Genomic DNA, 57671 nt, shown 5'->3' on the forward strand with positions numbered 1-57671 from the left:
TGCGCGGGGAGTTGTAGGAGAAGAAAGGATTGGTGCCAGGGCGACGCTCGTGCGTGAAGAATCTTCACGCTGACGTGTGAAACGAACGGATGCTGTTTTGTGAAACGAGAGGTTGACGAAACACACCCGATGGGGCCGCCCGGCTCCAGCCCCGCTGCCCGGAGGAATGGCCTCCCGGCATCCGTCCCGAGATGGAGGCGGTGCGGGCCGAGCCAGCCTCTCCGCCTGCGCTCCGTGGCGGCAGCCTCCCCCTAGGCCGGCTGGCCAGCGTGTCTGGGGGGCGACATCCACATTGCCCTGCCGTCGCGGCATGCCGTGCGGCACATCGCCGTCAGCCGTTCCCGGACAGGCCGCCATCCCCCGGCAGCGACACCCCCCGGGCCTTCGCGAGAGGCAGGGGCATACGGCTGTCCGGGGGAGGTCGGCCAGCAGCCCCTTCCAGGAGCCATATGCAAGGTCAGGGAATCCGCAGGCAATGCATTGTCGAAAACCCCAAAGCTTGTAGAGGCTCCTAGGGACCGTCTCTCACTGTAATGGACGGCTGCACCGTGGTGCGCGGCAAGTTCGCGGTATGCCTCGCTGGGGACGACCTCGCCCTCCTTCGGGTGCCTCCTCACGCCCGCGGGCAGGTTGTCGGGGACGATGGTGGGCGTGCATCCCCCGAAGGAGGCGAAGGCGTGCACGTGACAGCGCAGCCATGCATCCTGCCTCATGTCCAGCGTCGGCTCGACACAGGAGCATCTGCCGAATGGCAGGGCGGCCACGAAGAGGCACACCTCCGGCACCTCGCCGGACATGGGGCCCACGAGCCGCATCGTGGGCCCCGCCCACCCGGCCCGAGCGTCCTTCCCGCCTTGTGGCCGACCCTGCCCACGACATTGCGCCGCTCGGCATATTCCGCATAGCGCCTGCAGAGCCGCTCATAGGACATCCATGGCTTGCCCTCGGCCCTCGGCGCGTCCGCATGCTCGCCGTGGAGCAGCCTGGGCGTCACGCCGGCCTCTCTGGGCTCCCTGTGGACCGCATCCCAGTCGGGGTCGGGATATACGCATTCGATCCCGTCCGCCTTCTCCGGGAAGAGCCTCGAACAGAGCTCCCCCTCTTCCATGCCTTCTGCATCCTGCCAGGAGATCTTCTCCCCCTCTGCCGCCTCGGCGACGGCCTGGATGCTGTGCTTCGACACCCCGAGCGACCTTGCCATCGCGTTCCGGGATGTCCCTGCGGCCAGCTGCTGCAGTATCGGCCTGGCCCTGGCCTTCCCTGCCATGCTTTCCTCCTTCGTCTCGTTGGGACATGGCAGGAGGAGGCTATCAGCTGCACATAAAAACAGCCGCCTGCTTTCAGCAGGCGGTGCCGAAGCGCAATATGGGCGGTGCTGTAGCGCAATAACTGGCTATCGGCCGTCCGGTGCCGAATCGCGGCAATCGCAGTGCCGATACGGGCCAATACTCAATCACCGACCCAGTTCGCCTTCATGATGCGAGACCTCGGCATCCATATGATCTTCGCAGGATCGCCACAGGCCAAGGGAGGGGTGGAGAGATACGACTCCACGGCCCAGACGCGCCCGCCCACCGATGCGGTTGGGTTCGGGATAGATACCTACGACCGGCTCAACCCCTGGCCCAACGACTTCCATGCGCCATATCCCAATGCCAAGCTCTCGTACCCTCCGCGAGACCCCACGAGCGGCTTCACCCCGCTGTCCGAAGGGACCGACCTGGGCCGCATCTTCCGCACGGGGGAGACGAGGGTGTCCCATGGGTGCGCGACCTCGTACGGAGGCGCCCGGTACATGATGGCGGATGCCGACGGAGTGGTGCTCGAGGTGCCGGACGGCGCTGTGCCGGATGTCCATGTGGATGCGGCGACGGAAGAGATGCATGTCGAGCGCGCTGGCAGGAGGTGGGGATGCGGGCCCATCTCTCCGAGAGGGTCCGCAGGCATATCGTCGGCACCGGACCGCAGGGGGCTGCAGCACCTCCTGTCGCAGATGTCAGGAGAGAATGCAGCTAGGAGGGGGTGACATTTTCGTCCGACGACGACAGTCTGAAATCTAGCTCTCAAAGATTCGTAAGACAGCATTAGCCCACAAAGCAGTACCAATTACCCTTTAGTTGTATACTTCGCTTCAACGGGCAGAAAGCCTTCAACCAACAGGAAGCCGCTGGCCGAGCGCCGTCCCGGCTGGGACCGGAAGTGGCCGGGTCCCTCCAGACGCAGTGAACGAAAGCGAGTGATCTCTATGGCAGACGACCTCGGCAGCATCACGATGCTCACCTATGTCAAAGAGAGCCCCGCCCAGCTGCGCATCAACGTCGAGCGGCGCATCGAACTCACCCAGGGCACCGTCGAGGCGTACCTGGAGCGGGAGTATCGCAGCATCTGGATTATCGCGTGCGGCTCCAGCTTCAATGCCAGCCACTGCGCCGTGCCGTTTATGCGCAAGTACCTGGGGCGCGACGTCTTTGTGGTGAACCCCGGCTCCTTCTTGTACTCGGAGCACGCGCCCGCGGACGACACCCTCTGCCTTGTGGTCTCCCAGTCCGGCTGCTCCACCAACTCCATCGCGGCGCTCGACAGGCTGCGCGAGATGGGCATCAGGGCCATCGGTATCACCGGCAACCTTGACTCCGACTTCAGGGACCATGCGGACCTCGAGGTGGACTATGGCGTGGGCACCGAGTACGTGGGCTACGTCACCAAGGGTGTCGTCACGCTGGCGGAGTTCCTCATGCTCTTCGCCCTCGAGGCCGGTCACGCACAGGGGACGGTTGGAGATGACCGCTACCACCGGCTCGTAGACCAGCTCTCCATGGTCGCCGACGTCCACAGCGAGGTCCAGCTCCGCACCGACAGCTTCTACGACGAGCACCGCCGTGACCTGCTCTCCATCGGCACCAACTACGTTCTGGGGTTTGACCAGGCCTACGGAGTGGCCTGTGAGGGCGCCCTCAAGTTCGGCGAGACCATGAAGGTGCCCTCCTTCGCCTACGAGGCCGAGGAGTACAACCACGGCCCGCACCTGCAGCTGACACCCGCCTACACCGTCTTCTGCGTGGATGACATGAACCGCGGCCACGAGCGCATCCAGAAAATCTACCGAGAGGCGCGCTACGTCTCGCCACATGCATTCCTCCTCACGGGCACGCCCGACGCCTCGGACCCCAATGTCTTCGCTATCCCCGAGAAGCGTCCGGCAGAGCCGCTGCTCGAGCCCCTCTACCTGCTCCCCTTCTTCCAGATTGTGGCATATCGAGCCACCACGGAGCTTGACTGCTGGAGGCCCAACCCACTCCTTGCCGAGGCCGAAAGGTTTGCGCCCAACAAGACCGAGAACATCAAGCGAATCATGCCCATCGGCTCGTGATGGGCGGACGCCGGAGACTAGATGCCGTCCTCGTCGTCCAGGCCACTCTCCTCGTCAGGGTTCCTCCGGCAGCATTCGGAACTCCGCTACCGACGCCCTGAAGGCCGCCAGCGCAAGGTCCTTGAGGGCCTCCACGCCAGACACGGCATCGCGCTGGGAGCAGGTCTCCACTGTACTCGGTGCCCCTGAGCGAAATCGGCAAGAGCGGCGAAACGCCCCTTGACACACCATAGGAGCGTCATTCCCGACGCAATCCGACGGCAAGGTCCGTCTGCAGCTAATCCGTGTCCGCGAGGGAGGTGAAGTCCACGGTCTCCACGCAGGGTTGCTCGCCCAGAATGAACTCGGGTGCGCTTGCCATGCCCGTCGCAAAGCGGCCATAACCCGTGACGATGATTTCTACCATGTAATTCGCCCACAATCCACGGGCTCCCTCCCTCCGGATTGCGACGAGGTCCCCCGTCACGACCGCACGACAGACGTTTGATCGCCCCAACGCAACGCCACTGGCCCACACCGGCCCACGAGTTCGAACCGGCCTACGACCGGCATCCCCTCAATCCAGCCCGCACAGCTTCCTTACAGTGCGGAGCACCTCCTCATGGGAGGCGCAGACGGCCGTGATGCGGTCACTGTAGGGCTTGCGGCCGGAGCGGGTGAACTGAATGACTCTCATGCCGGCAGCAAGGGCCGCCTCCACGCCGTAGTGCGAGTCGTCCACGGCCACAAGCCTCCCGGGCAACACGCCCAGGAGCTCCGCGGCACGCAGGTAGACGGCGGGGTCGGGCTTGGCAGCACGCACCTGGTCACCCGACACCACAGCATCGAAGGCCTCCCCCATGTCCGTCTCGCCCAGCATGCGCGTCACGTCGGAACCAAAGCTGGAACTCGCGAGCGCCACTTTAAGCCCCAAGCGGTGCAGCCTCCGCACCAGCTCGCTGGCACCTTCGATGCGCACCAAGCCGTAGCGCACGGGATGCTCTGCCGCATAGGCGCATTTAATCCTTCTGGCCTGCGCAGGGCTCTTGCCCAGGTTGCGGCCCAGCACCTCGTTCTCGTGCGCGTCGGAGCAGCCGTAGAGCTCGTCGCAGTCCTCGTCGGACAGCTTCAGGCCGTACTTCCCCAACACGCCCCTGAAGATGCGCTCCCACTCCGGCTCAGTGTCCACGAGCACGCCGTCCATATCAAAGACAACACCCTCCACCCCTTGGTGCGGGACACCAAGGCAGGTCGCACACGGGCTCTCGCACGCGTCGGAGGCGTTGTCTCCCAAGCCTGGTACTTGCATCAGCGGATCACCCTTCGATAGGAACGACGGACGCCGGGCAGGGCGCTACATCCAGCCCAGGCCCAACATGATGATGCCAAAGACCATGACGCCCAGAATCACAAAGAGGACGTCGGCATGATGCCTCTTCTTGAAGAGCCAGTAGACCGAGAATGTGACGGCGAGCGGCAGAACGTTGGGCAGCAGGTTGTCAAAGGCGGACTGTACCGTGGCACCGCCGACGCCAAAGACCAGGTCCTCAGAGAACGCGATTGACACGTAGGACGGAATCAGCGCACCCACGACGGTGGTGCCTAGGATGCCCGCGGCCTTAGTAGCGTACTTGGTGGCGTCGCCCAGTCTGCCGAGGGCACTAGCGCCAATATTGTAGCCCAGGCGCGCAAGCAGGATGCACGAGAAGCCCACGAGCAGGTACGCCAGTATGAAGACGATGGGGCCAAAGACGAAGCCCCGCTTCGAGAGCGAACACGCGATGCCTGCAGTGATGGGTAGCACGACGAACCAGAAGATGGAGTCACCGATGCCGGCGAACGGCCCAAAGAGGCCGTTGCGGACACCCCCAATCAGCTTGCGGTTCTGGCCCTGCTCCTCCATGGCAATGACCATGCTCTGGAGCAGGGTCGCCATGTGGAGTTCTGTGTTCATGAACTCCATGTTGTAGGTTATGAACTCGCTGAGGTCCTCTTTGGAGTCGCCGTAAACCTTCTTGAAGGCCGGCGGCATGTTGGCCGTCCAGCCGGGAGCCTGCATGCGCTCGAACGAGAATGCGCACTGCTCGAAGATGGAGCATAGGCCGGGCTTGGTGATGTCGTTTTTGTCGAGCTTGCCCAGGGGCTCATCTTTCTTGTTGGTGGGGTTAGATGCCATCTTCGTCGCCATCCTCCACGGGGGCAGCCTCGATGGCAGCCCGTCTCGTCAGACCTCTTCTCGTACGGGTAGTTGATGCCCGCAAGCGCCGCGCCGGCAATGACCACGGGAAGCACGTTAAGCATGCCCAGGTACGCGAAATCGGTGACGATGCCGCAGGCAGCGCCCAGCGACACTTCGCCCAAGATGATGCCCGCGAAGAAGGCCACGACTATCGGCCTGAACCAGTAGAACGCCTCAGTCTGAGCGTCGATGGCACATATGAACATCATCAGCATCAGAGCCAGGCCCTGCACAAGGGTGACTTCCATGCGATGGCTTCCTTTCTCCCAACGGACAAGACGGATACTTGTGGCATATACTAAGGCAGACAGCGCGAGGCAGTGCCCCTGCCGGCAGAACTGATTATTCGCGCGAAAAAGCACCGGCGGTCTCAGCGTCAGCACCGCCGGTGCTCGCATTATGCGCACCGTCGTTCTCGCGATGCGCACCGTTCGGCTATGAACCGGCAGAGACGCGCCAATCGGGCCTCGACGCAGCCTCCCTCATGTTCCTCGAGCCCATGCCCACGGCGACGCTGTTGTGCGCGATGCGGTCCATGATCGCGTCGGCGTGGGCCCCGCCGCCCAGCCCCTGGTGCCACTCGGCGAAGGGATACTGGGTGCAGAAGACGTCGGGCGCCGTGTCGTACCTCCTCTCCACGAGCTCGAGGACGAGCCGCGCCTGCTCGGGCGCGAGCGGGTCGATCAGCCACTCGTCGAGCACGAGCATCCCGAGGTTCGAGTACCTGCGCAGGAGCTTGGGCTCGGAGCGGCCCGACGCGAGCCACTCCTCGCGGGCCAGGAAGAGGTCCGGCGCGCGGACGTACATCGCGTTGTAGCCGTGGCGGCAGGCCTGCCTCGCGAGCGCGCAGGCAAGCCAGGTCTTCCCCGTGCCCGTGAACCCCTCCAGCATCACGTCCCTGTGGTACTCCATGGAGCCGCGGGTCCCGAGCTCGAGCATCAGCTCCCTCTTCAGCGGCCTGCCCTCGTGGATGGCCCTCCCGATGTCGGCCTGGCGCTCCCTCAGGTGGGCGCGCGCGATCAGCCTCTCGACGCTGGCGCTGTGCCTCGCGTCCCAGGCGAGGTCGATCGCGGCCGAGAGCCTCTCGGCCGCCGACGCGCCGGCGTACCCCGGGTCGGCCCACGCGCCCCTGACGGCGTCGGCGGGCTCGGGGGGCGCGCATCTCGCGGAGCCTCCTCCTGGCCTCGGGGTCCAGCGCGCCCATCAGCGGTCGCCTCCCGCGTGGTAGCCGGCGCCCCTGACGTAGCCGCCGCCGTCGCCGACGGGCGCGCCGCGAGGACCTCGCCGGGATGCTGGCCCTGCCGGGTGTTGAAGTCAAGATAGATTTCACCAGACTAGACAGCGAACCGCCCCCATCCGCACCAACGCACATTCGCCAGTCCCGTCACCGCGGGGCGCCGGAATCGGCGACCACTGCCGGCGAGGCCCTGTCCTGCGGCGCGAGGTCCTTGGTCCCGTAGGACCTCCCCGTCATGCGTACCAGGTGGCAGTGGCGGCAGAGCCTGTCCGCTATCGCCGACGCCACGACCGGGTCCCCGAAGACCTTCGCCCACGACCCCATCCCCACGTTGGCCGTCACGATGGCCGACCTCCTCTCGTACCTCCTCGAGGTCAGCTGGAACAGCAGGTCCGCGCCCTGCTTGTCCACGTCCAGGCAGCCCACCTCGTCGACGATAGGCAGCGACGGGTGGGCGTAGAGGCGCAGCCGCCTCTCCAGCTGGCCCTTGCCCGCGGCGTGCGCGAGGTCCGAGACGAGGCGCCGGCAGTCGGTGAAGTAGGCGAGCTTGCGGGCGCGGATCGCCTCGACCCCCAGCGCCACGGCGATGTGGGTCTTGCCCACGCCGGGGCTGCCGACGAGCACGACGTTCTCGTGGCGGTCGAGGAGCCCCAGCGTCGCGAGGTCCTCGACCACACCCCTGGGGACCGACGGCTGGAACGAGAGGTCGAAGTCCCTGAGAGCCTTCACGTGGGGGAGGCTCGCCTTCTCGACTCTCCTGTCCAGGTCGCGCTCCCTCACGGCGGCGACCTGCGCGCCGGTCATCTCGAGCAGGGCCTCGGGGAACGGCTTCGCGCCCGTCGCGACCAGCCTCGAGTACTCCGGGGCGGAGGAGGCCATCGCGTCGAGGCCGAGCTCCCCCAGGTTGCCGCGCATGCGCTCCGGCACGCTGCCCTCCGGGCCGGTCACGACCCCTCGCCCCCTCCGGGCCCGCCCAGCAGCTCGAGGTTGCGCCTGGCCTGCGCCTCTATGTCCGCGTCGCCGCCCCAGCGCTCGTCCGCCACCGCCTCGGCGCAGTCGCCCTCGCGGTAGGCTACCGGCCCTCCCGGGGCGGCGGCGTCGTGCGCCGCCACGAGCCCCCCGCCGTCGTAGGCCCTGAGGCGCCCGCCCGGCTCGAGCAGCAGCCTCACGCGGCGCCCCATGCACCCCCTCGGCACCGGGAACTCGCGCCCGGCGCACCTGACGAGCATGGTGGCGGGCACCACCTGCCACGGCACGCCGCCCACCAGCGCCGAGGGCACCGACTCGCGGGGCATGGGCCCCAGGGCCCCCCTCTCCCTCCGGAAGAGCGGCTCCGGCGGCAGGCCGGTCGTGCGGTTCGGCTCCTCGTTGCTCCTCGCGCGCACGCGCGCCATCGCGCGGTCGAGCCCCTCCCAGCCCTCGAAGTCGCCCTCGCAGGCCCCGAGGCGCGACAGGAGGCGGCTCGCGCCCTCGTCCCTGCCCTTGGTCTGCGGCGTCCTGGGCCGGCAGAGCGCGAGCCCGAGGCCGGCCTCGCGCGCGAAGGCGGCGACGCGCCCGTCCCGCGAGCGCCTCCCGTCGCCGCCGAGCGTCGCGACGGCCGGCACGTTGTCCGCGAGCCGCTGCCGCGGCACGCCGCCCAGCCAGCGGATGTCGTCCGCCATGCAGGCCAGCAGGTCGTCCCTGGCCCTGGTCGGGGACCGCACGAAGTGGTGCATCCGGGACCATCCGAGCGTCGAGGCGTACGCGTCGAAGCGGTACCCGCGGCCGGAGCGGTCGCGCATGGTGACGCCCTCCTTCCAGTCGGACTGCAGCTGCTCGCCGGGCGCCGTCCCGAACCTGGGGTGCGCGTCCGGCGCGCCGCCGCGCCCGACGGCTATGCCGCGCCCCCTCAGGTGGCTCGTGAAGGCGTTGTGGCCCGGGACCGGCGGCTCGTCGCCCGCGTGACGCTCGAGCAGCAGCTCGTGGGTGCCCTTGGCCGTGGCTCCCGGCAGCGCCGCCTTCTCCTCGATCTCGTCGCGGCAGCGGTCGAACCCGCTTTGCCGCCCGTGCCTGCCGTCGTCCGGCGAGGGCCCGCCCCCGTTCCAGTACTTCGAGACGGTGTGCCCGTCCGCGCCGTCCCTCCTAGCGACCTCCGAGAAGTTCGGCTTGACGCCGCACTCCCTGTCCGCGTTCAGCCCAGCCATGAGGTTCCTCTCCAAGGCCCCCACCCCTCTCCGTCGTCGGTTCGGGGCTGAGCCTAGTTGGTAAAGGTGGTGAAACCACGCTGGTTTGGCTGGCGCATTCGCGCTGGTCGGATTGGGGCGCGTGTTGGTCAATCTGGTGAAACCTAAGCTAGCGCTATCACCGCCGAGCGCGGAGCGTATGAACCGCGACCTCGGCCTCTCGCACCTCTCCAGCGCGTAGGCGCACGCCGCCCCGAGCCTCGCGCCCCCGTAGTCCTTCGCCAGGTTGAGCACGGCCATGGCCGGCGAGTAGGCCTGCTCCCTGACCTTGGCCTCGGAGAAGGTCCTGTCGACGACGGCCGACGCGCTCGGGCCCACCGACTCGGCCCACCCGCGCATCCTCCCCTCGTCCCACTTGGCCTTCGCGAACTCGGGCGGCATGTGGGCCTCCGTCGTCGAGTGCCCGTAGCGGGACCACTGCCCGAGCCTCGGGTGCGTGGCGACGCGCTCGCCGTCGTGGTATGTCTCGACGCCCGTGCCGGTGACCCTCAGGTCGACCGCCTCCCCCACGAGCGCGCACGGCACGGAGTGCCTGTTGGTGTCGAGCGCGACGTGGAAGTCGAGCGCTGTTAGCGTCAATTAGGAAATCACCAATCCGCACAACTTTCAGGCGCCAATCGCGCCAATGTTCTTTCGCCGGTCAGGCAAGCGATTCGTCGCCGCTTCCGGCGTCCCCGCGGGCTCGCGGCTGGGCCTCCTGCCCCATCACCTCCCTCGCCCTGTAGGACTTGCCCGTGATCTTGATCACGTGGCAGTGGTGGCAGGCCCGGTCCGCGATGGCCGAGGCGACGACCGGGTCGCCGGACACCCCCGCCCACGAGCCGATGCCCACGTTGGTCGTGATGATCGTCGAGCGCCTCTCGTAGCGCCTCGATACCAGCTGGAAGGACAGGTCCGCCCCCTCCTTGTCGATCCCCAGGTAGCCCAGCTCGTCGACGACGGGCGGCGACAGGTGCGAGCAGAAGCGCAGCCTGCGCCCCGGCGCCCCCTTCTCCGCGGCGTGCCCGAGGTCGCGCACGAGCCTCTGGCAGTCCACGAAGTAGGTGAGCTTCCTGGCGCCTATGGCCTCCACGCCCAGCGCGACGGCGATGTGCGCCTTGCCGGTCCCGGGGCTGCCGACGAGCACCACGTTCTCGTGCCTGTCGACGAGGCCGAGGGTCGCGAGGCTCTCAACGACCGGCCTGCCGGCCGAGGGCCGGAAGGAGGAGCCGAAGTCCCTGGGCGCCCTCGCGTAGGGGAAGCCCGCCTTCCGGATCCTTCCGTCGAGGTCGCGCCTGCGCACCAGCGCGAGCTGGGCGTCGGTCATCTCGGGCATCGCGTCGCCGAAGGACCTGGAGCCCGACGCCACGAGGGAGGCGTACTCGTCGTAGGACGCCGACATCGCGTCGAGGCCCAGCCCCTCGAGGCTGTCCCTGACCCTCTCGGCGACGCCGGCCCCCGCGCCCGCGACTCGCCCCCGAGCCCGCCGAGCAGCTCGAGGTTGCCCCTGGCGGCCTCTGCGATGTCGCCGTCCATGGTGGCCCACCTCTTCCCGGCGAGGGCCTCGACGTAGTGGGCCTCGTCGCAGGCGATGGGCTGGCTGCCCGCCGCCGTGTCGTGCTCGGCGACGAGCCTGCCGCCGTCGCAGGCCAGCAGCTCGCCCCCGGGCAGCACGACCAGCCCCACCCTGTGGCCGATGCAGGACCTCGGGACCGAGGACTCGCGCCCCCTCGCCCCCACCGGCATCGTGGGGGGCACCACCTGCCAGGAGGGCTCGTCCGCCAGCGAACCGGGCGCGCACCTCGGGGGCGCCGGCCCGAGCAGGTCCTTCTCCCTTCGGAAGGGCGGCTCGGGCGGGAGCCCCGTCGTCCGGTTGGGCCCCTCGTTCGAGCGGGCCCGTATGCGCGCGATCGCGCGGTCGAGCCCGTCCCAGCCCGAGAAGTCCCCCCCGTAGGCCGCCAGGCGCCCCAGGAAGCGGTTCGAGGACTCGTCCCTGCCCTTCGCCTCCGGCGAGCGCGGCCTGCAGGGCACGAGGTCGAAGCCGGCGTCCCTCGCGAAGGCGAGCACGCGCCTGTCCCTGGCCCTCGTCCCGTCCGCGCCGAAGGTCGCGATGGCCGACATGTCGTCGGCGGGCCACTGCGCCGGGACCCCTCCCAGGAACGCGATGCTGTCGGCCATGCACCTGAGGAGCGTGTCGCGCGTCCTGCCCATCGCCCCCTCGAAGAAGTGGCAGCGCGAGTAGCCGGGCGTGGACGTGCACGCGTTGAAGCTGCACTCGGCCCCGTCCGCGTCGTGCATGGTGACGTCCCCCTTCCAGTCGAGCTGGAGCTGCGCCCCGGGAGGCGTCTCGAACCTGGGGTGGGGCTCGGCGGGGGCCCTCCCGGGGACTATCCCGCGCGTCCTGGGGTGGTGGGCGGAGCCGCTGTGGCCGGGCAGCCTGGGCTCGCCCTCGCCGCGCCGGTCGAGCGGCAGCCCGTAGATGCCCCTGGCCGTCACCCCGGGCAGCGCCGCCTTCTCCTCGATCAGCCCCCTCACGCCGTCGAACCCGCTCCGCCTGCCGGCGCGCCCGTCCTCCGGCGCGCTCCCGTCGGCAGCCCAGTACTTCGCGACCGTGTGCCTGTCGACGCCGTACCTCCTCGCTATGTCCGAGAAGTTCGGCTTGATGCCGGCTTCCTTGTCCATGTCGGGCCCTCCGATCATGTTCCCGTCCATGCCAGCCTCCCGGATGCGTGCCTACGGCCCGAATCTAGGCGGTCGGCGGAACTGGTGAAACTGCGTTTGCGCGATTGGTGGAGCTTCTTTGTCCGGACTGGTCGGCTGCATTGGCCTAACTGGCGTTTTTCAAGTTAGCGCTAACAAGCGCCACCTTCCTGCCGTGCACCCAGGTCGCGTACTCGCAGGGGGTCGCGGGAAGCGGCATCGGCGTCGCCCTCTCCACGCCCTCGAAGACTCGCGTCCTGGGGCCCGCCCCCTTCTGGAACGGCGCCGCGTTGTAGTCGGCGAGGCACGCCCCAATCGCCTGGCTGGGGTCGCGCATGCCCGCGAACGCCTCGTCCCTGAGCCTCGCGATCACCGCCGTGGCGATCTTGCCGACCGCGCCCTCGACGCTCGCCTTGCCCTTCGGCTTCCGGGGAGGCGCCGGCGTGATGGCCGCCCCGTAGTGGCGCCCGGGCCCCTCGTAGGCGTCGTCGAGGACCACCTCGCCGTCCCTCGGGTGCTTCACGACCCCGGTCTTCAGGTTGTCGCACACGATGCGGACGGCCGCGCCTCCGAAGTGGTCGTAGGCGTGGGCGTGGCACTCGAGCCAGGCGCGCTCGCGCATGTCGGGGGTCGCCTCGACGTAGGCATGCTGCGAGTACGGCAGGACGGCAACGAACAGGTACGCCTTCGACACCTCGCCGGTCCCCGGGTCGGCCAGCCGCACGGTCGACCCGGACCAGCCCACCCCCATGACCTGGCCCGGCTTGCGCTCGAGATGGTTGGTCACCCTCCTCCTCTGCGCGTAGTCGGAGTAGCCCCTGGCGAAGGTGCTGCAGCCGATCGTGACGGCGCCCGGCCCGGCGTCGTCACGGTACTCCTGCCAGAGGAGCCTGAGGGTCACGCCCACGCGCCCGAGCTCCCTGTGCACGTGGCCCCAGTCCGGCTGCGCGATCGCCCGCTCCGCCTCCGCGCGCTCGGGGAACAGCAGCGCCCAGACCTCGTCGTCGGACATGGGCCTGGCGCGCGCCCAGTCGACGCCCCGCTCCCTCGCGGCGTCCAGCACCTCCCTCACCGTGCGCTTCGACATGTGCCTGGTGCGGCATATCTCGCTCTGCGACATGCCGCGGTCGGCGGGCTCGAGCACGAGCTTCGCCCTTGCCCTGTTGGCCGTCCTGTTCTCCTTTCCTCGGTCGGTGGCCTTGGAAGGGAGAATGCGGGGCGGTGCTGGTTGCGAGACTGATGCTTCGGTGCCAGGCGGTGCACCTGCCGAGAGCGGCGGTGCTCCTTACGCGAACGGCGGTGCTAATCGCAGAGAATAATCACAGAACAGCGGTGGCACACCACCGCGGTGCGGCTAGCCATCAAAATCGAGGTCGTCAATCCTACGGTTGGTGGATGGGATCTGGATGTAGAAGCGAACGCTCTTGTCCTGCATGGCCCTGAAGTCCGCAAGGTCCTGGCCATCAACGTAGACGTGCTGCTCATGGAAGACGCGCTTGTCTGCGGAGGAATGCATGTTGCCGATGTTGACCTCCTTGATGGAAATGCTCCCTCGACGAGCCTGTGCAGATTCTGGAGATTCTGCACCACGAGGAAGATGTGCTGCGTCGCGCTTGCCCTGCCGATGACCTCGATGGTCTTCTCGAGCGAGAAGAACCTGACGCCGACACTGTTTGCATTTGCAGTCATCTTCATGAGCAACTGCGGACCTTGTCCTGGAAGGCGTTGCCGTTTGCAATGATGACGAGGTTCGCACTGACCGCTCCGATCCACGCCACACCAACCTGTCTGTGAACAAGGCGGTTGTCGATTCGCACGAAGGCGATGTCTGGCGTACCCACGCGCGATTTTCCCAAAGAGCCTGAAGCGTCCCAGTGTCAAGATGCACCAGCGCAGAAGGTGTCAGTACCACGATGAGCCAGCGCCGAGATGTACAAGTGCCTAGTAGATGCGGTCAATACCTCCGTGCGCGATTATTGCCAACTTGCCACGCGAATGGGGGTGCGGACATTTTCTTGGACCACTCACACAGGGTAACTGGAGTGGCCAAGCCAAATCGAACGGTTTCTTACGCATCTTCACGCACCCTCGCGCTCGAACTCTGCGGGGGGTCTGTATCCCAGGAAGGAGTGCACCCTCCTCGTGTTGTAGTAGAGCTCGATGTGCTTGAATGTGTCCTGGCTCGCCTCCTCCCCCCTCCCGCAACGCCTTCCATTCACCAGTTCGTGTTTCAACGTCCCGAAGAACGACTCGGCCACCGCGTTGTCGTGGGGGTTGCCGGGCCTCGACACCGGCTGCGTCATCCCGTGTCCCCTGAGGCATCGCTGGCAGACCGCCGGTGTGTACCGGATGCCTTGGCCGTTGTGGAATGTGAGCCCCCCGTCGGGGCTTTCCATGCCCACAGCCTGGTTCATCTGTCCTCCTCGGGGACGGCAGACACCTGCCCGATGAGGTTGAGCCTAGGGTCTCCCAGCTGGCATTGCCGCTGCAGGCGCCACTTCCTGACCGCCCCTTGCCACGCCGCCCCAACTTGCATATGACGCTCAGCACCCTCTTGTCGCTCATAAAGATGCCGGACTTCCTCAGCTCCCTGCTTATCCGGCGGTAGCCGTAGCGGCCCCTGCAATCCTCGAACATGTCGGCAACGAGACTCCCGGCGCCCCACGCTCGACCTGCTGGTTCGCTTCCGCCTGCCCAGAGACTCGCAGTAACCGGACTCCGGTGCTCCTAGCGCCTTGCAGGCCTTCCCGATGGGGCCAAGCATGCCCCCGTGCTCCTTGAGAAATCGAAACCCCTCGCACGGCCTTGACTCGAGAGGGCCCGGGGATTTCTTGGCAACTCGTTTTCGGCCTCGAACTCCTCGGCCCTCTTCCGAAGCTTCACAATCTCGTAGTCCTTGTTGGCCTTTGGGGACCCGTTCCCGGAGAACGCGCCGTCCTCCGTCTCACCGGGCCCCTTTGTCATCGTCTCAGCGTCGAGCCCTTCATGCCAGCCCCCCTGAGAACTCGGCTACGCCCCTCTCCCTGCTGGGCACGACTTGGGCAGCCGCCCTCTCGAACCGCCGTCGCATTGCCTCCTCTGGTTTGTGCCATCCTGAACACCGCCGCACAGGGTCATCGAGCGCGGGATCGCGCATTGCCTCCTCTGGTTTGTGCCATCCTGAACACCCTCCACCCTTAACTTGGTGTCCAATCTAGCCTACCCCTCCACCTAGTTGTTGCTTAGCCCGTCCAAGATTTGGGGCGCAGTTCAAGTTGTGCCGCCAGGTGCTGCAACCAACAGACCGTCCAGGTGGTCGTACTCAGGCAAGAAATCCAAAATAAACGCCTACGACTCCAAATATCATCGTTCCCAGGATAACCCAAGAAGGATTGACCTTCTTTGAAAGCAGCCAGTAATAGAACCACATTGCGCCAAGCCCCACCACGCCAGGCATGATGCCATCAAGAATTTCTTGGAGCGTTTGGGCGGTATCGCCAGTGCCAATGACGACAGGGATTGTGGCATAGAACATGCTGCTCGTCATACCGCCAATCACCATCGCCCCGACGACGCCGGCAGCAAACATGATTGTCTGCATACGACCAGACTGCTCAGCGTTGGTAAGGAAGCCTACTCCGAGTTTGTATCCTTGCTGGACCCCCCATATCCGTAGCCAAAAAGCCGGTATGTTATAGATGAGCAAAAAGACTATTGGCGCTGCCGGATTTCCTGCCTGTGCCAACGAAATTGCAACAGCAGCCGCTATTACGCGTATTGTAGCGAGAAATATCGAATCTCCAATGCCGGAAAGCGGGCCCATGAGAGCGGCTTTGACATCATTTACCGTATCTGCGGGCAACTCTCCATCATGAATTTTTTCCTCCATGGACATTGCAATGCCGCCAACAAATGGCGCGATTTGAACTGTGATGTTAAAGAACGATAGATGTCGCTGAATCGCCGCCCAATAACCCGCCTCATCGTCGTGATATATCTTCTTTAACATCTTCTGGACCATCAGACAAAAGGCAATGTTCATCTGCTTGTAGTAGGTCCAAGAGAACTCCATGCCCAAAGACCCCAGAGAGAGCGACGACTTGATGAGATCTTCCTTGGTTATCCTATAGTTATCCACACCAGAACCAGCATTCTTTGCACCCTCTGTACCGACCGCATCATTAGAAGTCATCATCGCCAGCTCCTTCAACCGCGGCAGCGAGTCCGCTACTTTCAGGATCCTCTCTAAGATTTATGAGAACTACCACAAAAAGAACTGCAAAGAGAGCGATGCCCAGGACTGGGAGGCCCATGTAAGAAGAAAGCAAGAATCCGATAAAGTAGAAGGGAACAATCCTTTTGTTAAGAATCATCCTTGCCAGCATTGCGAATCCGAGCGCCGGCAAGATGCCTGCTGCAACCGCAAAACCATCCAGGATGAAGCTTGGCATCCAATTAAGCAGTCCTTGAACTGCGTCGACGCCAAAGTAAAACGCAAAGAATGCCAAGAGCCCCTTTTCAAGAACGCCTGTCAAGCCAATAGACCAATGTGCTGCATATATACCACCAAGATTATGGTTCTGTGCCGCCTTGTCCGCCATATCGACGATAAGAGGGAGGGCTATTTGCAGCAGATTTCCGATTGCCAGGGACAGAACAGCAACAGGCATTGCAAGGGCAAGCGCAATATCAACTCCTTGTCCAGTGCTAATGGCGAAGGCGCAAGAGAGCACGCCGCCCACAACCTCGTCTGGCGGCACATAAGCTCCAACCGAGATCTGCCCCATAAACAGAAGCTCTAGTGAGGCACCGACCTGTAAACCGGTAGGCAAATCACCAAGCGCAATGCCCATCAAAGGGCAAAGTACGATGGGCCTGAAGGAATACAGCGTACCAAGCTGGTAGTCAAATACGCCATACGCAGCCACAAGACCAACCAATAGTGCCTGTCCTAACATATGTTTCCTCCAATCAAAGCGTAACTTCAAACAGGCGTCTCATTTGCACAACAAGGGTGGGATAGGCGCCCACAACCGCTTCAGAGCACATCCTTTGCCAATACCTTCTTGTCATCTGCCAGTGGCCGTATCTCAACCTCAATGCCACGTTCAATGAGCTTGCGAAGAATCTCCTCTTCATATGGCTCAAGGAACACTTGGCGCGAAACCGTGCGCGTGGTATCGCTCGCCTTTGTATTGCCCAAATTAAGGCTCTTGATTCTGGGACACCCATCTATGAGCCGCTCTGCCTCAGCAATGGTCTGCACACAGATAATCATCTTGTACTTGTCGGTGACCCCGGAGTTTATGGCCTCTATGGCATGAGCCATGTCCTTGATGACCAGCTTGCAGCCTTCGGGCTTTCCAAGCTTAAGCGTGGCCTTCCATACCTCGCTGTTCGCCACATGGTCGCCGACGCAAAAAATGCAGTCGGCATGCAACCCATTCACCCATGAGACGGCGACTTGCCCGTGCAGCAGCCTATGGTCAACTCTGGTTAGCAAAATCAATCTAACGCACCTCCATCGGTATCGCCCCCACTAAAAGTCCTCATCCTCCCCTATGGCGCTGGCGTCACACAGCTTGGGGCGCACGTCGTCACTCGCCACGAGGTTTGAAAGCATCTTCTTAGTGTCCTCTGCGTCATCGGACAGGAACAGCGTGAGTAACAGCGGGAGATTCATGTTTGTGACGAGGTAGACATGGGGCCGCGTAATCATCAGCTTCGTAAACTCGTTGTTGACGCTTCCTCCCAACAAGTCTGTGAGAACGACGATGTCATCGGATGTCGGTAGAGCATCAACCGTGGCTGCAGCGACCCTTGCCACATCATCGTTGCCATCCACGAATGCGTTAATGACCGTGACATCATCACGCTCTCCGGAAAGCAGCTTCACGCTCTCGTAGATTCCCTGGGCAAAATGGGCATGCGAGGCGATGATGTAATGCCTGCTCATAATCCGATTTCCTCCATGCATTGCCTATATGCGTGCATGCACTGCGCGTCCGCGGCCGCAGGGCTCGCCAGATACCTCTCGCCCAGTACCTCCATCGAGAGGTATCCGCTGTACTTGTTGCGCACCAGCGACCTGAGATCGCGTGCCATCTCACGCAAGCCATCCCCCCACGCCACGTGCGAGACGATTCCGGCGTCCACGAAGTGGCAATGGATGACTCTAGGCCCAAAAGCGTCGAAATAGTCCTGCGCGGTCTCACCGGCACGCCACATTGCCCCAGTATCAAGGTTGACGCCCAGCGTAGGCCTATCAACGGCGTCAATTAGCTCTTTAAGCTGACGCGCGCTGTTCGCCACACAGGACTCCTCGGGCTGCAGTGCCTCAACTGCCAGACGCATGCCAACCGCATCAGAATAGTCACACAGCCGCCTCAACATGATTGCGCTTCGCTCGAGCGCCGCCTCCCGTGGCTCGCTAAGAAAGCCCCAGCCGGGCGTAAGCGACACCTCAACGCAGCCAAGCGTAACGCCCAGATCGATCACGTTCTTGAAGTAGGCAAATGACCGGTCTTGGGCACCCCTTCCCCGCGCCGCAACGTTCGATGGCTTGGGATTGTTTTGCTCGGGGCAGATTCCGACTATCCGCAGCCCATACTTCTCAGCAAGGCCGAGCAAGGTTTGTGGATCCTCGGTGCCCCGATGGTCGACAAAGAAATGCATCGGGCCAAGCCAGAGCTCCACGGCTTCGTAGCCATTGGCTCTTGCGCTCGAGAAGAACTCCTCCAGCGGGTAGTACCGATGGCTACAGTTCATTGCCGCAGGGGCGAAACTCGAATCGGCCACCATACCTCCCATCAAAGCCTGCGCAACGCATTCTGAACAGCTAATACTCGAACTGGTGATAGTAGCGACGGTACTTGAGGTTGTGCCTCGTAACCGTCTCGTAGTAAGCAGTGAGGCGGTCTGTAACGATTACGCTGAGAATCCAAGGAGAGACGATTGCGCGGAACTCGGGATCAAGGCCTGGAATGGCGTACTCAGCCGTATCAATGACCACGATGTCTTCGTCACCGGTGACCCCGCACCTAAGAAAGGCCTCCACGCGATTGTCAAGGGCGCGGAACTCGTCCTCACCCTTAAAAAGGAAGACCGGTACGCCCTTCTCGACGAGCTCGAGGGTCCCATGAAAGAAGTCGGCGGAAGTTATGTAGCGGGTGCGCTTCCACTGCATCTCCTCAAGAATACACATGGCAAAGAGAATCGTCTCGCCCCACAGCGCACCGGAGCCGATGAACATCGTGTAAGGCGAAAGACCGTACTTTTGAGCCAGCCTCTCTGCAGCAGGCTCGAACTTCTTACGGACATCAATCAGGTCAGGCCAGATGCGGGCGGTCTGCTCGATGAACTCATCGTACTTGGGAAAGCAGCCACGACGGTTGAGGATGCGCAGCCCGAAGCAATCGGCGAGGTAATAGTTAAACTCGCAGCCGCCAGAGCCGTGGCTCGTCGCCAGAGAGACGCAGTTTTCGGCGCCCACGGCCTGTCCGATAGGGCTCTCAGGCTTCGTCATTGCGATGACCCTTACCCCTATCGACTTGAGTTTTTTGAGGGCGGTGAGGACCTCAGGCGTCGTACCGGAGTCCGAGGCCGTGAGAACGACTGATTGGCTGCTCATGCGCTTGTGACCCACGACATTGAACTCAGCGGCATGTATCAGATAGACCTCAAGGTCTTTGTCGCCAAACTTGTTCATCAGGTACTCGAGCTGCATGAACTCGTCCCACGTGCCGCCGACACCCATCAGGAAGATTGCATCGTACCCCTCGTCAGCCACCTTGTCGGCGAAGGACCTCATCCTCTGACCGGCTTTCACGGCGGCTGCGCCGTCCTCCAGGTAGCCGTCCTGATCGAAGTGCATAATCTCGATTTTTTCTCTCTCCGTCATGCGTTTCCCCTTCTGTCTCGATGGCTCTATGGACATAGATAACTACAGCTGGTTTTAATACCAGATTGAATACAAGATACAGTTATTTGAGATCGGTTTGACCAACGGAGCACAAAACTGGATAAGCGGTATTAAATTACCGTCAAGTGGAATTTCCTGTGATAGATACCGACTGACGTACGACCCAACCATGGAGCGTGAAGATGATTCCGCACCATGCAGACCCTTGGGGCGTGCGTGGGGCCATGAGTTACCGCTGCTAAGAGCGCAGTCGCCTATGTCTCAGGAAAACTGCACCCGTCAGACTGAACTGCCTCCCATTTCTTGGACACGGGAGATAGGAGACATTGGAGTGGTCAAACCAAATCGGACCATTTCCTGGGCACCCTCACGCGCTTTCGCGCTCGAACCTAGCCGGAGACCTGCATCCCGGCGCGGAATGCATCCCCCTGGTATCGTAACTCTCTGTTAGACCAGCGTTGACCTAGCCCTCGGCCTCCCAGCGGTCCCAGAGCGGCTGGGGCATCTCGATCAGGTCGCGCCTCGTGTGGGAGTAGCTGCCGCAGGCCACCTGCCCGGAGAGCGTGTCCCTCCCGTCCGCGTCGGAGCGCCTGGCCTGCTCGAGCCAGCAGAAGAAGTCCAGGTAGCGCTGCAGCCACCTGGTCGACACGCCGTGGAATGGCTCGAGGAAGATCTTGAGCCACTGGTGCATGGCGTTCACGAGGCCGAGCTCGCCGTTCCCCGCCGCCCCGCTGGCGGTGGGGACGTGCTCCGCGACGCCGAGGCGCGGGAGGACGCGGGCGTAGGAGGTGTGGTCGTCGGTGGAGACCCAGGAGCCGTCGACAATCCCCGCGAGCGAGCCGCGGAGCCCGGCGTCGGTGGGCCTGCCGCGCCCGCACACCGCCGCGAACCCGTCGCCCACGTCGTTGGCGGCGCAGACCACGCAGACCTTGTCGCGCGAGACGCCGCGCCTGCGCACGCCCTGCCCGTTCCTGTGCGCCCTCCTGGGCATCCCCCTCGCGGACCTCGCCCTGCTGCCGGAGAGCGACTCGTTCACGTACGTGCCGTCCACCTGGCACGACACCGTGGGGCCGCACCTGAACGGCTGCAGCGCCGCGCCCATCACCTCGAGGAGGCGCATCCTCATGAACCAGGAGGTCCCGGGGCACACGCCGCAGCGCCGCGCCAGCGCGCGCAGGGACTCGCCGGCGAGCGTGCCCTCGACGTAGTCCGCCCAGGTGGCAGCGGGGAGCTTCGAGGCCGCGAGCACCGAGCCCGTCCTGGCGGAGAACGTCCTGCCGCAGGAGCCGCAGCGCCACCTCTGCGACCCGTCCCTCCCGTGGCCCTTCCTCGCGAGGTCGGCCGAGCCGCACCTCGGGCAGCGCCCGGGGTCGCCGGCGGACGCCCTGTCGGCGACGTCCTCGGCTATCAGCGCCCTGAGCCTCTCGGCGACCTCGCGCTTCTCCTCGAGGCTCAGGTCCTCCAGCCGGTGCAGTATCATCAGGTCCATCCGGGGCCCTCCTCGTCGATTCTGGTGTTTGGCGACACGAATCGTACGGGAAGCCCCGGACACTATTTGGGCCGCTGGGGTCAACGCTGGTCTAACAGAGAGTATCGTAATAGGGCTCAACGCACTTGAATATGTCCCGCTTGGCCTCCCCCCTCGTCCCGTAGTGTCTCCCGTTCGCTAGCTCGCGCCTCAAGGTCTCGAAGGGCGATTCGGCCAACGCACTGCTGTGTTTGATAGCCTCTGAGTTGCAGGGTTGGACGTCGGAAAGTTGCGGGTCCGGGCACGTGTGATGCCCCTCTAATTGTCAAGCCGTTTTCAGCATGCGATTCTGGGCGATGATGTCATAGTAAAGCTCGCGTGCGATATATCGCTTGACGCATCGTATCGCCTCGAGCTTGGAGTGTCCCTCGGACATCTTGCGGGCTACATCTCTGCTGGGACACCCAAATTTCGGGGCACAGTTCAGACCCAAGAAGGAACGCATTCGATATGCTTGGCACGGTCATGGTGTCGCACGAAACAATGGCTCCCGAAATTAGACCCCGCGCTTCCACGCCCTTGGGACAGACAATCATGAGGCCTTGCCCTAGCGCATGCCGACGCGGTCATCAATGCGCCACCGTGAAGCTGCTCAGATCCCCACGCCTCAATGAGCGCGCATGCTCGAGGGCATTTCCTTCCCCATCGTAGCTCACACAGTCATGTACCATCACAGGAAAGCTTGGCTCCACGGCGAGGAGCCGGGCATCGCGATTAGAGAGATAGGCTATGTCCAAGCGCTCCGCACTATATGCGACTTCGTGCCCATAGATACGATACGCATCGTAGAGCGAATACACGGAGATGTCTATCTCGTCGATCTTTGGGAAAAGTTCCATGGGAATAACAGTGCGCTCGATGGACACCGGCTGTCCGTCGACACTGTTGACACGCCTAATTGCATACACCTCGTCAGCGGGGTCCACCCTAAAAAGCGATGCGTATAAGTCACCCGTCGGCCTCCGCATCTTTGAGATGACCCGCACCGTGGGCACGAGTCCCAAGTCGCTGACCTCCGCCCTGAAACCTCGCGCGTCGTCTCCAAGACTCTTGTGGCATCCCATGACAAAGACGCCCTTTCCTTGGATGCGCTTGAGAAGGCCCTCCACCACAAGGGCGTCGATGGCATTTCGAACGGTCATGCGTGTTACCCCATACACGTGGGAAAGCTCGTTCTCTGAGGGGATGCAAGTGCCCTCAGCATATACCCCGTCCTCAATGTCTGAGCGCACAATCTCCCTGAGCTGAAGGTACTTGGGCTCGGAGTTGGACGCAAATCCCATCACACGCATGCGCCTCCAAACCATCTGCCAGCAGCCTCGCGTGGAAGGTTATCTGACATGCTGGCAAACGTGTAACGATCTGGTCGAATGACAGACGTGTAGTACTCGAACGCATCCCCACTGGCCGTGCGCGAGACGCCAGACTCGTAGAAAGCCACAGCTCCCACCTCACAGTCTAGACAAACTGCCTCAAAATCATCCATGCGAGTTATTGAAAACCTACCGGTTGCCCCGGCTGGATAGCATGAGTACTCCTTCGCCATTACATCGAAGAGAGATTCGTTCGCAAAGTCAAACCTTTCGATTCCTGGGCAGAGCGCATAGTTCACCTTGCTGGTCTCCACCATGCAAGGTAGGCCGTTGACGTAGCGGATTCTCCTAAGCTCAAAGATGAGGTCGTCCTCCTTCAGGGACATCCTCTTTGCGACGTGCTGCCTTGCCACACGAACGGAAGCGGAAAGCACGCGAGAACTCGGCACCATGCCCACGGAGCGCACGTTCTCGCTAAACCCCTCGTTGCCCTCAAAGACCGACACGGGCCTCGGCGGAAGGATGTATGTTCCGGACCCTGGCCTGCTTTCTAGGATATGCTGTGCGCAAAGGTCCGATATGGCGCTCCGCAATGCAGTGCGCGATACGTTCCACATCTCGCACATGTCACGCTCGGAGGGCAGCTTGTCACCCACCCTGAGATGCTTGCTCACAATGAGATATTCAATTTCCTCGAGCGCCCTGTCGTGAGGCGGTATCTTGCCATTCATCTCAGCCCGCGCCAACGAAACGCCACGTGCCCAACGGTGGTCTCATCGCGCGTCCCCCATTGCCAGAAAGCTCGAGGCCAGTGCATGAGCCTCGCGGCGAGCGATCGCGTACATCCTCGAATCACGCCTGACTGCCTCCCGTATGAAGGGTATCCCTAAGGTCGAACGCCCTCCGTTAGCCGTTCTTGCGGTAACCAGCACGCTCATACCCGTGCAGTACACACCGTCCTTGGCGGCATTGGCACTGGATAGCACCGCAGGACTCATTATAAGACGAAGAGCAAGCCCCGCCCTGCCTCTCACGTCTGGCTTAACGCCCTCATTCTCAACAACCTTGCAATCAACCAGGTCGGCGTACTCATGGATGACCGGGTCCCCGCCAGGCATAATCGAAGCCCACTTTCGGTGCTTCTCATCCTGGTAGAAGGAGGGCAGGAGGAAAAGCCTCGGCGCCAAGAAGATGCTTTTCGTTACCTCAAATCCAAGCATCGCCAGACGCTCGTTGACTTTCTGTTGCCTGGAAGAAGACATCTTCGCCATACCTCAATCACTCGTGCTCCTGTCAGTTTGCATAGTTTACTGTAAAGTGGCAGAAGTCTTTGGGCAGCAAGGCTGAGATTCAAAGAGAGACCTGCTGTCGGCGAGGACCAAGTACTTCTTGGCTCCTAGCCTACAAGCCTATCATGCTGCCTTGGCCTCTACCATCTCCTTTGATGCATTCCGGACATTGAGCCCTGAGAAGCAGGCATCAGCTGGTGTGGCATAGCCTAAGGATGATAAGGCCCTGTGTGGTTGTGGGCATTTACATGCTCAGAGACGACGCATCTGAACTCTCCCGTGTTTTCGTACTCACGCTAATGCAGGCAATCATATTTGAGGTTTCCAAACCAGCGCTCGATGGGCATGCTATCTGCCCAACGACGAATCCCATCTATGGATTGGCACACGTGACGCTTGGCCAGGCACTCGACGAAGCTCTGGGCTGTATAGGTAGACCCTCAATCGGCATCCACGATGGGGGGTGTTTTCCGTGTCCGTCAAAGGCCCGCTTCATGCACAGGACACACCCTTGAGCCTCTAAAGTATCATGAAAACGCCAGCCCACGACAAAGTGACTTTGCCAGTCGGTTACGGCAGATGGACAGGCCTGTCCGTACCCAAGCGGGAGACAGGTGATATCGGTAGACCACACCTGGTTGGCGAATCTGATGCCCACCCCTCGCAGAGGATGGGGCCTCTGGGTGCCTTTGGGGGCTTTGGGATTGAAGAAGAGCCAGGTGCTGCAGGCCTGATGTCCATATGCTCCATCAAGCACTCTACGTGTCGTCTTCCGAGAAAGACGCCATACCTTTTAAGACTCGCCCTGTGTGGGCGTGCCCCATCATAGTAGGGGTTTGGGTACGTGCCTTGTCCATAACCTGCATGGCACGCCCCTCTTTATCGGTAGATACCTCCCCCTTCTTCTTGGGCGCATGAAGACTCGAACGCGCAAGGCCTATGAGCCCACGCTACCTTACGATTGGAGGCGGGCTCTGCTTGTCCGCTGGCATCTTTTTAGAGGGCGAATCCCCGCTCCGAGTGCAACAGGGAAATACGAGACAGCCGCCCAGGCGCGACCCATGATGATGCTTGCGGAGACATGCATCATTGGAGGCACCATGGACGGCTACAGCCATCCTGGCATCACGGAGCGCGAGGACGTCATGGTCCGCTGGAGGGGCCATGAGGGCGTCAGCCGGATAGCGAGGGAGCACGGCAGGGACAAAAGTCGACCATATCCCGCGAGATCAGTCGCAATGGATGGGAAGGCCCTGCAGGGAGGCGCTGCCGCGCATCGACCGCGCAGAGGTGTGCGGCTCATGAGGGACAGGCACCGGTCTCCGGAGGAGACATCCGGCCGCATCGCGATGGCGCGGCCGGACCTTGCCGTTAGCGACGCCAGCATCTACCGCGCCGTGTGGTCGGGATCCCTCGACTGCGAGCTTCCAGGATACAGGAAGGCCTCAAGGCCCCTCGGGCACCATGGAAAGCGCAGGCACGGGAAGGGCAGCCGGGAGCGCGGGGGCAAGGCGCGCATCACCCACGACATCTCCGAGCGGCCGGGGCAGGCCTCCCTCGGGAGCCGCATCGGCGACTGGGAGGGCGATACCGTGGCAGGGAGGCGCCTGCCTGGTCACGCAGGTGGGCCGCATGAGCGGATACCTTGCCGGCGGCAAAGCTGCCAGGAAGGCCAGGGCCGAAGTCGACGAGGTCGTGGAGAAGGCGCTTGCCAGCGAGGCCGTGCATACGGCCACGCCCGGCAGAGGCAAGGAGTTCTCGGATGCAGGGGTGCTGCAGGAGGGGCTGGGCGCCCCTGTCTGTCTCTGCGACCCCCACCATCCCTGGGAGAGGGAGGCCAACGAGAACGCCGACGGCTTCTCAGGGACTGGTTCCCGAAGGGCATGGGCATCGACGACGTCACAGACGACACGGTGCAAGGGGCATACGATTCGCTCAACCGGAGACCGCGCAAGCGCCTGAATTGGAAGTGTCCCTGGGAGGCCTGCCGTCACCGGTCGTTGCACTTGCTCTGAGGATTTGCCGCCCAAATCGGTAGATTCGGGGTTGACTTTAACAGTTGTGGTCCGGCACGGGCGGCTCGTCGCCGGCGTGCATGCCGAGCGGCGCCCCGCCCCGTCCCAGCGCTTGGCTACCGTGTGCCTGTCCAAGCCGTAACGGCCGGCCAGGTCCGTGAAGTTCGGCTTGATGCCGTCCTCCCTGTACATGCTCGGCTCCCCCAATCAGGTTCCCGTCCAACCTCTGCCCCCTAACGACCGACTGGCACGACTGTAGGTGTGTTGGTGGGAACAGTGAGACTACGTTGGTCCTTCCGGCGCCTCTGCGTTGGCGGAATCGGCGTGGGACTTGGTCCAAACGGCGCTTTTCAGATTAGCGGTAACAAGAAGGCGGTGGACAGCGCGTCGCGGTCGGCGTCCTTGTCGTCCATCAGGTTCTGCGAGAGGTTGCCGGCGAGGTCGCGCGAGGTGAGCAGCACCCGGTAGTAGGCGTCGTCCGAGAACTCGGCCGCGGGGATGGTGTAGGTGGTGGCGCTCCAGCCGGCGTCGTCTGTCTTCTCGACCTCCATGCCCTCGCCCGGCGCCAGGTCGCGCACCTCGTCGTTCTCGACCACCTCGACGTGGGTCCGCGCGTCGTCGAGGCCCGAGACGTTGACCTCGGTCACCGAGACGTCCTGCGGGACGCGCAGGTACGTGCCGCGCAGGGCGGCCGTGGCGTCGGAGTAGGGCTAGCGCCCCAAACGGCCGACGGTGTTGTTCCAGAGTCCCTTGGCACCGGCGCCCACAACATCGAAGAAGGAAGGCGAGCGCAGGAGGCGCTCAGCGGGTATGTGCTCGCGGATGGCACGCAGGCATGCCTTGTTATCGCTGGTGGAGAAGGTGAAGTGCCGGCCGTCCTTCACGAAGATGGCAAAGCGAGGGATCTTCTTCCCCACCACCGAGGCGGAAACGTAGTCGACCTCGTCCCAGGGAATCTGGATGTAGTCCTCGACGTTCTTCTCGTTGTAGTACTCGAAGGCCATATCGCCCAGCATGACGTTGCCACCAGAGGTGAGCCCGTCGAGGCTTGTCGCCCGGTCCGTGTAGTCGACCTTCGTGTTCTGGGACTGCGCCATCTACAAGCACCCTCCTCAAAGACAGGGACAGCACCCTGCCTTGTCGCCAGCCCGGCCCTTCATGAGACAAGGGGACAGTCCCCTTAGTCCCCTTGTCTCATGAAGGGCCGCACCCCACCAGCGTAGCAGGGTGCGGCCCACGGTGTGCGCCTTCTCGTCAGCGCGACGCCCGGAAATCCGGGAGAGAGAGGGCCTAGAGCAGCCCGATGAGGCGACCGACAATACCCACGCCAAAGAGGGCGAGGATGATGGCAATCGGTGAGACGTTCTTCTTCAGCAGCTTGCAGACGAACAGCGTGAGAGCCACGGCGGCCAGGCCGGGGATCAGGGAGTCGAGGTTCTGCTGGAGGGTGGTGACCTTCATCTGGTCAAGGCCGTTGGCACCGAGGGAGGCGTACTGCGTGAGCGCGTTCTTGATGCCCGCAGCGTCACCGGTGATTGTCGACCAGTCGATGTAGGCACCACTCTGCTGCTGGATCGTGGAGACGACCGGCTTGAAGCTGATGGTCACCCAGCGCTCGACAAGGGCGCCGATGACGAACATGCCAAGGATGGAAGCGCCCTCGGTGATCTTGCCAAGCTTGCCACCGGAGAGGTCCTTCGAGATGTCGGCGCCGGCCTTGTAGCCCGCCTCCTGCGTGTACCACAGGAAGGCAAGACGGATGACGTTCCAGAGCACAAAGAACAGGATGGGGCCGAGAGGCGAACCACCCAGTGCCAGGGAGGCGCCGAGGGCACCAAGCAGCGGGCGTACCGTGTACCAGAAGACAGGGTCGCCTACGCCGGCGAGAGGACCCATCATGCCGACCTTGACACCCTGGATGGTGACGTCATCGATGGGCTCGCCGTTGGCGCGGCCCTCCTCGAGGGCAAGCGTGACGCCCATGACGGGTGCGGAAACGTACGGGTGGGTATTGTAGAACTCAAGGTGGCGCTTGAGTGCTGCAATCTGGTCATCCCTGTTGGGATAGAGCTTCTTGATCGCGGGGATCAAGGAGTAGCACCAGCCGCCGTTCTGCATGCGCTCGTAGTTCCACGAGCCCTGCAGGTACTGGTGACGGTTGCACACCGCAAGACGGTCCTGCTTTGAAAGGTGGATGCCCTTCTCCTGAATCTCTTCTGCCATTGCTAATCACACTCCCTTGCTGCCTAGTAGTTGTCGATGATGTCGCCCAGCGGATCGCCGGAGCCCACGGCACCAGAGCCGCCATTCTGCTTGGCGTATTCCTTGAGGCCAAGGTAGATGAGCGCAAGCGAGAGGCCAATGGCGCCGAGGGCGATAAGGGTGAGCTGGGAGATGGCGGCGAGGACGAAGCCCAGCGCGAAGAACGGCCAGACCTCCTTGGTAGCCATCATGTTGATGACCATGGCGTAGCCGACGCAGCAGACCATGCCGCCGCCAACGGCCATGCCTCCGCTGAGCCATGCGGGCATAGCGTTAAGGGCAGCCGTCACGGCGTCGCCAGGGATGAAGCAAAGGGCCGCGGCCGGGATGGCAATGCGAAGGCCCTGCATGCAGATGGCGATGACCTGCCAACGCTCGATGCCAGCCAGGTTGTCGTCCTCAGCGCACCTGTCCATGCCGTGGACCATGGCCGTTGCGATGGTGCGGCAGATCATGGTGAGGAAGAGGCCGGCGACGGAGAGGGGCACCGCGACGGCGATGGAGGTTGTCATGGCCTCGTTGGGGTCGGAGCCGCCGTCGATGGCAATGACCATGAGAATGGCTGAGGCAACGGAAGCAAGTGCCGCATCAGGTGCGACAGCGGCGCCGATGTTAGCCCAGCCAAGGGCAATCATCTGAAGCGAGCCACCCAGGAGGATTCCCTCCGAAGGGTGACCAGTCACGAGGCCAATGAGCGTACACGCGACCAGAGGCTGGTGGAACTGCCACTCGTCGAGGATGCCCTCCATGCCTGCCAAGAAGGCAACGATGATGACGAGCAGGACTGAAATTGGTGACATAACCCCTCCTTATCCCTACTTGTTGTCTGCCTGGGCAGCAAGGTTGTCCTCGGCCTTCTTGATGATGGCGTCGTAGGACTCTGCCTTATCAGCCGGGACCTTGCGAATGTCGAACTCGACACCCTGGGCCTTGATCTTGTTGAGGGTGTCAACGTCGGCCTGATCCATTGCGAGGGCGTTGGTGACAACGACCTTGCCCACAGAGTGGGCCATGGAGCCAAGGTTGAGCTTCTTGATGGGCACGCCGCCCTCGATGGCACGAAGGGCGTCCTGCGGGGTCTCGAACAGGAGCATGGCCCTGGTGTTGCCAAAGCGAGGGTCCTTTGCGAGCTCGCAGACCTTCTTGATGGGAACTACGTGCACGTGGACTCCAGGAGGCGCCGCCTGGATAATCATGGTCTTGCGGAGCTGGTCCTTGGCAACGCCGTCGGAGCAGACGATGATGCGATCGGGGTTTGCCGACTTCGTCCAGGTGGTTGCCACCTGGCCGTGGAGCAGGCGGGTATCAACGCGGGCGAACACGATCTTGATCTGCCCGTCGCCGATGACCGTCCCTTCCGGAATAGCGCCCGTAGGCGCGGCAGCAGGTGCCGCGGCGGCCGCGGGGGCAGCCTCCTCGGGCTCGAGTTCCTCGGGCTTGATGCGGATGCCGTTCTTTGCCTCGGTGAAAATATCCTTGGCGATGGCGGCAGCCGTGTCCTCGCTCAGGCGATCCCCGTAGGCCTGGATGAGCATTGGCAGGTTAAGGCCCGTCACCATGACCCAGTCCTCGTGGCCCTCGCTTGCAAGCAGGCCATTCACCTGGTTGAACGGCGTGGCGCCCCAAAGGTCGACAAAGAAGAGCACGTGCTCCTGCTCATCGAACGATGCGACGGCATCCTTCAGCTTCGCCTTGAGGTCGTCGGGGCCCATGTCTGGTGTGAGGGTCACAGCTGCGACGTCCTTCTGCGGCCCAAAGATCATCTGGCCGGACTCCATGATTCCCTCAGCGAACTTGCCGTGGCTGGCTAGAACGATACTGACCATTCTTCCTCCTTACGCATATCTCGTACCGTCAACAGATAACGCGTCAATTGTGGAGAGGCGTTCATGCCTTTTTCTCCCATCCTTCATGCCTCATTCACATCGACTTCACATTATAGGACACAACGAGCCTTCCGATGCTCAGAAAATCGTCGTCAGGGAATGGTGCTTGATTAACTGTCTCGGCTTACGGAGTACTAAATGCCAGATGAAATGGTAAATCCATCTAAGAATATTTGTTCATACAAGTTGGCGAACGGTCGATAAGACCGCGCCTCCTAGCGAGAGGCTCGGACAATGCAGAGGTAAAGGCGCACGTTCATCGTAACCCCATGTGCCGATTCATGTGCCGCGAACGGCGAGAGGCAACGTAGTGGAGCCAGAGCCTGTGCAATGACGCTACGGTGCAAAATGACGCCAAGCGGGACTTATCGCACCTCCAACGCTGCAGAAAAACGCCCCCGGCGTCAGCACGAGGTGCGCAAGCCGGGGGCGAGAAGACCCGAGCAATGCAAAAGCGCGCGTTGTCCCCGCTAGCAGGGGATGCAAACGAGCTCGTGCGTCGACTGGGTGAAGACCTCGTAGCCGTTCTCGGTCACGATGCCGAAGTCCTCCACGCGTACGCCAAACTGTCCGGGCAGGTACGTACCCGGCTCCACGGTGATCACCGAGCCGGCGGGAATGGCGTGGTCGTTTCTCACGTTAAACATGGGCTGCTCGTGGATCTCAAGCCCCACGCCATGCCCGAGGCCGTGCACGAAGCAGTGTTTGGAGAAGCCCGCCTCGTTGATGACCTTGTGCGCAAGGTCGTTGATGTCGCGGCCGATAACTCCCGCGTGGATAGCCACCTCGCAGGCCTCGTTAGCCGAACGAGTCGCCTCGTAGACGCGACGCTGCAGGTCGGTAGGCTCGCCCACGCAGACCGTGCGTGTCATGTCAGAGCGGTAGTCATGGTAGCCGGCACCAAAGTCCATCACAATCATGTCGCCGCGCTGAATCATGCGCTCACCAGGCTGCGCGTGTGGGTTCGCGCCGTTGGGACCGGAGGCGATGATCGAATCAAAGGAGAGCGAGTCGGCGCCGTTTGAGAGCATCCAGCCCTCGAGCTCGGCTCGCACCTGCTGCTCGGTAAGGCCGGGCTTGATGTAGCCGCAGATGTGCTCGAACCCCGCGTCGGTAATCGACTGCGCATGGCGCATGAGCTCGACCTCCTCGGCATCCTTCACGATACGCAGGCCAGCGATGTCACCGTGAAGACGCGGGTTGAGCACTGCAACGGACGCCCTGGCGCACTCCTCGCCGAGCGCATCGAAGAATGCGAGGTCGCACGTGTCCTCGACAGCAACAACGCGTGAGCGGTTCTCACGGATGCGCTGAGCAGCCCAGCACGCGGGTGGCACGATGTCCATGTCGAGCTTCCAAGGGGCATCCGCACCAAGGCGACTCTGGAAGGTGCCAAAGTAGCGGGAGTCCGTGTGAAGCCACAGCCCATCGGCGGTCACGAAGGCCGTATGAGCGACCTCGTCGTCAAAGGTGCGCTCGGCACCGGTGAGCCAGCGCAGGTCAGGGTTGTTGCGCAGGATCGCTGCGTCATAGCCCCTCTCGGCCATGAGGTTGCGAAACCTCTCGACGCGTGCGGCACAGGCCTGTGCATCTGCCATGATTCTCTCTTCTCTCTTGCTATGTGGACAGACAAAAGCGCTGGTAGGACGAGCAAGGCGCACCATGCGCAGGGTGGGGTCAGCGCGCGGCGCACCATGCGGCTGTGTGTTCGGCGAGCTGGTCGTCCTCGACGGCCGCGAGGCGGACGCGGCCGAGGGAGCGCGGAAGCTCCAGCATGAACTTGTTTGAACGACGGAAACGCTCGGCCTTGAGCGCAGCTGCCATGGCCGTGGCGTCCATCTCGCATTCGACGTAGCCCAGGCCCAGGCGATCGAGCAGTTCGTCCTGCGCGAACATGTCATCGACCGAAAGCCCACCCTGCGCGACCGAGAGGCGCGCCAAGAAGCGCACGGCCTCGGCCAGCAGGGTCGAGGTGGGCACGCCCTCCCCCACAAGCGGGCGCAGAGCATGCACGAAGGTCATGCCGTAGTCGATGGACTGGCGCACGGCCACCGATGTGGACGAGATGACCTTGCCACGACTCTTCATGCAATCGACCAGCTGCTCGCAAATGATGGCGCGGTCCAGCGCGGCAATGTCGTTGGCGCGGTCAAAGAGCCGACCAAAGGCCTTGTCGGAGTCTGCCATGGCACTGGTGACAAAGAGCGCACGGGCGAGAAGAGCGGCTTCATCGGTGCGCGCAGCTTCGACAACGTCGAGGTCACAGTAGACATAGCGGGCACTGCCGTCCTGCGAGACCATGCGCTCTGCGCCCGGCAGGTCGAGCGCCAGCGGAGTCACGCCCGCAAGAAGAGCGCATGCGGGATCGAGTGGGACCTGGGCAAGCGTCATGCCACCACACCACGACCGACACGCAAACGATGCCGTAGAGAGGGCGCGCACGTCGCCTACGGCAACGGCGACATCATCACCAGTCGCGCCACTCTCCGCAAGCCCTTCGTACACGGCCTCGAGGGCCTCGGTCGAAGAGGCGCCAGGGCCTGACGGAAGATCGAGCTTCTCCACATGAAAGCCCACGTCTGCGAGGTCGCGGCGGATGGCCTCGATGACGTCAGCGGGAGCCCCCGACGTAGTTGCCAGCACTGCCACACGTGGCTTTCCCACATAGGCGCGCAGGTCGTTGCCCATGGTTCCCACGAGGTCATCGCCCACACGAGCGTCGAGAGAGCTGCCACGGAGGTTGACCCATTGGCGCTTCACGCGGATGCGCACGGGCTCGTCGGCCACAGGCTCAGGGTCGGCCGCGGACTTCGCGTCGGCCATAGACGCGTCAGCTGCGTCTGCCACGTCCTCCTCGCCATCCAGCGTCAGGCCATCCTGGCTATTCTCGCTCACAAAAGCCCCCTCTCCCAGAGCAGCTGACCGGATTCGCTGGCCACCTGCTCGAAGGTTCTGCTTCTAATGTCAATGGTGATGTCGGCGGTCTGCTGGTAGAGCGGGCGGCGATGCCTAAAGAGCGCCCGCGCGTGTGAGGCATCACCCAAATCCGGGCGTCTTTCGGGACAACGCATCTGGCGCAGGGAGTCGGAAAGGTCTCCGTCAAGGTAGACCACCACACCCATGCGGTGCATGAGCTCGCAGTTCCTGGGCCTCTCGACCACTCCCCCGCCACAGCTCACCAAAAGCGACTTGCGCGACGCCAGGCCCTCGAGGACCTTGGTCTCCTCGTCACGGAAGCCCTTCTCGCCGCGCGAGGCAAAGACGTCACACACGCTCATGCCCAAGGCGCGCTCAACCAGCTGATCGGTGTCGACGTAGGGTCGGCAGAAAAGCGTACCCAAATTGCGTGCGAGGGTAGACTTGCCGGCACCAAGAAACCCCACGAAAAAGATGTGGTCGCAGCCCTCGTGGATGACGTAACCCTCGCCCAACTCGCCCTTCCTTGCTCCCGCTCGTACTTGACCGCTAGATTCTATCACCCGGCACTGCGACCGGGCGCACCAGCACTCTCGCCCTCGAACTTGACACCACGCAGCACGAGTGCCTCCCCCAGGCGAAAGACCTGCGTGTACCAGAGGTCGCGACGCGACTGAGGCCGCACGAGAATGGTTCGTGCGCCTGCGAGGTTGCCGGCAAGGACGTCGGTGAAGACCTGGTCGCCCACAACGATCGTCTGCTCGGGCCCCACGCCCATGCGCGCCATGGCAACCCATGCCGAGAAGGGCGCGGGCTTCATGGCGTGATCGACGACGGGACAGCCCAGCTGACTCGCGGAGGCGGCAACCTCGGCCGAGTGGAAGTTGTTCGAGAGCAGGCACATCGCAATGCCGGAGTTCCGAAGCCGGTCGAGCCACGCCCCAATGGCAGGTGGTACCACGTGCGTGTCCCTGGGAATGCAGGTGTTGTCGCGGTCGAGAAGCACCAGGCGAACGCCGGCCGCCACCAGGGCATCGATGTCGATGCGGTCAACGGAGACGACATAGCGCGTGGCACGGAAAGGCGAGAGCATCTCGTTGGCCATGGCTCCTAGGCTCCCGAATTCTGGGCGATGACCTGCTGGTGCTGCTCGTAGGTCTCGGAGAAGGCATGCACCGAGCTCGTGATGAAGAAGTAGTAATAGTTGGTGTCCTGGGGGTTTGCCGCCGCCGTGAGCGAGTCCAGGCCGGGGTTGCAGATGGGCGTGGGCGTAAGACCCATGTTGGTGTAGGTGTTGTAGGGGCCGTCCTGCGCGAGGTCATCCGCAGTGACCTCGCGGCCCAGCGTATAAGCAAGCGTCGCATCGCTCTGAAGCGGCATGTTGGCCGCCATGCGGTTGTAGAAGACCGACGAGATGAGCACGCGGTCATCGTCGGTCAAGGCCTCCTTCTCGATAATGGAGGCAACGGTGAGCACGTCATAGTTGGTGAACGGCCTGCCGTAACGCGACTCGAGTGACTGGCGGGCTGCATCAAGGTCGAGACTTGCCACCTCGGCCTGGTACTGGCTGAGCATCGCACGGATGATGGTGTCCGCGGTAACGGTCTGGCCTGCAAAGTCGTAGGTCTTGGGGAAGAGGAAGCCCTCCAGCGAGTCGTTTGCCGCCTCAGAGAGGAAGGGGTAGTCGGCCACGTAGTTTGAGGCCTTCGCCTGGGCGATGAAGTCGTCTGAGGCGATGCCGAATTTCTCCTCCACAAGCGAGGCAATCTGTGTCACCGTGTAGCCCTCGGGCACCTGCAGGGCCGAAGCGGTCGAGTTGGGGCCGGCAACGAGCTGGTTGATCACGTTCGTGACAGACGAGCCCGTAAGAAGCGAGTACGAGCCGCTCTTGAGCTTCTGCTCGACGTTCTGGCGCTGGACCTCCTGGATGAAGGCCGAACTGTCGGAGATAACCCCGGCACTCTGGAGGATCGTGGCAATCGAGGAGGTGCTCGAGCCATCCGGGATAGTGACCTCGACCTCCTGGCCTGCCTCCGCCTGCGTGCCGCCTGACGTGGAACTCTCGGTGAGCCTGGGCAGCACCAGAACGAAGAAGAGGGCGACGAAGGCTGCCACGCCGGCAAGGATGGACACGATAACGGCTGTGGTCTTGGGCCCGTTGGGCCGGCCGTTCCCCCTGCGCTTGCCACCGCGGGTGCGGGCACGCCTCGTAGCTGCAGCGGTGCGCGCAGAGACGCGGCTCGTCGTGCCGCCGATAGCGCCCGTGGACCCCGGGGCTGGGCTGTTCACGTGCGGCGCCTCGGCCAAGCGGGCGGCCTGCCGGCTCGCCGAAGGGCCTGCCGCCGCCTGGCTGCGGGAGGCAGCACCAGGCGTCATCTGACCCGAGCCTGGCATGCGGAAGTGAGCTGCGCGATGCCGGGGCCTCTCGTTGTTCTGGTTGTTCGTGGGCATGTCGCCTGCCTCTCGTTTGTCTCTCAGACCGTGGGTCCCGCCTGCCATGCGTCAAGCCAGGCCTGCAGGAAGAGCGATGCGGCAACCATATCGACCTTGCCGCGCATGGACTTCTCGGGAAGCCCCTGCTCACGCAGGATGCGCTTGGCCTCTGTGGAGGAGAGCCTCTCGTCCTCAAACTCGAGGGGCAGGCCCGTCTGGGCAGCCACGCGCTCGGCCACGGAGCGCACGCGCTCCGCCTGGGGGCCCTCCTCTCCCGCCATCGTAAGCGGACGCCCGCATACGAGCACGTCGGGCTCCCAGTCCTCAAGCACCCTGCGGAAGCTCCGGGCAGCCGAGAAGACCTCGGCTGCCGGAAGCACGCACACCGGCATGGCAACACGGCCCTCGGGGTCGCTCACCGCCACGCCAACGCGAGCCTCGCCAATGTCAAGCGCCAGCGCTCGCACCTATGCCCCCAACACAGCCTTGGCCGCATCAAGGGCAGCAGCGATACCAGAGGCATCCGAGCCGCCGGCCTGCGCCATGTTGGGCCTACCGCCACCACGTCCACCCACATGGCCGGCAATCTGCCTGATGACGTCGCCTGCCGAGAAGCCCGCGGCCACGGTGGGCTCAGTGCCGGCGGCGAGCAGGGCAACCTTGCCGTCAGGCGTGGTAGACGCAATGACGCAGGCGATGGGCTCGCCCTTGGCGCCGTTGCGGATAGAGTCCCAGACGGAGCGCAGGTCCTTGCCGGAGATGCCGTTGAGCCTGGTGAAGACGCAGCGATAGGCACCCAGGTCGCAGGCATGGCGCAGCGCCGCAGACACGACGTCGCCTGAGGCAGAGCCCTTGGCGACGCCAATGCTGTGCTTGGCCTCACGCAGCTCGTCGCGCATCTGGGAGACGCGCTCGGGGAGGTCGATGGGACGGCACCTCAGCGTGGCCGCCGCCTCGTCCATGAGCGCGAGGCGCTCGTCCACGTACTCGATGGCGCCCATCGAGGTCACAGCCTCGATGCGGCGGGCGTTAGAGCCCACGGAACTCTCGGAGACAATCTTGAAGATGCCGAGGTCGGCGGTATTGCGCGCATGGGTGCCGCCGCAGAGCTCGCGCGAGAAGGGCTTGTCGGAGCTGCCGGTGGAGACCACGCGCACGCGCTCGCCGTACTTCTCGCCAAAGAGCGCCACGGCACCCGAGGCCTTCGCCTCGTCGATGCCCATGACCTCGGTCACCATGGGCTCGGCGGCGAAGATCTCGGCGTTGACCATGCCCTCGACGCGCTCGAGCTCGTCTTTGGTCATGGCCTCGAAGTGCGTGAAGTCAAAGCGGAGGCGATCGGGCGCCACCAGCGAGCCGGCCTGGCTTACGTGATTGCCCAGGACCTTCTTGAGTGCGGCGTCAAGCAGGTGCGTTGCCGTGTGGTTGCGACGGATGAGCTCGCGGCGACCGTGGTCGACCACGGCAGTCACCGAGTCGCCCACGGAGATGGCGCCGTCTTTGACCTCGGCCACATGGCCCACCAGGCCACCCTCGTGGTGCAGCGCATTGGTGACGCGCGCGGGACCGACGATGCCGCTGTCGCCCACCTGGCCACCCATCTCGCCATAGAACGGCGTGCGGTCGAGCACAATCTCGACCTGGTCGCCGGTCGCGGCTTCGGAGACGGACTCGCCGTCGCGCACGATGGCAACGACCTCACAGCCAAGGAGCTCGTCGGTGTCATAGCCATCGAACACGGTCGCAGGGAGGCCGTCGGACAGGGCAACCCAGACGTTGTTGGCCTTGCCCCAGGCGTCGCGGTTTGCCGTGGCGCGGGCGCGCTCGCGCTGGGCCTCCATGGCGGCATCGAAGGCGTCCATGTCAACGGAGTGGCCCGTCGCACCTGCAATCTCGCGGGTGAGGTCGATGGGAAAGCCATAGGTGTCATGCAGGGTGAAGGCAACGTCACCCGAGAGGGACTCGCCCTCGCCGAGGCGCGCAAGCTCGCCCTTGAGCTGCTCCTCGCCGTTGTCGAGGGTAGCGCCAAAGCGCTCCTCCTCGGCATTGATGATGCCGTCGATCAGAGCCTGCTGCCCAACGAGCTCGGGGTAGGTGCCGCCGAGAAGACGCGTGACCTCGTGGGCGTAGGTGGTGAGGAACTGGCCCCTGATGCCCATGAGACGACCGTGGTAGACGGCGCGACGGAGCAGGCGGCGCAGCACATAGCCGCGGCCCTCGTTGGAGGGCAGGATGCCGTCGCCGATCATGAACGTGATGGCGCGGGAGTGGTCGGCCACGATGCGCAGGCTCCTATCGGTGGTGGCGGAGTCATGGTAGCGCACGTCCGCAAGGCCCTCGCCCACGCCGATGAGGGTGCGGAGGATGTCACCCTCGTAGTTGGAGCCCTCATGCTGCATGATTGCGGCAATGCGCTCGAGGCCCATGCCCGTATCGATGTTGCGGTGCGGCAGCTCCGGCATGGAGCCGTCCTCCTGGCGGTCATACTGCGTGAAGACCAGGTTCCAGAACTCGAGGTAACGGTCACCGTCGTCACCGGGCCTCGCGCCTTCGAACTCGGGGCCCTGGTCAAAGTAGATCTCGGAGCAGGGGCCACAGGGACCGGTGGGGCCAGCGGCCCAAAAGTTGTCCTCCTCGCCCAGGCGGGAGATGTGGTCGTAGGGAACGCCCTGCTTGTGCCAGAGTTCGACGGCCTCCCCGTCGTCCTTGAAGACGGTCATGTAGAGGCGGTCTTTGGGAAGGCCAAGGTGCTCGGGCGATGTGATGAACTCATAGGCCCACTCGATGGCATCGGCCTTGGTGTAGCCGCCAAACGAGAAGTTGCCCAGCATCTCGAAGAACGAGAGGTGACGCGCGTCACCAATGTTGTCGATGTCGTTGGTGCGCAGGCACTTCTGGCAGGAGCAGGCACCGATCTCCTTCATGGTCTTGGTGCCCTGGTAGTACTCCTTGAACTGGTTCATGCCGGCGTTGGCAAGAAGCAGCGACGGGTCATCCGGCACGAGGGAGGAGGACGGGTAGAGCTTGCAGCCCTTGCCCTCAAAGAAGCCGAGGAAGTCCTCGCGAATCTCTGCCGTGGTCATAGTCTTGTAATCAGACGCGCTCATGTCTCTCCTCGTCTGCGGACGACGCCGGGGACTCGGCCGCAGGGCCAGCGCCATCGTCCTGTCTGTTGGTTGCAACGTTCCTATTTTTACTCATATCAGCCGTATACACAGCGTTTTCATGGTCACTGCTTGCGCCATTTGCAGCTTCTCGTGCCTTGGACCACGCAGAAGAGGTCACAAGCCGCGTGCTCTCGAAGAACTTCTCGTCATCCAGTGCATCGTAGACGGCCTCGACGTTGCCTGCGCTGTCGTGATGCGGCGTGCTCTGGAAGAGCGCTCCATCCTCGGAGACCAGCTGGCGCTTGGTACGAGTCTCGAAATAGTAGACAAACACCCCGCGAATGGCTGCCGTAAGCGGTATGGCAAGGACCATGCCCACGATGCCACCCAGGCAGTTGCCTATGACAATGCCCACAATGGAGAGGATGGGATGGATCTTGACCGCCGAGCGCATGATGAGCGGCGAGATGAGGTTGTCCGTCATGTTCGCCGCAATCACCATCACCAAAAGCGACCACAGCGCAAGCCAGGGACTTTCAAAGAGGGCGAGCAGCGTTGCCAGGACCGCCGAGACAAAGGGGCCAATGACGGGAACAAAGTGCAGGAAGAACGTGATGATTGCAACGAGCCCGGCATACGGGTGGCCGAGGAGGCCCAGCCCCACCCACACGGCAACGGCGTTGATGATTGAGCAGATGAGCTGCCCGCGCATGTAGCCGCCCATGGAACGGCTCATGACGGCAAGGAGCAACGTCATATCGCCCTTGCGAGAAGGGCCTGCTATCTGGGACAGCTCACGCACGATCACGGGATAGTCCTTGGCAAACCAGTACGCCAGTATCAGCGCCAGGCAGAAGTTCACGAGGTTGTCCATGGTGTCAAAGAACCCCGAGACGGCACCGTCGGAAAGCTGGCGCACGGTGTCCGAGGCCATGGCGCTGCCGGCGGATGAGACGGTCTGGACGATGGAGTTCACCGTGTTCTGGAGCTGCTCGTTATCCGAGGTGCCGTAACTCCCCCAGAAGCTCGAGAGAGCGTCTTGCACGCTGCGAACGTAACTTGGTACCTGCCGCAGCACCTCGATGGACTGCTGGGCAAAGGTGCCACCGAGAACCACGATGACCACCGCAAGCGCCGCCAGTACCACCAGAAGCGAGATAAGCGCGGCAAGCGCCCTGGGGGCGTGCCGGTCTTCGAGCGCGTTGGTGATGGGGCTGCAGATAAAGCCGATGACGAGGCCTGTGGCCAACAGCTTGACGGCGTCGCCAATCATAGAGAGTCCGCGCACGGCAAGGACGAAAACCGCAATGGCACCCACGATGGCCCAGGCAACCACCATCCTCCTGCGCCAGGTGGCATATCTCTCGTCAGCGGAACTGTCCCCCATCGGCATCTCCCCTCCTCGGCAAATAACTCATTCTAGCAAGACGAGAAGGGCTCCTTGGCGAAGGGATTATGTGCGGGTGACCGGCACTACACGACACGCGGCGCCGGGCCGAGTCTTCCGACGCCGCATCGGCGTTGCTACTTACCCATAAGACCCTCTGGGTCGATCTTGTCCTGAACGCGCCGGAGCGTACGGCGCAGGAGGCGCGAGACCTGGACCTGCGAGATACCCAGGCGCTCGGCAATCTCGACCTGCGTCATGCCCTCGAAGAAGCGCATGCGGATGACGTCCTTCTCGCGCGGCGAGAAGTCACGGATGGCATCCTCGAGGACGATGCGGTCATCGGAGGCGGCAAGGTTCTCGTCCTCCGTGGCATAGTGGTCGATGACCGAGGGCGTGTCGTCATCGTCTGAAGAGCCGCCGCCCTCGAGCGGGACAGAGCTGTATGCGCTGGAGGACTCCATGGCCTCCAAGACGTCATCGACGCTCGCGCCCACGCGCTTGGCAATCTCCTCTATGGAGGGGCTGCGCGAGAGCTCGTTGGTAAGCTCGTCGTTTGCCTGGTTGACCTTGGCCGAGAGCTCCTGCAGGCGGCGTGGCACGCGAACCGACCAGCCCTTGTCGCGGAAGTGGCGCTTTATCTCGCCCAAGATGGTGGGCGTGGCGTAGGTCGTGAACTCGAGGCCGCGCGAGGGGTCAAAGCGATCGATGGCCTTGATGAGACCGATGGTGCCCACCTGAATAAGGTCATCGAGGGGTTCTCCCCTGTTTTTGAACTTGGACGCAAGGAACCGGACGAGGTTCAGGTGGCTCACGATGAGCTGGTCGCGAACCTCTGGGTCACCCGTGGCCTTGTACTGGCGGAAGAGCTCGCGCGTGCGGTCCTTGTCCCAAGCGGCCTTGCCCTTTGGCGTGCGGTGAAGCGAGCGATGGCGGGCCCTCTCGGCGCGGGCCTCCGATATCCCGCGCTCGGTGCGCTCCCCCCCGGTCTCCTGGGTGTCCGCGGTGCTGGCGCTAGGCATGCTGCACGCCCATTCTCTTGGAGAGGTGCAGCGTGCGGCCATCCTCAGAGATGCTGAAGTCATCGCACACGGCACCAAGGAGAACCTCGACCAAATCGATGGGCTGGGGTTCGCCGGAAGAATCTGTTGCCTCATCGGGGTCTTCGTCGCCGAGCGAGAAGTCGGCAGTCATGCCGTCGGACGCAAGGCCAAAGACGATGTCGCAGGTAGCGGGCTTGGTCGCGCATGCATAGACGAAGCCCTCCTCCGCGGCCATGCGCACGTCCTCGACATCGTCGACGCTCATGTCGCAGCAGACGGCGAGGTTGGAGGCAGTCATGCGAACCGCCCTTGCAAAACGCGCCTCCGCAGGGACGCTGAGCTTGACGATACTGGTACTAGGCATTGTTCTCCTCGTCATCTGCCACGGCATCCAGGGTGGAAGCGGACGCGGCGTGCTTGGGCTTATGCTGTTGCTTCTCTGCGACAGGCGCAGGGTCTGCGGTGGGACAAGGGGGCTGTCCCTTTGTCTCATCAGCCTCGACCGGTGCGTAGGTCACGTACGCGGTGGCGGAGCGCCGCCGGGCAGGTACGGAGTCCTCCTCGGCGCCCCTCTTGCCTGTGGCATCCTCAAGGCGGGCCTGCGGTGCCTCTCCCCTGCTCACGAGCTTTGTCACGGCACCTGCAACGGCACCGGCGGCGCCCGCGACACCCTTGCCCACCGTATCCGTCACGGCAGACGCCGTCCCCGTTACGGTAGAGACGTCCCCCAGGATACCGTTGAGGCTGTCGAGGCTCTGCGTAGCGCTGTCGATGGTCCCCTCGGCCTTGACGAGAAGCGGGTTTACCTGCTTCATGGCGGGGTCGAGCTCGTCAACCATGCCGTCCACCTTGGCAAGGATTGGCTGCACCTGCGCAATGGCCTCGTTTGCCGAGGTCGTGACCTCATCTACCGAGGCGCGCGCCCTGCGGATGGTAAGCGCGAGCTCAGCCACAGCCCAGATTGCGACGGCGACCAGAACAATAAGGGCAATGTCCAGAGGGCCCATCTTCATCCCTTTCTCCCGCGACGCTCTCCGGAGCTTCGGAGGCGCAGCGCACCACACGTACGCCGACATTCTACCCGTTTGCCCTGAGTTGGTTGCCCGCCAGACAGCTGCTGGGCACTAAAGGCACCAAAGGTGGCACCGCTTCGGCGCTTGGGTGACGCCGCGGCACCAAGGACAACGCCTCTCGTTACTCTCGCACGCCCTCGAACTGCATGCGGTAGTACCGCGCGTAGGTGCCACCTCGTGCGAGAAGCTCATCGTGCGTCCCGCGCTCAACCACACGCCCGGCATCTATCGTCGCGATCTCGTCGGCGTCCTTGATGGTCGAAAGCCGGTGCGCAATCACGATGGTCGTTCGCCCCTGCGCAAGCGCGGCAAGCGACGTCTGCACCGCATGCTCGGACTCGTTGTCCAGAGCCGAGGTGGCCTCGTCCAGAATGAGGATCCTTGGGTCCTTGAGAAAGACCCGGGCGATGGCGATGCGCTGCTTCTGACCGCCAGAGAGCCGCGTGCCCCGCTCCCCCACCTGGGTCTCGTAGCCACCGGGCAGCGTCTCGACGAACTCGGCGATGTTGGCCTTCTCGGCGGCATCGCGAATCTGGGCCATGGTCGCACGCGGACTGCCGTAGGCAATGTTCTCGGCAATGGTTCCGTCGAAGAGGTAGACGTCTTGCTGCACGATGCCAATGGCCTCGCGCAGGCTTCGCTGCGTGACCGAGCGCACATCCTGGCCATCGATGGCTATCGAGCCGGAATCCACGTCGTAGAAGCGCGGCAGCAGCGCGCACGTCGTGGACTTGCCGCCACCGGAGGCGCCCACGAGGGCAATGGTCTCGCCTGGGTGAATGTCCAGGCTAAGGCCACGGATGACCTCGGGACCCCCGTCCGCATCCCCGCCGTTCTCGTAAGAGAAGCGGACGTCGTTATAGGAAATGGCACCCTGGGTGACCTTGAGTGCCGGCGCTCCGGGGACATCCTCGATATCTGGCTGGGAATCGACCATCTCCTTGAAGCGGCGAAAGCCTGCGATTGCCTTCTGGAACGTCTCGGTGAAGTTGAGGATGTTCTCGATGGGCGTGGTAAAGAGCGAGATATAGAGGGCGTAGGTCGCAAGGTCTGCGGCGTCCATCTGGCCCTGCGCGATGAGCCAGCCGCCCATGACCACGATGAGGGTGTAGAGGATGCCCATGAGTGCCGCAATGCCTGCCTGGTAGCAGCCCATCGCGCGATACATGCGCACCTTCGAGTCGAGGTAGGCCTCGTTGCTGATGCGGAACTTCTCGCGCTCGACGTCCTCGGCGGCGAAGCTCTTGACCACGCGCGCCCCCGCGAGGCTGTCCTCCAGACGCGAGTTCACGTCTGCAATGCGCACGCGGTTCTCGCGAAAGACCGCCTTCATCTGGAGGTTTGCCCGCAGGTTGTAGATCACGAGGGCGGCGAGAACGGCGGCGAGGCACAGCGTGAGCGGCACGTTGATAAACGAGAGGATCACGAACGAGCCCACGACCTCGATGGCGCCGATGAAGAGAAACTCCGGACCGTGGTGGGCAGCCTCTGAGATGTCGAAAAGGTCGCTCACCAGGCGGCTCATGAGGTCGCCTGACTTGTTGCGGTCAAAGAACGAGAGGCTCATGCGCTCGTATGCGTCAAAAAGGTCCTCTCGCATGAGGCTCTCCATGCGAGCGCCCATGACGTGGCCCCAATACGCGACAAAGTATCGGCACCCAAAGCGCACGGCATAAGCCGCCACAAAACCGATGAGGAGATACGCGAGGGCTCCCATGATGGCGTCCGTGCCCTCGCGAAAGAGACCGCCCGTAAGCATGCGCAGCACCTGCGGAAACGCAAGGTCGATGCCCGCAACGATAATGGCGCAGACGGTGTCGGCCACAAAGAGATGGACTTGGCCCGCATAGTAGGCAAGAAAGCTTGAGAAGAGCCCGCGGCGCCGATCCGCGGCAGGCGAGGTGATGGTACTTGGCATACGTGTCCCAACTGATGCGATGCTGAATGTTATCCGCGAGACATCATAGCCGAGGGTTGGACGACGAGGGCGGCGGATTTCGGTGGGGCAGACTCTCGCGAGAGGTCGCTAGGGACCTGTGGTGCCCCGCTTGCTGGGACGCGTGGGATGAGGGAGGAGGAATGGCGCGTCCCGCATCAGCCCCCGCACGCAGCAAGGGGCCCACCCGGCCGACGGGAGATGATGGCCGGGCGGAAGGGGTGGGGCTAGTCGCGACTCCAGGATGCCTCGGTCTTCGTAAGAGGCGTGGCCTTATAGGTCTTCGTGCGGTCATCGTCGATCACGCCGGACCAGTTGAGGCCATAGCAGAAGTCGTAGGTGTTGCCCTCGGAGTCCGCGTAGCAATCGAGATCACGCGGCACGTCCTCTTGGTCTGCCTCGACGGCATCCATATCCTTGGGCATCTGGTGGTTGAGAAGGCCACTGGGCTCAACCTCGCCAGCAATGATCTTGGCGAAAGCCTCCTCGGTGGTGCTGCCAAAGCCAAACAGAATGGCATCGGCATACTGCTCGATTTCGCCAAAGCACATAGGCCTGTCAGCATCGATCACAAGAATGAGCTTGGCATCAGCGGGAATGCGATTCTTGACATCAATGACGAAGTCAAGGTCAGACTCATTGGTCGCGTAGGTAGACTCGCCGTAGTAGCTGCGATTCTCAAGGGTGCCGTACTCGTCAACGGGGTTGAGCGACTCCTTGCGGACATTGGCCCCATCGGCGGTGTAGGGACGATACTGCAGGGAGAGGGGCTTCCATGTAGGATCGGGCTTCTCGGCAGGAATGCCCATCACGACGTTAATGAACTTGTTGCCACCATCTACGCCCTGGTAGGCGTCCTTGGGGTTGTCGATCTTGACAATGGCATACTTGACCTCCGCCAGCTCCTCAGAGGTGAGCTGCGTAAGATCGCTCTCCTGATAAGTTGCTTTTCCATCGTCTCCGGCAGGACCAGAAGGATCAGCAACCTTATCGGTAACGACATCAAAGCCCATATCAGTAAGGTTAGCGCCAAAGCACTGAGAGATGCTTGCGGGGGTAGACCCGCCAAATGCGTTGGTAGCCGCAGCAGTAAACTTCTGAGGAATATAGACCTTGCCGGACAGTCCGCTCTTGGAGATGACGTTGCTCTTGTTCTTGAGCATGACTATCGACTTACATGCAGCATCGAGACCAAAGGCATTTGCAGCATCGGAGGTCATGATTTCCTTGGCAGCAATGCGATCGGAGTACGGCTGCTCAAACAGGTCGACTGTCATCTCGACCTTGATGAACCGACGCGCGTGCTCACGCATAATCGAGAGTGCCTGGTTCTCACCGAGGTCATCGACCATCAGCTGATACCCAGCCTTAGCGTTGTCGAGGTCCCACTCGCCACCAATGGTGTCGACGTTGTTCTGCATGAGCTTTGCATAGCGCTCGGGGACCGTTAGGTCTCTGCAGCCATGCATGATGGCGGAAAGAATCATCCAGTCAGTGCAAATCCAGCCATCCCAGCCAACTGAGCGAAGGATGTTCATGTTCGCAGTGCTGTACGCAGAGCCAACGGTCTCGCCAAGTTCATCAGGGTTGTTCGGGTCGTACGCGATGCCATAGCACGGCATAACCGCCAGAGCATGGTCGGTCTGGGAGTCGAGCTTGAAGCCGCCATCAAGGAAGGGAATAAGATGAGCCTCAAAGTTCCCACCAGGGAACACGTTCCACTTGCCCATGTCCGAATGGTCATCACGGCCACCCTCATTGGAACCTTCTCCCACGAAGTGCTTCAGCATAATCGCACAGGACTGGCCACCCCAACCTTGATCATCCGTAGCGTCATCGTCACCCCAGGTCGACTGCATGCCAGCGCCAAACGCCTGAATGAAGTCACGGTTGAGAGCGGGGTCGCCACCGCATGAGCCGGAAAGACGAGTGCCCTTTGTCTCAGAGTAAAGGTCAATCTGGGGACCAAGCTCGATACGTACGCCTGTGGACCTCCATGCCCTTGCCTGCCACATACCAGCCTTACGCCAGACATCCTTATTCATTGTGCAGCCAAGGCCAACAGAACTAGGAACGTTGAAAAGAACATAGGGATCAGAGAAGTTCAGGTATGGGATGCCCCAACCACCAACCTTCTCGCATTCCTCCTGCGCACCGTTAATCCACTCAACATCCGAGGCATAGGAGTCTGCGTCAGACATAAGACGAGACACGCCAGACCTCGATCCCTGGTCAATGAAGCCGTAGCCGTTCGTGTCGGTGGATGTCGTACTGCCACCGGTAGTTCCGTCGGCAAACGTAAGACCGAGAATGTCATCGATTTCGAGCTGATCGGCCAAGCTCTTGGCACGGTCATCAATGCTCTGACGCCAATCCTCGTAGAAGTCGAGCTTGCCGTTGCCGTTGAGGTCCTTGAACGCCAGGCCGTCGACCTGAATAATCTTTGACGTATCCATCACGCCAAGTACGGCGCCACCATCAGGGTTGGTGTAGCGAGTCCAACCGTCACGAGTTTCTTCACTTGTCCACTTCGCCTGAATAGAATCGGCATCAGGATTGATGGGGTACTTGTCTGCAGACGGCACGCTTGACTCGATAGAAGACCCACCGCTTGTCGAGCACGCGGCAAGTCCCGCAAGGGCTGCCGCGGCCGCAGAGCCTGCTAGGAAGTTCCTGCGCGTCAGGTTATTTCCCATATCCATTCTCCTCTTTGTCATGCGGCCCCCTCCCACAGGGGCCGTAGCCTTCCCTCCACACGGCCTTGTGGCCGTGGCAATTCCCGCGTATTAGTGAGGCTCACAGGCGAGGCGCTCCCAGTGCCAGCCTGCGTGGCCCCGGCCAGATGAGACAAGGGGAAACTCCCTTTGTCTCATTAGCCGTAGAAGTCGAAGTTGATAGTGTCGAAGTCGGCGATGCCAAAGTCGGCGGCGTTGCCCTTAAGCGAGGACTTGTCGGCAACCTCGAGCGTGATGGTCTTGCCGCTGCTGAGGTTCAAGGTGAGCTCGGTCTCGGTACCCTCCCAGGTGCCGGTGTCGGTGAGCAGGTCGACGTGGGCTTCGAGGGGCTTGACCTCGCAGGTGCCGTCATCCTTGATGTTCACGTCCAGCATCTGCTCGGTGCCGCCGGCGGTACCGTAGACGGTCTGACCGGTAATCTCGACGGAGCCACGCCACTGGCCCACGTAGAAGCTATTGGCATCAAAGTCCTTCGAGGAGCTGGAGCTACTGGACGAGCCGGAGCTCGTGGTAGACGTGCTGCTCGTGGTCGACGAGGATGACGAGCCCGTTGATGACGTCGACGAGCCGCCGCATGCCGCAAGCGGCATGCACAGCGTCGCGGCGAGAAGGCCCGCCACCAGTACCTGCTTCTTCATGCTTGGTTCCTTCCCCTCTGGCTGGAGCCCACCTCCAGCCACCCCGCGCGCCGCAACTCGACGCGCCTTGCTCGATAGCCATTACAAATCGATGACGCCATGTTTGAGGGGGACGGTACTAACCTGTCGATTTTCTGGCGTGTCTTGCAACCCGAGACGGTAGACGGAGGGGCGAAATGCGTCGCGACGGGAGGCAAGCGTCGCTGATCGGGCCCTCGCCGGGACAGCTGGGCGTTTACGGTGAGCCATCGATGCACTAAACGACGATATCGTAGGGCATTTTAGCCGTCCAGCCATCAGCAGAGGCTCTCAGCGGGCAAGGTGGTCCCTCGACGCGAGGCGTCCGTCACGGATTGACGGTTGGTGGCAGTTTGCGGCAAATCCTTGATATGAAATCGAGCTAGTCACAAATCGTCTACCTGCGATTCATCAAATCTCAAAGAGCTTGCTACTCGGGGGTACCGCCAAAAACTGCCACCAACCGTAAATGTGTGCCATTCGGTAGTGTTGGGATTCGCTCGGGTGCCACTGGGGGTTCCCTGTCGGGCGCGGGTAGCCGGGCACGAGACGCCGGGTGGCAAGTTTTGACGTTTGGTGGCAGTTTTTCGGGGATGATCCGAGTATCAGACGATTGCATTCCTGATAAACCGCAGGTCAGAGATTTGCGACATCGACACACTCACATCAAGGATTTGCCGCAAACTGCCACCAACCGTCAATTCGTGAAATGTGGTAGCTCCGAGGGCCCCCTCAGGCAAGTAACCCTCTCGGTTCTGGGGCGCAACGTCCCAACTTCTCCATGAACCCTAGTTGGCCTCGCGTGAACCCAGCCCCTTAGCGCTATGCGCTGCGCCCGGATGCATTGTCGCTGTCAGACGCGCCACTCTCACTGCCATCGCTGCCCTCAGCGACGTCTCCGGCAGATATGCCCTCCAGCCGCTGCGGAGCTGTGTCGGCACGGTCGCGCGCGGCGGACTCAATGCGCCAGGCCTCCCAGCCACGTGGGCTCGGGTGAAAGAACGCGCCGCGCTCTAGGCCCTCGGGCAGGTATCGCTGCTCGACCCAACCCGTGGGGTAGTTGTGAGGATACAGGTACGGACCGTACTCGTCGGAGCCAGGACGGTGCCGGTCGCGCAGGTAGCTGGGTACCTCGCGGCGCGGGCCCTCGCGTACCTCCTTGAGCGCAGCATCAATCCCCGTCTCCGCAGCGTTCGACTTGGGCGCCAGCGCCATGTATTCAACTGCTTGCGCAAGGTTGATGCGGCACTCCGGAAGGCCGATGACCTCGGTTGCCTTGAACGCCGCCTCGGCAACGAGAAGCGCCTGGGGGTCTGCATTGCCAATGTCTTCCGAGGCCAGGATGAAGATGCGGCGCGCAACGAACTTGGGGTCCTCCCCCGCGTCGAGCATGCGTGCCAGCCAGTAGAGCGCGGCGTCCGGATCGCTCCCGCGCATAGACTTGATGAAGGCCGAGATGATGTCATAGTGCATGTCGCCGGACTTGTCGTACGACAGGCCATGGCGGGGATTTGCCTCAAGCACGTGGGCGCGCGTAATGCGCACCGGCTCCTCGGGCGTAGCCGCGCCCGATGGCGCCGCCATCTGGCTTGCCAGCTCGAGCGAGGTGAGGGAGGCGCGCCCGTCTCCCCCGGCGAGAGTAACGATCTCCTCAAGGGCATCGTCATCGAGCGCGAAGGCCCCCTTGAGGCCGTACTCCGAGGTCACGGCGCGACACACGATTGTGCGAATGGAGTCGTCGTCGAGCGGCTCGAGCTCCACCACACGCGAACGCGAGAGCAGCGCCGAGTTCACCTCGAAGTAGGGGTTCTCAGTCGTGGCACCCACTAGAACCACGGTGCGATCCTCAACGGCATGCAACAGCGCATCTTGCTGGGAACGATTGAAGCGGTGAATCTCGTCCACGAAGAGGATGGTGCGCCGACCCAAGGAGAGCAGGCGGCTCTCGGCAGCGTCCACCTCGCGCCGAAGGTCCTTCACGGTTCCCGTAACGGCAGACACCTCGACAAACTCCGCATGTGTCGAGTTTGCGATGATGCGCGCAAGGGTGGTCTTGCCCGTGCCGGCAGGCCCATAGAGAATCACCGAAGAGAGCGTGTCATGCTCAATTGCAGTGCGAAGCCAGCTCCCTGGGCCCGCGGCCTCGGTCTGGCCCACGTATTCCTCGAGGGTCTGCGGGCGCATGCGTGCGGCAAGCGGGGCGTTCATCGTGCGCTTGTAGCGTTCTATGTTGGTGAAGAGGTTGTCCATGCAAGCGATTGTAGCCCAGGGACGTAGCCGTTGGGCGCCGGGCTATTGCGTCGACGGCAGAGCTCGAGAAAGACCGCCGCCCTCTCGTCTGGCGTTCGTTTTTTCTGGAATGGCTGCCGCCGGGGGTCGAGGCCTCATCGGTCGGCTAAGGTATCCAACGGCACATCGCTCAGGGGAGGAAATATGGGAATCGCAGCCACCAGGCCGCTCATTGGAATCACGTCTAGGCCTCGGAAGGACCCGGAATACCCCTACTGGACCATGACCGACGATCACTACGCTGCGTCCGTAGCCGAGGCGGGAGGCATTCCGGTTGCGCTCCCCTATGCCATTCCCTTTGGCTTTGACGTGACGGCCCTCGTCCCCGACATCGTGCAGCGCCTTGATGGCATCCTCTTCACAGGTGGCGGCGACATTGCCGACTGCTCCTTCTCCGGCCACGCCTACGCGCCAGAAAGCCATTCGCCCATATCGCTCACCTGCCCCGCACGCGACACGTTCGAACAGGCGCTCATGCGCGCGTGCTGGGACGCAGACGTGCCTGTCCTTGGCATTTGCCGAGGCATGCAGGTCATGAACGTGACCCTTGGTGGCACGCTCGTGCACGACGTCAAAGACTACCCCACCAAGACGATTCTCCACACCAGGGGCGACTCGCCCGACTCCCCCGTCCACCGCGTGCGCGTCTCAGAGACGAGCCGCCTGGCAAAAATCCTGGGTTTCACGTCGGGCGAGGTGAACTCCCTTCACCACGAGGCCATCTACACCCAAGCTCCACAGGGCAACGTCGTGGCATGGGCCGACGATGGCACGCCGGAGGGCCTGGAATTTGACGAGAAGACCTTCTTCCTGGGCGTGCAATGGCATCCCGAGAAGCTGCGCACGCAGCCGCAGCTCTTTGCTGCCTTTGTCGATGCCGCGCAAGAGCACGGCGCAGCCGAGCGTGCGGTAGCAGGGAGCCGGTAGCCGCCGAGAGGCAGCTGCGTGCATGGGATTTCCAGGGCCCCGCTGTAGTGGAGGGCACCAAGCGCACCCCTTAGGGCCTCACCCCCTCGAAGTAGCCGCGACGCGGGAAGAGCTCCCGGGCCCGGGGAAAGAGCTCTGAGCACGTAGCCATAAAGTAATCGTCGGTCATCGACGAGATGAAGTCGACTACGGCCAGGTCTGGGTCTATCTCCCAGTCGTAGCTACGCCCGTAAGGTGCAAGGTGACGCCTCAGTGGCTCTATGTGGTGACGGAAGATTGCCGCAGACTCATCACCTGCATGAAGCGCTGCCAGTTCGTGCTCATACAGCAGCGAGAAGAGCTCGGAGACACCGCGCGAGAAGTCTCCGTTGACCTCCGAAGCTCCATAGATCTTCTCGTAGTTCTCGCGCTTGGCTCGGCGCATCTCGGCAAAGCCTTCCTCGCTCATCTCGATGCGTGGCTTGCCAATGCTGTTTTCGACCACGTCAGCCACAAAGGCACCAAGCGCCCAAGCGTTGTACGCCCCGCCAAGGCCGTCATCGAAGCTCTTCTCGGTGCAAAGACCTGCACGAATGGCATCTTGGCGATCCTTGCCCACATAGGCAATGATGTCGGAGACGCGCACCACGCAGCCCTCGAGCGTCATGGGACGCAGGCGGGCAATGGTAGGACCGCCCCTCTCCCAGCACTCCCCCACCCCACGGTCAAACTCTTCGAAGTCGGAAAGCCGGCTTGTCTCGAAGACCTGCTGCTCGAACTCGCCGTTGTGGCAGATGACACCGTCGAGGGTCTGGAGGGCGAGGTTTCTGCCATACGTAACGTCAAGGACCCGAACGCTTTGCACGTTGTGGGCAAAGAAGCGGCCGGTGCGAGCGTGGTAGACGTCGTTCAGGAAGCGCTCGCCGGCATGGCCGAAGGGCGTGTGGCCAATGTCGTGGCCCAAGGCGATTGCCTCGATGAGGTCGAGGTTGAGACCGAGTGCGGCGCCGATATCTCTTGCCACGCGGGCCACAAGCTGCACGTGCAGGCCGCGCCGCGCCAGGTCGTCGTCCGCACGGAACGAGAACACCTGCGTCTTTCCGGCAAGGCGGTTGTACGCGGGCATGTGCATGATCTTCTCGGCATCGCGGACAAAGGCAGGACGCAGGGCACTTTCCTGGTCACGCTCGGTCTTGTCGCGACGGAGGGCTGCCTCGTTGGGCGTAGCAAATGGCGAGAGGGACCCCGCTGCGCGAGAGCTGAGAACGGCCCGTTGGGCCCTGGGCGAAAGCTCCCCTGTGAGGTGGGGGGCGAGCTTGTTGATGGTTTCCATGTCTGCCTCCTGGCGGTTTTGCTTCTCGAGGCAGATTCTAGCAAGGGAACGTGACATTAATTGGGAGTTAGGGACGTCCCGCAGGCACCGTCGGTATCTGTCCGCAGGCTGGGGGGTCCCTGCCGAGAGAAACCGAGACAGATTGACTGCGGTGTCCCACTGGGACGCAATTGGGTCGCAGGCTTTCGGGACGGGTGCCCCGGCGCTGGTGCCTGCCTACTCGACGACGAGGCACCCCATGTTAAGACGATGCGTCCACTCGCCAATGACGTTACCCTCGCCGCAGCGGGTAAAGACACCGCCAAACTTGCCGTTGAAGAGGAAGAGCCCCTCCATATTGCTCATCTCGGGGGCTGCAAGCGGGTCCTCGCCGGGCTTGAGCATGCCGCCTCGCATGGTGGGAGTGCGGTACTGAGGCGCATACGCCTGCACCACGCCGCCGTTCTTCGCGCACGAAGAGAGAGCGCGGTCCCACTCCTCTTGCGTCTTGCAGTCGAGGCCGGCCACCACGCCTACGGCGTTGTACCCGCCAGCGGGCTTCACGATCCAGTGGTCCTTCTCGGCATAGGGCGAGAGGTCCGTATCAGCGTCGAGCAGCACGGTCTCGGGTACGTGGGCGTCAATGAAGGCGCGTTCCTCTGACGTAAGGATGCCGTCCACCGCATGCGAGCGCATGACCGCAAAGACCGTCTTCGTTGCGCACGGCCAGGTCCTGTAGCCACCAATGACGCAGGCTAGGCCACGACGCGCAGCTTCGGCCAAGGCGTCCGCACCGGGGCAGGGCTTCTCGGCAATCTCGGATGTAACGGCGCGGCGATACACGCAGGAGACGGGGCCGCCCGGCGCCATGAGGAGGTCGGTACCAGCCACATGCTCGATGCGCAGGTCGCGAATGTCGCAGAACTGGGCGTAAAAGCCGCGGTCGGAAAGGCGCCACAGGAAGTCCTCGAGCTCATCCATCGAGGCGCTCTCGGGATAGTCCACGATGCACATCGACGGGTGCGCCACGTCACTGCCAAAGCGGTCAGCGTTCGCCCAGCTGGCATACGTCTCCGCGATGGCGTCGATTGCCTCACCGACCAGGTCATACGTCGTAATCGATGGGTACTTCTCGGCAAACTTGCGATAGGTATGGGTTGCCTGGATGGCACGGGTTACCTCGACGGTCGTGGTCATGCCAGCCGAACCGTCGGTGTTGAGCTCGCAGAACTGGAAGTCGCCAGTCTCCTCGTTGAAGAAGACGTCCACGCGCGCGATGGGGATCATCTGGTCATAGCCTGTGGGGATGATTGTGAGAGCCTCGAGCTCCGGTGAAAGGCGGAAAAGTGCACGGAACTCGGGGTTGCGCAGGTACTCCGCAGTAATCTTGTCCATGATGCGACCCATGGTCTCGGCGGCATCGCGCAGAATGTCAGTCTGGGCGGCATCAAAGATCTTGGGCGTCATGGCCCAAGAGACGGGCCCGCCATGGTAGAGCGCGTGAGTGGTGAGAAGGTAGCGGTCACCGGCCTCCCTGCTCTCAACGTCGCCGTTAAACTCGCGCGCAGTCGAGAGGAACTCGTCCTCGAGCTCGCGTCCATGAAGACTGGTCATGATTACCACTTCCTGCTCGCCCTCATATGGAATGGCATATCGGCGAGCGCACTGAAATATTCTGCATATGGCTGTGAGATTGTAGTCGCTTGGAAGCAGCATCACCAATTCTGCACACTAGCAGTCATACTCGGGGGCGGCGATGGCCGAGAGCCCCCGCCTGTGCAGCTACGCTCGACTCAGGAAGCGCATGTCCTTCTCCGGGCGAAAGGCGGCTCTCGGCGCGAGGCAAACCCGTGCCCGCCGGCGATTGTGTAACGGTTCGTCACAGGTTCGCATCCGAATGCGTGACCCGCGCAGGACGTCACGCATTCGTCGACGTTCGTGTTGCGAACCGTCACACATTCGAAGCCAGCACGGCCGAGAGCCGGCGGCGGCGCCGGGAAGCCGAAGCTTACGAAGGCGTAAGACGCCCGTAAGTTCACTCGATGGCACCAAAGTTACGCTCGACTCAGGAAGCGCATGTCCTTCTCCGGATGGACCGTAAGCCCGAGCTTCTCTTGAAGGGCAATGGATGCCCGGTTGTCGGGCCACACCTCGCCCCAGGGCACAAGGCCGCGGTCGAGCTGCTCGTTAATCTTTGCCGACTCAAGCGCCGTTGCCCACCCGCGACGACGCTGCTCGGGGAAGACCTCCAGCATGCCGATGGCACCCTCGGGATGCTCGCCGACAAAGGCACAGAGACGCCCCGCCTCAAAGCCGCCCAGTACAAGGCCGCGCTCGAGAATGTCCTCCAGCTCGCCTGCAGCCAGGTACTCGGGGTGCGAGTAGTGCTCGGCGACAAGCTCGGCATAGGCCGGCGTGAGCGTGCGGATGTCGAGCGTGGGATCGACGTCGAGATGCCGTCCCTTCTCGTAAATCACCATGTTGCAGGGCACGTCCTCAGTGAGGCCCAGGTCGCGGCACACGTCGTGCACGGGAGCCGAGCCCAAGACGCACACGAAATCGCGAGACGCAAAGACGTCAAGCGCCTCGCGCAGGGCCTTCTTCGCGGTTCCCCACACAAAGGTTCCGTGATGCGGAATCTCCAGGATGCAGACGCCCTTCTCGGCAACGAGCACCTCGCCAATCCCCCGGCGGGCGCACTCGAGGATGGGAAACGCCTCGCGCGGTCCGTCCGAGAGGAGCTCGATCGCGCGTGCCCGGCGGGTTTCCGCGGGCTCCGACAGCGCATCCATGATGAAGGCTAGACGCTCTGCGATGGTTTTGGAACCGCCTGCGTTGGGGTGCTCGTAGCCATCGGCCATGAGGACGGGGCTGGCTTGCAGGAGGCGCGACCCCTCCACCAGGTGCATGCCGGGGTTGGCGGCAACCGCGCCACGGATAAGATCGGGTACCACGGCAAAGCAGCTGCCACGATGCGTGGGGTGGGTCTCGTCCGAGTGCCACAGCGGCGTGAGGGTCCAGACCGACGCCTCCGGCCACGCTTCGGCGACCTCGAAGAGGCTCGTGCGGATGTCGCGCGAGATGCGCATCTCCTGACAGGGCTCGTAGCGATAGTTCTCGCCCAGCTCAACCACCACGACCTCGGGCGACGCCTCGTCAGCAAGGCCCACCGTCGAGCCGGGGAGAAACACCTGCCCGCCGATGCCCTGGTTGAGCACGTCCATGCCAAGTCGCGTGGCGAGAAGCGCCGGCCAGTTGTGTGCCGGGTCACCGGAGACGAAGCCCTGGGCAATCGAGTCGCCAATCACCAAGAGCTGGCCGCGGGCCTCCACCGGCTCAATCACGTTGCCGTCACCCACAACACGGCGTAGGTCGCAGCTCGTAAGGCACGGCAACCACACGCGTACGCGATGGTGGCGACCCAGACCCGGCAGGTGCTGAAGATTGCTCACGGGTGCCTCGTCGGGGTCATCGAGCGAGAATTCCACGCGCGTGATGCCGTCGTCGTTCTCCTCCGGAAGCACACAGGGCAGGTGCCTGCCGTCAACGTCGCAAGAGAAGCCGTCGAGCGGACCGTCCGGCGCAAAGGCGCACTCGGAAGTCTCGGCCAGGACCTCGCGCGAGCCGCGCGGGAAGGCCTCCACACGCGCCTCGAGCACGATGGCCGAAGAGTCCGTCTCGAGCTCCACGGTCACGCCCGCCGTGCAGGCAGCCATTGTCCGGTAGAGGCCCGGATGCCAGGCGCGGCAACTCCCAATGGCCTTGAGCTGGCCCTTTGCAAAGCGCCAAGGGTGAGTCCACCCGTGGCCCAGGGGCTCTGCCCACACGACGCCGTGCAGCAGTCCCTCTGCAGGAACGCTCACGAGCAGGTCGGCCATGTCCTTCTCATCCATGAGTTCACTGACGCTCATCGCATGTCGCCCCTCTGCGATTCAGCCACGTTGTGTGCGCTGCGATTGATGTTGGGCATCCATTGTGGCAGAAACTCGCGGAGCCGTGGGCGTTGTCGACGCCTCATGGGGCATCGCCTGACAAATCTGCGGGTTAATTGCGGCCTTCGACAGGTGCCGTCGAGAAAGCAGGCGGACAGGCTGTCCTTCTCCGCGACGTGCAATTAATCCGCAGTTTTACCTCGCTGGCCAGCATGTGGGCCTGTGCGTACGCACGACACCGAACCTCTGCCATTGGAGGCGGTCGCTCGCCAGGCGGCACAGGCAGCCGTCCCACCAGTCGCGTTTTCTCGCCGTTTAACTACTCACTCCCAAACGGCGAGGGTGCACGGAGCCGTCATCAAACCGCAGTTTTTGCGCACCACTCTCTCTCCGCCGCACAACGCAGGGGCTCGTAGGCCACCACTAGGTCATCGAGCCTCATACGGGCGTTTGCCGGGCTCGTCGAGGGAAGTCCCGTGCACGGAAGGCCGCACGAGGGCTCGATAAGCCGCCGATAGAGCCTTGTGGCAGCCCCGCCCGTGCAGAATACGCGAACGATTGGCGCGACCGAGAGGATCCTTTCCACGTCGTTGGGGACGGGGTCGCGTATGGAGGCGTCGCTCGCACCCGTGATGGTGCAGCTTGCGAGCACGTCCCACAGCGCGACGTGGTGTCGCAGGCATAGGTCGCGACGGCCGTCGTTGCCCGTCGGCACAGACTCGTCCCACAGTGCAGCCATCACGCGCCAGAAGCGGTTCTGAGGGTTGCCGTAGTAGAAGCTCACCTCACGCGATTTGGGGCTGGGCATGGTACCCAGCACAAGCACGCGGCTCGTCTCATCGAAGATTGGCGCAAGCGGATGAACCATGCGCTGGCCCGCCCGGCCGGAGCCGCACACGTCTTCCCTACTCGCCATCGCGAACGGGCTCCGCGAACTCCTCGCCGTCATCCAGGCGCATGACCGTGACCCGACCAAAACCGGCACCTCCAGCGGCACCGGAGTCTATGTCCCAGCGATCAGCCACACCACCCGTGGCGTCGCGCGCTCCAACGCGCACCATCTGTGCGATGCCATTCTCGTCTCTTACCGGACGGTCGAGCTCGTCCGTCATGGACGCAAGGTAGGGCGTCGGCGTGTGCCCCGCCACCACAATGGGTCCCTCTCCCTTCTCGTTGAGAAGGCCTGTGGGGACCGACCAGAACTCGTCGCGAATCCACAGCAGGTCATCGGGGGTCTGTGCGCCGAGCAGCGCATCGATTGCGGCACCGTTCCAGGTGCCATCGGCTGGTGCCGGGCCATCCGGACGGATTCCGGCATGGACCATGATGTAGTGGCGTCCCGCCACCTCCACGTGGGTCGAGAGCGGAAGGCCACGCACCCACTTGATAAGCTCGCTCGCCTCGTCGCCCGGGAGCTCCTGAAGACCCGAAAGCGTAGCCATGCCGCCGTTGATTGCCCAGTTTGCCTGCGACATCACGTCATTCTCGTGGCCGAGCGCGTCGAGCATGAGGTCCTCGTGATTGCCCTTGAGCACGCACACGTTGGGAAGCGAGCGCACGAGGCGCATGACGCCGACGGGATCGGGCCCGCGGTCAATCATGTCCCCGAGACAGAACACGGCGTCATCTGCGCCGGGGGACACGCGCTCGAGAACGCGCTCGAGCGTCGCGCGATGTCCGTGGACATCAGAGAATACGTATGTCGACATGGCGATACCCCCCGTCGTTGGCCATGGGCACTAGCTTAGACCTGCGACTGGTTTAGCGCAAAGTATGCCGTGAGCGTAGCTTTTGTCGCTCTCGGCGAAGCTTCCAAGGGCGGGGAGAGCCAATCTCCACCATCCGAGCAACGTTTTGGCCCTCCCTGCTTGCCCGGTCGAGTTCGCGCAGGACCTCACGCATGGTGGAGTCGAGCCGCTCCTCCTTGAGCATGCACTCCCATACCACAAGGACTGTCCACCCGTCTTGTACCAGCAGTGCATTGTCGCGGGCGTCGCGTGCGCGGTTGCGGTCGAACTTGGCCTTCC

General features: G+C 63.0%; 52 protein-coding genes and 4 pseudogenes (1 of these 56 only partly in view). 4 read left to right on the forward strand and 52 right to left on the reverse strand.

Annotation, left to right across the window (positions count from 1 at the left end; translation table 11 throughout):
• Positions 1-709: 709 nt before the first annotated feature.
• Entirely contained in the window at positions 710-1267 is a 558-nt protein-coding gene (locus E0E00_RS10410) for a hypothetical protein (protein WP_130812434.1), read from the reverse strand.
• Positions 1268-1498: 231 nt separating this feature from the next.
• Here E0E00_RS10410 and E0E00_RS10415 point away from each other — a divergent pair, with 231 nt between their 5' ends.
• On the forward strand, positions 1499-2026 hold the full coding sequence (locus E0E00_RS10415; protein ID WP_130812435.1) for a hypothetical protein: 528 nt from the start codon (positions 1499-1501) through the stop codon (positions 2024-2026).
• Positions 2027-2245: 219 nt separating this feature from the next.
• Positions 2246-3370 (forward strand): SIS domain-containing protein, encoded by a 1125-nt coding sequence (locus tag E0E00_RS10420; RefSeq protein WP_130812436.1) that lies wholly within the window; start codon positions 2246-2248, stop codon positions 3368-3370.
• Between the two features lie 277 nt (positions 3371-3647).
• On the opposite strand, the gene E0E00_RS15205 is transcribed toward E0E00_RS10420, so the two are convergent.
• From E0E00_RS15205 to E0E00_RS10535, 25 genes and pseudogenes are all read right to left on the reverse strand, one after another.
• Complete coding sequence (locus E0E00_RS15205; protein ID WP_256386423.1) at positions 3648-3776, reverse strand: hypothetical protein; 129 nt, start codon at positions 3774-3776, stop codon at positions 3648-3650.
• 150 nt (positions 3777-3926) lie between these two features.
• Complete coding sequence (locus E0E00_RS10425) at positions 3927-4658, reverse strand: HAD family phosphatase (protein ID WP_130812437.1); 732 nt, start codon at positions 4656-4658, stop codon at positions 3927-3929.
• Positions 4659-4703: 45 nt separating this feature from the next.
• Positions 4704-5525 carry a PTS system mannose/fructose/sorbose family transporter subunit IID gene (locus E0E00_RS10430; RefSeq protein WP_165443665.1) on the reverse strand — a complete coding sequence of 274 codons (822 nt, stop codon included), beginning with the start codon at positions 5523-5525 and terminating at the stop codon, positions 4704-4706.
• Between the two features lie 134 nt (positions 5526-5659).
• Positions 5660-5986, reverse strand: a pseudogene (locus tag E0E00_RS15420) (PTS sugar transporter subunit IIC); the annotation flags it as partial.
• A gap of 37 nt (positions 5987-6023) precedes the next feature.
• Positions 6024-6671: pseudogene (locus tag E0E00_RS10440) on the reverse strand (ATP-binding protein); the annotation flags it as partial.
• Between the two features lie 301 nt (positions 6672-6972).
• On the reverse strand, positions 6973-7773 hold the full coding sequence (gene istB, locus E0E00_RS10445; RefSeq protein WP_242622237.1) for an IS21-like element helper ATPase IstB: 801 nt from the start codon (positions 7771-7773) through the stop codon (positions 6973-6975).
• Positions 7770-9008, reverse strand: coding sequence for a DDE-type integrase/transposase/recombinase (locus tag E0E00_RS10450; protein ID WP_130812440.1), 1239 nt, complete (start codon positions 9006-9008; stop codon positions 7770-7772). Before E0E00_RS10450 ends, istB begins: the two co-directional genes overlap by 4 nt.
• A 471-nt stretch (positions 9009-9479) precedes the next feature.
• Positions 9480-9626 (reverse strand): annotated as a pseudogene (locus tag E0E00_RS15425) (hypothetical protein); the annotation flags it as partial.
• 61 nt (positions 9627-9687) lie between these two features.
• The gene (locus E0E00_RS10455; RefSeq protein ID WP_242622257.1) at positions 9688-10443 is read right to left on the reverse strand and encodes an ATP-binding protein; all 756 of its coding nucleotides are present in this window, start codon (positions 10441-10443) and stop codon (positions 9688-9690) included.
• Positions 10350-11738, reverse strand: a complete 1389-nt coding sequence (locus E0E00_RS10460; RefSeq protein ID WP_207302721.1) for a transposase — start codon at positions 11736-11738, stop codon at positions 10350-10352. Before E0E00_RS10460 ends, E0E00_RS10455 begins: the two co-directional genes overlap by 94 nt.
• A 115-nt stretch (positions 11739-11853) precedes the next feature.
• On the reverse strand, positions 11854-12870 hold the full coding sequence (gene istA, locus E0E00_RS10465; protein ID WP_130812442.1) for an IS21 family transposase: 1017 nt from the start codon (positions 12868-12870) through the stop codon (positions 11854-11856).
• A gap of 210 nt (positions 12871-13080) precedes the next feature.
• The gene (locus E0E00_RS15210; RefSeq protein WP_256386424.1) at positions 13081-13482 is read right to left on the reverse strand and encodes a PTS sugar transporter subunit IIB; all 402 of its coding nucleotides are present in this window, start codon (positions 13480-13482) and stop codon (positions 13081-13083) included.
• A complete protein-coding gene (locus E0E00_RS14710; protein ID WP_207302723.1) occupies positions 13418-13567 on the reverse strand; it encodes a PTS sugar transporter subunit IIB in 150 nt (49 codons plus the stop codon). Before E0E00_RS14710 ends, E0E00_RS15210 begins: the two co-directional genes overlap by 65 nt.
• A gap of 237 nt (positions 13568-13804) precedes the next feature.
• Positions 13805-14140: an integrase core domain-containing protein gene (locus tag E0E00_RS10475; RefSeq protein ID WP_130812443.1), complete on the reverse strand. Its 336-nt coding sequence runs from the start codon at positions 14138-14140 to the stop codon at positions 13805-13807.
• A gap of 109 nt (positions 14141-14249) precedes the next feature.
• A pseudogene (locus E0E00_RS15430) lies at positions 14250-14363 on the reverse strand (IS3 family transposase); the annotation flags it as partial.
• Positions 14364-15027: 664 nt separating this feature from the next.
• Complete coding sequence (locus E0E00_RS10485) at positions 15028-15897, reverse strand: PTS system mannose/fructose/sorbose family transporter subunit IID (RefSeq protein ID WP_130812676.1); 870 nt, start codon at positions 15895-15897, stop codon at positions 15028-15030.
• Positions 15887-16663 carry a PTS sugar transporter subunit IIC gene (locus E0E00_RS10490; RefSeq protein WP_130812444.1) on the reverse strand — a complete coding sequence of 259 codons (777 nt, stop codon included), beginning with the start codon at positions 16661-16663 and terminating at the stop codon, positions 15887-15889. Before E0E00_RS10490 ends, E0E00_RS10485 begins: the two co-directional genes overlap by 11 nt.
• 80 nt (positions 16664-16743) lie before the next feature.
• Positions 16744-17214: a PTS sugar transporter subunit IIB gene (locus tag E0E00_RS10495; protein ID WP_130812445.1), complete on the reverse strand. Its 471-nt coding sequence runs from the start codon at positions 17212-17214 to the stop codon at positions 16744-16746.
• Positions 17215-17244: 30 nt separating this feature from the next.
• Entirely contained in the window at positions 17245-17661 is a 417-nt protein-coding gene (locus E0E00_RS10500) for a PTS sugar transporter subunit IIA (RefSeq protein WP_130812446.1), read from the reverse strand.
• Positions 17658-18506, reverse strand: a complete 849-nt coding sequence (locus E0E00_RS10505) for a sugar phosphate isomerase/epimerase (RefSeq protein WP_130812447.1) — start codon at positions 18504-18506, stop codon at positions 17658-17660. The genes E0E00_RS10500 and E0E00_RS10505 overlap by 4 nt, the downstream gene beginning before the upstream one ends.
• 37 nt (positions 18507-18543) lie before the next feature.
• Positions 18544-19605: an SIS domain-containing protein gene (locus E0E00_RS10510; RefSeq protein WP_130812448.1), complete on the reverse strand. Its 1062-nt coding sequence runs from the start codon at positions 19603-19605 to the stop codon at positions 18544-18546.
• Between the two features lie 484 nt (positions 19606-20089).
• Positions 20090-21115: an IS1595 family transposase gene (locus E0E00_RS10515; RefSeq protein ID WP_130812449.1), complete on the reverse strand. Its 1026-nt coding sequence runs from the start codon at positions 21113-21115 to the stop codon at positions 20090-20092.
• A gap of 608 nt (positions 21116-21723) precedes the next feature.
• Positions 21724-22446, reverse strand: a complete 723-nt coding sequence (locus E0E00_RS10525; RefSeq protein WP_130812450.1) for a GntR family transcriptional regulator — start codon at positions 22444-22446, stop codon at positions 21724-21726.
• Positions 22437-23213 (reverse strand): GntR family transcriptional regulator, encoded by a 777-nt coding sequence (locus E0E00_RS10530; protein WP_242622239.1) that lies wholly within the window; start codon positions 23211-23213, stop codon positions 22437-22439. The genes E0E00_RS10525 and E0E00_RS10530 overlap by 10 nt, the downstream gene beginning before the upstream one ends.
• A 27-nt stretch (positions 23214-23240) precedes the next feature.
• Complete coding sequence (locus E0E00_RS10535; protein WP_130812451.1) at positions 23241-23738, reverse strand: hypothetical protein; 498 nt, start codon at positions 23736-23738, stop codon at positions 23241-23243.
• Between the two features lie 1650 nt (positions 23739-25388).
• Here E0E00_RS10535 and E0E00_RS10540 point away from each other — a divergent pair.
• Positions 25389-25718, forward strand: a complete 330-nt coding sequence (locus E0E00_RS10540; protein WP_130812452.1) for a hypothetical protein — start codon at positions 25389-25391, stop codon at positions 25716-25718.
• Between the two features lie 403 nt (positions 25719-26121).
• Here E0E00_RS10540 and E0E00_RS10545 read toward each other — a convergent pair whose 3' ends face one another.
• The 20 genes from E0E00_RS10545 to E0E00_RS10640 form a co-directional block, all read right to left on the reverse strand.
• Complete coding sequence (locus E0E00_RS10545) at positions 26122-26418, reverse strand: hypothetical protein (protein ID WP_130812453.1); 297 nt, start codon at positions 26416-26418, stop codon at positions 26122-26124.
• Positions 26419-26481: 63 nt separating this feature from the next.
• Positions 26482-26868, reverse strand: a complete 387-nt coding sequence (locus E0E00_RS10550; RefSeq protein WP_130812454.1) for a DUF956 family protein — start codon at positions 26866-26868, stop codon at positions 26482-26484.
• Between the two features lie 193 nt (positions 26869-27061).
• Positions 27062-27994 carry a PTS system mannose/fructose/sorbose family transporter subunit IID gene (locus tag E0E00_RS10555; RefSeq protein WP_130812455.1) on the reverse strand — a complete coding sequence of 311 codons (933 nt, stop codon included), beginning with the start codon at positions 27992-27994 and terminating at the stop codon, positions 27062-27064.
• A 23-nt stretch (positions 27995-28017) separates the two neighbouring features.
• Positions 28018-28833 carry a PTS mannose/fructose/sorbose transporter subunit IIC gene (locus tag E0E00_RS10560; protein WP_130812456.1) on the reverse strand — a complete coding sequence of 272 codons (816 nt, stop codon included), beginning with the start codon at positions 28831-28833 and terminating at the stop codon, positions 28018-28020.
• 15 nt (positions 28834-28848) lie between these two features.
• Complete coding sequence (locus tag E0E00_RS10565; protein WP_130812457.1) at positions 28849-29859, reverse strand: PTS sugar transporter subunit IIB; 1011 nt, start codon at positions 29857-29859, stop codon at positions 28849-28851.
• 530 nt (positions 29860-30389) lie between these two features.
• A complete protein-coding gene (locus tag E0E00_RS10570) occupies positions 30390-31517 on the reverse strand; it encodes a Xaa-Pro peptidase family protein (protein ID WP_130812458.1) in 1128 nt (375 codons plus the stop codon).
• Between the two features lie 79 nt (positions 31518-31596).
• Positions 31597-32814, reverse strand: a complete 1218-nt coding sequence (locus tag E0E00_RS10575) for a 3-dehydroquinate synthase (protein ID WP_130812459.1) — start codon at positions 32812-32814, stop codon at positions 31597-31599.
• Positions 32811-33350 carry a shikimate kinase gene (locus E0E00_RS10580; RefSeq protein ID WP_130812460.1) on the reverse strand — a complete coding sequence of 180 codons (540 nt, stop codon included), beginning with the start codon at positions 33348-33350 and terminating at the stop codon, positions 32811-32813. The genes E0E00_RS10575 and E0E00_RS10580 overlap by 4 nt, the downstream gene beginning before the upstream one ends.
• Before the next feature lie 44 nt (positions 33351-33394).
• Positions 33395-33940, reverse strand: coding sequence for a YqeG family HAD IIIA-type phosphatase (locus tag E0E00_RS10585; protein ID WP_242622240.1), 546 nt, complete (start codon positions 33938-33940; stop codon positions 33395-33397).
• Positions 33941-33945: 5 nt separating this feature from the next.
• Positions 33946-35286: an endolytic transglycosylase MltG gene (mltG, locus tag E0E00_RS10590; RefSeq protein WP_165443666.1), complete on the reverse strand. Its 1341-nt coding sequence runs from the start codon at positions 35284-35286 to the stop codon at positions 33946-33948.
• A 23-nt stretch (positions 35287-35309) separates the two neighbouring features.
• Positions 35310-35735 carry a Holliday junction resolvase RuvX gene (ruvX, locus tag E0E00_RS10595; protein WP_130812462.1) on the reverse strand — a complete coding sequence of 142 codons (426 nt, stop codon included), beginning with the start codon at positions 35733-35735 and terminating at the stop codon, positions 35310-35312.
• A complete protein-coding gene (gene alaS / locus E0E00_RS10600) occupies positions 35736-38375 on the reverse strand; it encodes an alanine--tRNA ligase (RefSeq protein WP_130812463.1) in 2640 nt (879 codons plus the stop codon).
• Positions 38362-39762 carry an AI-2E family transporter gene (locus tag E0E00_RS10605; RefSeq protein ID WP_165443667.1) on the reverse strand — a complete coding sequence of 467 codons (1401 nt, stop codon included), beginning with the start codon at positions 39760-39762 and terminating at the stop codon, positions 38362-38364. Before E0E00_RS10605 ends, alaS begins: the two co-directional genes overlap by 14 nt.
• A gap of 137 nt (positions 39763-39899) precedes the next feature.
• On the reverse strand, positions 39900-40784 hold the full coding sequence (locus E0E00_RS10610) for a SigB/SigF/SigG family RNA polymerase sigma factor (protein WP_130812465.1): 885 nt from the start codon (positions 40782-40784) through the stop codon (positions 39900-39902).
• Positions 40777-41169, reverse strand: a complete 393-nt coding sequence (locus E0E00_RS10615; RefSeq protein ID WP_130812466.1) for an ATP-binding protein — start codon at positions 41167-41169, stop codon at positions 40777-40779. The genes E0E00_RS10610 and E0E00_RS10615 overlap by 8 nt, the downstream gene beginning before the upstream one ends.
• Positions 41162-41818: a DUF948 domain-containing protein gene (locus E0E00_RS10620; RefSeq protein ID WP_130812467.1), complete on the reverse strand. Its 657-nt coding sequence runs from the start codon at positions 41816-41818 to the stop codon at positions 41162-41164. The genes E0E00_RS10615 and E0E00_RS10620 overlap by 8 nt, the downstream gene beginning before the upstream one ends.
• 181 nt (positions 41819-41999) lie before the next feature.
• Positions 42000-43796: an ABC transporter ATP-binding protein gene (locus tag E0E00_RS10625; protein ID WP_130812468.1), complete on the reverse strand. Its 1797-nt coding sequence runs from the start codon at positions 43794-43796 to the stop codon at positions 42000-42002.
• A 245-nt stretch (positions 43797-44041) separates the two neighbouring features.
• Entirely contained in the window at positions 44042-46531 is a 2490-nt protein-coding gene (locus tag E0E00_RS10630; protein WP_130812469.1) for a glycoside hydrolase family 3 N-terminal domain-containing protein, read from the reverse strand.
• A gap of 155 nt (positions 46532-46686) precedes the next feature.
• The gene (locus tag E0E00_RS10635; RefSeq protein ID WP_130812470.1) at positions 46687-47187 is read right to left on the reverse strand and encodes a hypothetical protein; all 501 of its coding nucleotides are present in this window, start codon (positions 47185-47187) and stop codon (positions 46687-46689) included.
• Between the two features lie 840 nt (positions 47188-48027).
• A complete protein-coding gene (locus E0E00_RS10640; RefSeq protein ID WP_130812471.1) occupies positions 48028-49455 on the reverse strand; it encodes a replication-associated recombination protein A in 1428 nt (475 codons plus the stop codon).
• A 183-nt stretch (positions 49456-49638) separates the two neighbouring features.
• Between E0E00_RS10640 and E0E00_RS10645 the strand changes: the two genes are divergently transcribed.
• On the forward strand, positions 49639-50421 hold the full coding sequence (locus E0E00_RS10645) for a gamma-glutamyl-gamma-aminobutyrate hydrolase family protein (protein ID WP_130812472.1): 783 nt from the start codon (positions 49639-49641) through the stop codon (positions 50419-50421).
• 70 nt (positions 50422-50491) lie between these two features.
• Here E0E00_RS10645 and E0E00_RS10650 read toward each other — a convergent pair whose 3' ends face one another.
• From E0E00_RS10650 to E0E00_RS10675, 6 genes are all read right to left on the reverse strand, one after another.
• Positions 50492-51733, reverse strand: coding sequence for a deoxyguanosinetriphosphate triphosphohydrolase family protein (locus tag E0E00_RS10650; RefSeq protein ID WP_130812473.1), 1242 nt, complete (start codon positions 51731-51733; stop codon positions 50492-50494).
• 216 nt (positions 51734-51949) lie between these two features.
• A complete protein-coding gene (locus E0E00_RS10655) occupies positions 51950-53326 on the reverse strand; it encodes a hypothetical protein (protein WP_130812474.1) in 1377 nt (458 codons plus the stop codon).
• A 440-nt stretch (positions 53327-53766) separates the two neighbouring features.
• Positions 53767-55623: a GNAT family N-acetyltransferase gene (locus tag E0E00_RS10660; protein ID WP_130812475.1), complete on the reverse strand. Its 1857-nt coding sequence runs from the start codon at positions 55621-55623 to the stop codon at positions 53767-53769.
• A 379-nt stretch (positions 55624-56002) separates the two neighbouring features.
• Entirely contained in the window at positions 56003-56560 is a 558-nt protein-coding gene (locus tag E0E00_RS10665; RefSeq protein ID WP_130812476.1) for a DNA-deoxyinosine glycosylase, read from the reverse strand.
• On the reverse strand, positions 56550-57353 hold the full coding sequence (locus E0E00_RS10670; RefSeq protein WP_130812477.1) for a metallophosphoesterase family protein: 804 nt from the start codon (positions 57351-57353) through the stop codon (positions 56550-56552). The genes E0E00_RS10665 and E0E00_RS10670 overlap by 11 nt, the downstream gene beginning before the upstream one ends.
• A 52-nt stretch (positions 57354-57405) precedes the next feature.
• A protein-coding gene (locus E0E00_RS10675; protein ID WP_130812478.1) for a very short patch repair endonuclease crosses the window boundary here: on the reverse strand, positions 57406-57671 show its 3' portion. Its footprint extends 247 nt past the window's final position; the window shows 266 of its 513 coding nt (coding positions 248-513); the start codon falls outside the window, past its right edge — the gene reads right to left on this strand; it ends in the stop codon at positions 57406-57408.

The sequence above is a fragment of the Olsenella sp. Marseille-P4559 genome, assembly GCF_900605015.1.
Lineage (GTDB): Bacteria > Actinomycetota > Coriobacteriia > Coriobacteriales > Atopobiaceae > Tractidigestivibacter.

Bases quoted from the DNA above. Each gene is read 5' to 3' on its own strand.
- E0E00_RS10410 (WP_130812434.1), bottom strand. From the start codon at position 1,267: ATGGCAGGGAAGGCCAGGGCCAGGCCGATACTGCAGCAGCTGGCCGCA.
- E0E00_RS10415 (WP_130812435.1), top strand. From the start codon at position 1,499: ATGATCTTCGCAGGATCGCCACAGGCCAAGGGAGGGGTGGAGAGATAC.
- E0E00_RS10420 (WP_130812436.1), top strand. From the start codon at position 2,246: ATGGCAGACGACCTCGGCAGCATCACGATGCTCACCTATGTCAAAGAG.
- E0E00_RS15205 (WP_256386423.1), bottom strand. From the start codon at position 3,776: ATGGTAGAAATCATCGTCACGGGTTATGGCCGCTTTGCGACGGGCATG.
- E0E00_RS10425 (WP_130812437.1), bottom strand. From the start codon at position 4,658: ATGCAAGTACCAGGCTTGGGAGACAACGCCTCCGACGCGTGCGAGAGC.
- E0E00_RS10430 (WP_165443665.1), bottom strand. From the start codon at position 5,525: ATGGCATCTAACCCCACCAACAAGAAAGATGAGCCCCTGGGCAAGCTC.
- E0E00_RS10450 (WP_130812440.1), bottom strand. From the start codon at position 9,008: ATGGCTGGGCTGAACGCGGACAGGGAGTGCGGCGTCAAGCCGAACTTC.
- E0E00_RS10460 (WP_207302721.1), bottom strand. From the start codon at position 11,738: ATGGACGGGAACATGATCGGAGGGCCCGACATGGACAAGGAAGCCGGC.
- E0E00_RS10475 (WP_130812443.1), bottom strand. From the start codon at position 14,140: ATGAACCAGGCTGTGGGCATGGAAAGCCCCGACGGGGGGCTCACATTC.
- E0E00_RS10485 (WP_130812676.1), bottom strand. From the start codon at position 15,897: ATGACTTCTAATGATGCGGTCGGTACAGAGGGTGCAAAGAATGCTGGT.
- E0E00_RS10490 (WP_130812444.1), bottom strand. From the start codon at position 16,663: ATGTTAGGACAGGCACTATTGGTTGGTCTTGTGGCTGCGTATGGCGTA.
- E0E00_RS10500 (WP_130812446.1), bottom strand. From the start codon at position 17,661: ATGAGCAGGCATTACATCATCGCCTCGCATGCCCATTTTGCCCAGGGA.
- E0E00_RS10505 (WP_130812447.1), bottom strand. From the start codon at position 18,506: ATGGTGGCCGATTCGAGTTTCGCCCCTGCGGCAATGAACTGTAGCCAT.
- E0E00_RS10510 (WP_130812448.1), bottom strand. From the start codon at position 19,605: ATGACGGAGAGAGAAAAAATCGAGATTATGCACTTCGATCAGGACGGC.
- E0E00_RS10515 (WP_130812449.1), bottom strand. From the start codon at position 21,115: ATGGACCTGATGATACTGCACCGGCTGGAGGACCTGAGCCTCGAGGAG.
- E0E00_RS10525 (WP_130812450.1), bottom strand. From the start codon at position 22,446: ATGCGTGTGATGGGATTTGCGTCCAACTCCGAGCCCAAGTACCTTCAG.
- E0E00_RS10535 (WP_130812451.1), bottom strand. From the start codon at position 23,738: ATGGCGAAGATGTCTTCTTCCAGGCAACAGAAAGTCAACGAGCGTCTG.
- E0E00_RS10540 (WP_130812452.1), top strand. From the start codon at position 25,389: ATGAGCGGATACCTTGCCGGCGGCAAAGCTGCCAGGAAGGCCAGGGCC.
- E0E00_RS10550 (WP_130812454.1), bottom strand. From the start codon at position 26,868: ATGGCGCAGTCCCAGAACACGAAGGTCGACTACACGGACCGGGCGACA.
- E0E00_RS10555 (WP_130812455.1), bottom strand. From the start codon at position 27,994: ATGGCAGAAGAGATTCAGGAGAAGGGCATCCACCTTTCAAAGCAGGAC.
- E0E00_RS10560 (WP_130812456.1), bottom strand. From the start codon at position 28,833: ATGTCACCAATTTCAGTCCTGCTCGTCATCATCGTTGCCTTCTTGGCA.
- E0E00_RS10565 (WP_130812457.1), bottom strand. From the start codon at position 29,859: ATGGTCAGTATCGTTCTAGCCAGCCACGGCAAGTTCGCTGAGGGAATC.
- E0E00_RS10570 (WP_130812458.1), bottom strand. From the start codon at position 31,517: ATGGCAGATGCACAGGCCTGTGCCGCACGCGTCGAGAGGTTTCGCAAC.
- E0E00_RS10585 (WP_242622240.1), bottom strand. From the start codon at position 33,940: ATGGCCAACGAGATGCTCTCGCCTTTCCGTGCCACGCGCTATGTCGTC.
- mltG (WP_165443666.1), bottom strand. From the start codon at position 35,286: ATGCCCACGAACAACCAGAACAACGAGAGGCCCCGGCATCGCGCAGCT.
- alaS (WP_130812463.1), bottom strand. From the start codon at position 38,375: ATGAGCGCGTCTGATTACAAGACTATGACCACGGCAGAGATTCGCGAG.
- E0E00_RS10605 (WP_165443667.1), bottom strand. From the start codon at position 39,762: ATGGGGGACAGTTCCGCTGACGAGAGATATGCCACCTGGCGCAGGAGG.
- E0E00_RS10610 (WP_130812465.1), bottom strand. From the start codon at position 40,784: ATGCCTAGCGCCAGCACCGCGGACACCCAGGAGACCGGGGGGGAGCGC.
- E0E00_RS10615 (WP_130812466.1), bottom strand. From the start codon at position 41,169: ATGCCTAGTACCAGTATCGTCAAGCTCAGCGTCCCTGCGGAGGCGCGT.
- E0E00_RS10620 (WP_130812467.1), bottom strand. From the start codon at position 41,818: ATGAAGATGGGCCCTCTGGACATTGCCCTTATTGTTCTGGTCGCCGTC.
- E0E00_RS10625 (WP_130812468.1), bottom strand. From the start codon at position 43,796: ATGCCAAGTACCATCACCTCGCCTGCCGCGGATCGGCGCCGCGGGCTC.
- E0E00_RS10630 (WP_130812469.1), bottom strand. From the start codon at position 46,531: ATGACAAAGAGGAGAATGGATATGGGAAATAACCTGACGCGCAGGAAC.
- E0E00_RS10635 (WP_130812470.1), bottom strand. From the start codon at position 47,187: ATGAAGAAGCAGGTACTGGTGGCGGGCCTTCTCGCCGCGACGCTGTGC.
- E0E00_RS10640 (WP_130812471.1), bottom strand. From the start codon at position 49,455: ATGGACAACCTCTTCACCAACATAGAACGCTACAAGCGCACGATGAAC.
- E0E00_RS10645 (WP_130812472.1), top strand. From the start codon at position 49,639: ATGGGAATCGCAGCCACCAGGCCGCTCATTGGAATCACGTCTAGGCCT.
- E0E00_RS10650 (WP_130812473.1), bottom strand. From the start codon at position 51,733: ATGGAAACCATCAACAAGCTCGCCCCCCACCTCACAGGGGAGCTTTCG.
- E0E00_RS10655 (WP_130812474.1), bottom strand. From the start codon at position 53,326: ATGACCAGTCTTCATGGACGCGAGCTCGAGGACGAGTTCCTCTCGACT.
- E0E00_RS10660 (WP_130812475.1), bottom strand. From the start codon at position 55,623: ATGAGCGTCAGTGAACTCATGGATGAGAAGGACATGGCCGACCTGCTC.
- E0E00_RS10665 (WP_130812476.1), bottom strand. From the start codon at position 56,560: ATGGCGAGTAGGGAAGACGTGTGCGGCTCCGGCCGGGCGGGCCAGCGC.
- E0E00_RS10670 (WP_130812477.1), bottom strand. From the start codon at position 57,353: ATGTCGACATACGTATTCTCTGATGTCCACGGACATCGCGCGACGCTC.